Raw genomic sequence first — 55,525 nt, forward strand, 5'->3', positions numbered from 1 at the left:
GCCAGGATCGGACCAACCGTGATCACGAACAGACCGATGAACCATGGCGCGAGGAAGACGTAGGCGGTACGCGCCTCACGCCGTCTGTGAGCGTTAACCTGGGAGCCGTTACGACGCCCTATGGGCGGTTGCGCGTGTGATGACACGGTCGCAACCGCGCTGTCCGGGGTTACAGACATTCATGCACCCCTCATTTCGGGCCTGCCCGGCTCGGCGGGATCGGATAGCGCCTTCCTATAGGTGCGCCAAAAGTTTCGTCAACCCTTTGCAGGCGTTACAAAGACGTTACCGATATATCGATAACTAGATCCCCCAGGTCACGGGGCAGTCGAGACGAAAGGGTCGGATGAATGTCTTGCCGGTGAATACAACCGGTTGCACTGCCACCCGCAACCGCGTCATGCTGGCGAAACGCCCCTACCACTTGCCCCCGAGATCCTTCAGCGTGAAGACGCCGCCCGCCCGATCGTGCAGCGGCTCGCTCAGATCGGGCTCGCCCTGCTCGGCGATCAGCGCGGCGGCCTGGCCCTCCGAGTCGTCCTGCGACACGTACCCGATCGCCCGGGCCTCCTCCAGCGACCACCAGCGGCGCGCGTTGTCGGAGACGCCCCAGACGACGTGATAGCCGGGCGCGATCAGCGCGGCCTCCACCAGGCGGGCGAGGTCGTCCGGGGAGATCCAAGTGGCCAGGCCGCGCGTGTCGCCCGTGCCCTCGTTGCAGGTGCCCAGCCGGATAACGGTCACGTTCAGGCCGAACCTGTCGTGGTAGAGGCTGCCGAGGGCCTCCATGACGACCTTGCTCACGCCATAGAAGGTGTCGGGCCGCGGGAAGGCGTAGTCGGGCAGGTCCGCGCCCGAGGCGGGCCGGGTGTGGAAGCCGGCCGCGTGGTGGCTGCCCATCAGCACCAAGTGCTCGACGCCCTCTTTACGGGCGGCCTCGAGCAGGACGTGCGTGCCGTCCATATTGGCCCGTACGATGTCGGCCCACGGATGCTCCCGGCTCTGCCCGCCCAGGTGGATCACCGCGTCGACGCCCTTCATCGCCTCGGCCACGGCCGCCTCGTCGGCGAGGTCGGCCGTCACCATCTCCTCACCGGGCCCGGTCTCCACCGGCTGGAGATCGGAAAGGCGCAGCGTACGGCCGTCACGGGCCAGGCGGGGACGGAGCAGCGTGCCGACCTTGCCGGCGGCACCGGTCATGAGAATGCGCATGAGGGTCATTGTCGTACACAACTCTGGTCGAACTTCACATTCTTGAATGTTGACCGTGACCTACGTCACTCGTTACGTTCACATGGACATGCTCCACGTCTGCGACAGTTGTCCACGTATGTGAACGGGAGGCGGTCTGATGTCACGCCAGCTGCTCGGGGCCGCGATTGCGACGGCCCTGGCCGTAACGCTGACAGGCTGCGGCTCCGGGGGATCGAGTTCCGACAACGCGTTAGAGATCTGGATCAGGCAGGCGCCCGATTCCGACTCCGCCAAAACGGCCGTGAAATTGGCCGACGCGTTCACGAAAGCCAGCGGGATCAAGACGAAAGTCGTCGCGCTCTTCGATGACTTCGAGACAAAGCTTCAACAGCAGGCAGCTCAGAAGAAGTTACCTGACATCGTCATCAACGACACGGCACAACTCGGCAACATGCACACGCAGGGCTGGCTGCAGGAGGTCGACAAGGCCAAGCTCGCCGGCGGCGACAAGGTGTCTGAGCAGGCCTGGAAGGCCGCCCAGGGCGCCGACGGCAAGTACTACGGCACACCGTTCTCCGCCCAGGCCTTCGCCCTGATCATCCGCAAGGACTGGCGGGAGAAGGTCGGCATGGAGCCGCCCCAGTCCTGGGACGACCTGGCCAAGCTGGCCGCGGCCTTCACCGACAAGGACCCGGACGGCAACGGCCAGAAGGACACGGCCGGCTTCGTCATCCCCGCGGGCACCAAGCGCGGCTACGCCTCCTGGTACGCCTCCTCACTGATCTACGCCAACGGCGGCGACTTCGTGAAGGCCAACGGCGGCGGCAAGTTCGCCCCCATCGTGAACGACCCCAAGACCGTGGAGGCGGTCCAGTACCTACAGGACCAGTTCTGCAAGGCCAAGACCGTCAACCCGGGCGCGGTCAGCAACGACACGACCGTCACCCACGAGGTGTTCGAGAAGGGCCAGGGCGGCATCTACCTGGTCGGTCCGTACGTGCTCGCCAGGTTCGTCAAGAGCATCGGGACCGACAAGATCGAGGTCGTACCGGTGCCCAAGGGCCCGTCGGGCGGCCCCGGCACCCTCGGTGAGGGCGAGAACGTCTACATGATGGCCGGTTCCGACAATGTCGAGGGCCAGAAGAAGTTCGCCGAGTACGCGGTCTCCCCCGACGGCCAGCGGATCGGCATGAACAAGGACGCCAACGGCGCCATCGTCCGCCTGCCGGTCAACTCCCAGGTCGACCTGGGCGCCGAACGCCAGGATCCGCGCTGGAAGGTCTTCCAGGAGGCCTACGCCAACGCGGTCTACGCGCCGCCGGTGCCGAACTGGGCACCGATCCGCCAGGACTCCGCCGACTCCATCAACACCGTGTGGGCCGACTGCTCAGCCAACGTCAAGACCGCGATGGACACGCTGAACACCAAGCTCACCCAGGAACTGCAGACCCAGAAAGCATCATGACTCCGACGCTCACCCAGGCGCGGAGCCACACGGTGACCCCCCGCCGCCGTCCCAAGCGGACGCGGCGGCGGGGGACCCTCATCGCGTGGGCGTTCCTGTCGCCGGCCTTGCTGCTGTTCCTGTTCTTCAAGTTCATCCCCATGTTCGAGGGCCTGCGGATGAGCTTCTACGAGGTCCGTCCGTACCTGGGTGACCGGTGGGTGGGCCTCGACAACTACGCCACGATCATGACCGACGACGCCTTCACGGCGGCGATCTGGCACAGCGTCCTGCTGGCTCTGGGCACCACAGCGGGCTCGCTGGTCCTGGGACTGGTGTTCGCCCTGCTCGTCGAGGGACCGGCCCGCTATCTCTGGTTCATCAGGACCGCGGCGTTCTTGCCGGTGGTGACCACGATGGCGGCGGTCGCCGAGGTCTGGCGGATCATGTACCACCCCGCCGACAGCGGCATGGTCAACAGCATCCTCGGCTGGATCGCCCTGGAACCGCAGCCCTTCCTGGCCAGCGAGCACTCCTCGCTGCTGTCGATCATGGGCATGAACATCTGGCGCGGCACGCCGTACGACATGATGATCTTCCTGGCCGGGTTGGTCGGCGTGGACCGCACGCTGTACGAGGCCGCCGCCGTGGACGGAGCCACGACATGGCACCGGTTGCGGCACATCACGCTGCCCGCGCTGCGCCCGGTGTTCTGGATCCTGTTCACCCTCGCCGCCATCCGCGGCCTGCGCGTCTTCGTCGAGGTGTACGTGCTGACGAACGGCGGGCCGAACGGGTCGTCCGAAGTGCTGATGACCCTGATCTACAAGCTCGGGTTCCAGAAGAGCGAGCTGGGCATCGCAGCGGCCGGCGGGATCGTGTTGTTCGTGGCGACCCTGGTGCTCACCGTCCTGGTCCAGGTCATGCGCAGGAGGCAGAACGCATGATGAGATTCGACAGTGCGCTCGGCCTGGAGGCCAGGCGGGGCCCCCTGGCCACGGTCGGCAAGGTTCTGGCCTACGCCTTCATGGTGATCGTCTTCACCGGGCCGCTCGTCGGGCTGCTGGTCAGCGCCTTCAACAAGACGCTCGACCCGACCGCTTTCTCGCTCTGGCCCGACGACTTCACGCTGGAGAACTTCGTCCAGGCCGGCAAGAAGAACGTCTACCACTACCTGTTCAACTCGTTCGTGGTGGTCGGGTTCGGGCTGCTGCTCCAGATGCTGGTGAGCGTCTTCGCCGCCTACGCGCTCGCGCGCAAGAAGTTCAGAGGCATGGCGTTCGTGATGCTGATCATGCTGGCGACGATGATGCTGCCCGAGGAGATCATCGCGATCCCGCTCTCGCTGGTGCTCGCCGACATGCCCATCATCCACGCGGACCTCATCGGAACGTACGCGGGCATGATCCTGCCCGTCGGCGCCTGGGGCTTCTCCATCCTGGTCATGACCGAGTTCATGAAGGAAGTGCCGGTCGAGCTGGAGGAGGCCGCGCGCATCGACGGCGCGGGCGAGCTGCGCATCTTCTTCGGCATCATCCTGCCGCTGTGCCGGCCCGCGCTCGGCGTCATCGGCGTCTTCGGCTTCACCATGATCTGGGACCAGTACCTGCTCCCGCTGATCGTGGCGCCCGAGTCGAGCATGTGGACCCTGCCCATCGCCCTGCGCTCGCTGCGCTCCGACGAGGAGGTCGGCATCGGCGTACTGCTCGCGGCGACACTGCTCGCGCTGCTGCCGTCGATCATCGCCTTCCTGGCCTTCCAGCGGCAGTTCATGCGTGGCCTCACCAGCGGCGCCATCAAGGGTTAGATGTCCATGTATCTGGATGGGATCCCATATGCTGACAATCTGAAGCCGCTGTCGAGATGGGATGAGTATGGAGCCCCAGCTAGTCAAGTCCGCCGAGCGGACGGTCCGCATCCTGGAGACCCTGGCCGCCTCTCACGAGACCCTGACACTGTCGGAGCTCCAGCAGCACACGGGATTCCCGCGCAGCTCGCTCCACGCCCTGATGCGCACGCTCGTCGAGCTGAACTGGGTCGAGACCGACTCCGCCAGATCATCCTTCGGCATCGGGCCGCACGCGCTGCTGACCGGCACCGCGTACCTCGACAAGGACCCCGCGCTGCCACTGGCCCAGGAGACGCTGGAGGACCTGCGCGCGGAGACCGGCCAGACCGCACATTTCGCCCGCCGCGACGAAGCACACGTCCTCTACCTGGCGACCAGGGAGTCACGGGAGGCGCACCACGTGATCCCGAGGGTGGGCCGGCGGCTGCCCGCCCACGTCACGGCCCTCGGCCAGGTGCTGCTCGCCCAGCTCACCGACGACGAGGTCGCGGCCCTGCTGCCCGACCCGCTACAACCGATCACCGAGCACACGTTCACCGATCCGGCCAAGCTGATCGGCGAGCTCGACCAGGTACGCACCCGCGGCTGGGCCTATGAACGCGAGCAGGGCACCCCCGGCGTGGCGTGCGTGGCGGTGGCCGTCGACTACCGGATCCCCGCCACGGACGCGATCAGCTGCTCGATGCCGGCGGGCCTGGCACCCACCGAGGTCGAGAAGATCACCGATGCGGTGATCAAACACACTCGCAAGCTGGCTGCCACTCTTCGCCGGGAGGGCATCCGCTAGGAAGGATCGTTGATGCGGCTAGATGGTGTTCTCTTCTTTCCCGTGACCCCCTACGGCACCGATGGCGACATAGCCGAACAGACAGTGGCCGAGCACGTCGCCCAGGGGGTCGCCGCCGGGGCCGGAGGAGTGTTCACCGCGTGCGGCACAGGCGAGTTCAACGCGCTCGACCTCGCCGACTACACCAAGGTCGTGGCCGCGTCGGTGACCGCCACCGGCGGCCGGGTGCCCGCCTTCGCCGGCGCGGGCGGCCCACTGCCCACCGCCAAGGCGCTCGCCCGCGCGGCGGCGGACAACGGAGCCGACGGCCTGCTGCTGATGCCCCCCTACCTGGTCACCGCGCCCCCGGACGGTCTGGTCCGCTACGTACGCGAGGTGGCCTCGGCCGGCGGTCTGCCCGTCATCATCTACCAGCGCGGCACCGCCCGCTTCTCCCCCTCAGCCGTGGCCACCCTGGCCCAGGTGCCCGAGATCATCGGCTTCAAGGACGGGCTCGGCGACTTCGACCTGCTCCAGCGCATCATCCTGACCGTTCGCCGGTCCACGGACCGGGAGTTCACGTTCTTCAACGGACTGCCCACCGCCGAACTGACCGTCCCCGCCTACCGGGGGCTGGGCGTGACGCTGTATTCCAGCGCGGTGTTCGCCTTCGCACCGGAGATCGCGCTGGCCTTTCACAAGGCGGTGACCGGGGATGACGAGGTGCTGGTGCAGCGGCTGCTGACCGACTTCTACCTGCCGCTGGTGGAACTGCGCGATCGGGTGCCGGGGTACGCGGTCTCGCTGGTCAAGGCGGGGGTGCGGTTGCGGGGGTTGGAGGTCGGCGGGGTACGGGCTCCGCTGGTCGATCCCTCCGCTGAGGATCTGGCGGAGCTGGAACGGATCCTCGCGATCGGCTTGGAGATCGCCGGGGCTTAACCGCTCTTCTGGGGCCGTTCAAGGATGCGTCCTCCACCATCGAACCCGCCCTCCTACCGACCCCGCCCTCACCATCGAACCCGTCCTCTCCCGCCCCGCCCTCACCATCAAACCGTCGTCCCCGCCATGCCGACCTCCAACCCCCGCAACCGCACCCCGGCCTTGACCATCAAACCGTCATCCCCCGCCCCGCCCTCACCATCAGACGAGCCAGAGAGACGCGCTCCTCCCCCCGGGACACCAAACCAGCCAGAAAGACGCGCCCCTCCACCCCGAGAACGCCGGGGCGCGTCTGCGCCGGGGCCCGTGATGCCGCATCACGATCGGCTCCACCCCCCAGAACGCCGGGACGCGTCTGCGCCGGGGCCCGTGATGCCGCATCACGATCGGCTCCGCCCCAGGAGGCCGGGGCGCGTCCCTGCGTCACTCCCGCCCTCTAACGCCCCTAACGCCCCAGCGCACCATCCACCCGGCGCGGAACACTCAGCGGGTTGTCGTCCCTGAGCTCCTCCGGGAGCAACTCCTCCGGCCAGTCCTGGTACGCCGTCGGCACCAGCCACCGGTCGATGGCCGTCGCGCCGACCGACGTGTGCGCGGCCGCCGTCGAAGCCGGCCACGGACCTCCGTGATGCATCGCCCAGCACACCGCCACCCCGGTGGGCCACCCGTTCCAGATCAGCCGCCCGGCCTTACGCCCGAGCACCTCGGCGACCTCACCGGCCTCGCCGGGGTCGGTGGCGTGCACGGTGGCCGTCAGCGACCCATCCAGCCGCTCCAGCACGGGCCGCAGATCCGAAATTTCGCGATAAGTCACGACGATCGACGCCGGCCCGAAGCACTCCTCGCCGATGCCCGGCAGCTTCTCCGCGAACGAGTCGAGATCCGTGGTGAACACCTTGGGCGTGACCGCCCAACTCCCCTCCCCCGCCTTGCCCTCGGCCAGGAGCGGCAGCTCGCCAAGCCGCTGCAGCCCGCCCTCGTAGCCGTCCCTGATCCGCTCGGCCAGCATCGGCCCACCGGTGGTGCCCTCGACAGCCTCGGCCAGCGCCTTGCGTAGCTCATCGTTCTCAGGCACGAACATCAGCCCGGGATTCGTACAGAACTGCCCGACCCCCATCGTCAGCGACGCGGCGAACCCGGTGGCCACCTCCGCCACGGGCGCGGACGGCAGCACCACAACCGGATTGACGCTGCCCAACTCGCCGAAGAACGGGATCGGCACCTCCCGCTCGTCGATCAGCCCCTGGATCGCCTTGCCACCCGCGACAGACCCGGTGAACCCGGCCGCGACCACGCTCGGGTGCTGCACCAGGTCGGCGCCCGCCTGCATGCCCTGCACCAGCCCCAGCAGATCGGGGTACGGCAGAGCCTTGCGGACGATGCGGGCGACCTGCTCGGAAGTGTTCGGGTGGCCGGGATGCGCCTTCACGACGACCGCGCAACCGGCGGCCAACGCCGAGGCGGTGTCGCCACCCGCCACGGAGAACGCGAACGGGAAGTTGCTCGCCGCGAACACCGCGACCACACCGGCCAGCGGCTGCTTCATCCGGCGCACGTCGGGCCTGGGCGGGGTGGCCGAGGGATCGGCGTGGTCGATGATGGCGTCGACGTAGCCGCCGTCCCTGAGCACCTGGGCGAACAACCGGAACTGCCCGGCCGTACGAGCGACCTCACCACGCAGCCGTACCTCTCCCAGCGCGGTCTCACTGTCGGCGGTCTGCCACAGCTCGTCCACCTTCGCGGCGAGAGCGTCGGCGACGGTTTCCAGCGCTTCGGCCCGTTCGGCGGCCGGCGTCGCCCGCCAAGCCGCGCCCGCGGCTGCCGCAGCGGAAACCACCAGGTCGACCCCGGCTCGGTCGGTTTCAGGCAGGGCGGTGCCCACGGTCTCGCCGGTCCTGGGGTCGTGTCCGTAGATCATCGAATGGCCCTTCGGAGTCTTGACACTGCTTCATGTTGATTCTTACAGTTGCCGCAACCTGTCCACAAACCTGGCAAGTGTTCACATATATGGACGGCGGTCATATGATCATCCGGCAGATCCACGTCACCCCCGTAGCCTTCAGGGATCCGCCACTGCTGAACGCCGCCGGGGTGCACGAACCCTGGGCGCTGCGGACAATCGTCGAGGTGGTCACCGACGAGGGATTGAGCGGCCTCGGCGAGACGTACGGTGACCTGGCACATCTCACCAAGGTACGCGAATGCGCCGAGGCGCTGGTCGGCGTGGACGTGCATGCGACGAACGAGATGTACGCCAGGATCAGCGCGATCGTCGGCGATGTGGTGACCGATATGCATGGCTTGACCGGGGCCGCGACCCAGGAGAAGAGCATCGATCGGGTGTTCGCGACTTTCGAGGTGGCCTGCCTGGACATTCGCGGCAAGGCAGCCGGCGTGCCCGTGGTCGACCTGCTGGGCGGCCGAGTACGCGACGCCGTACCGTACAGTGCCTATCTCTTCTACAAATGGGCGGGGCATCCGGGCGGCGAGCCCGACAGGTTCGGCGCGGCGCTCGACCCGGCGGGGCTGGTCGACCAGGCATCGATGCTGATCAAAGAGTACGGCTTCACGTCGATCAAGCTCAAAGGCGGCGTGTTCGCACCTCAGGAAGAGGTCGAGGCGACCATAGCCCTGCGGGAGGCGTTTCCCGGCGTGCCGCTCCGCCTCGACCCGAACGCCGCCTGGACCGTCGAGACCTCCATCCAGGTAGGACAAGCGCTGGAAGGCACCCTGCAGTATCTGGAGGACCCCACACCGGGAATTCCCGGCATGTCGAAGGTCGCCGCCGAGGTGCCGATGCCGCTGGCCACCAACATGTGCGTGGTGACTCCCGAACACCTGCCACCCGCCATCGCCGCCAGAGCGATCGGCGTGCTGCTGCTCGACCACCACTACTGGGGCGGGCTCGTACGTTCCTCGCATATCGCCGCGCTGTGTGACACGTTCGGGCTGGAGCTGTCCATGCACTCCAACTCCCACCTCGGGATCAGCCTGGCCGCGATGACCCACCTGGCCGCCGCCACTCCCAATCTCACCCACGCCTGCGACACCCACACACCGTGGCAGAACGGGCAGGACGTGGTCGCACCGGGCACGTTGCGGTTCGTCGACGGCGCCGTACCCGTCCCCGACGGCCCCGGCCTCGGCATCGAACTGGACCGGGACGCCTTGGCCGTAATGCACGAGCAATATCTCGCGTGCGGAATCACCGAACGCGACGACACCACCTATATGCAGCGCTTCGAGCCTGCTTTCTCTGCGAGGAGACCGCGCTGGTGAACGTGGCCTACGCCTACCCCTGGGACATCGTCGGCGACCCGTCGGCCCCTTCGCGCCTCGCGGAGCTGGGCGTCGAGGCCGTGGCGGTGGCGGCCAGCTATCACTCCACCCGCGCGGCAACGCCGTATCACCCCGCCCACCGGGTGCTGGACGTCCCCTATTCGGCTTTCTACCTGCCGGTACGCTCCTCCTCCTGGGGACGCCTGACACCGGCCTCCCCGACCTGGACACCCACGGACGCCTTCCTGCAGGCCCGAGACGCCCTGAAGGCCGTCGGACTGCAGGTGCACGCGTGGACGGTGTTGACGCACAACTCATTCCTGGGCGGCGTACACCCTGACCTGGTGGTGCGTAACGCATTCGGTGATCCCTATCCATATGCGTTGTGTCCCGCTTACGAGGACGTGATCGAGTACTGCGAACATCTGGTCAGCGAGATCCTGACCGTCGGAGAGCCGGACGGGCTCATCCTTGAGGCGTGCGGCCCCATGGGGTTCGGGCACCAGAGCGTGCACGAGAAGACGGCCGGCGCCGACTGGACGTCCGTACACAGTGACCTGCTGACGCTCTGCTTCTGCACGGCCTGCGCGCCCCGCTACCCGGAGGGCACCAGAGAGCGCGTCCGCGCAGCCATCGACGGCCTTCCCGCCAGGGCCGTCACCTCTCCCGCACCGACTGCTCCCACACAGGCGCCCCCCGCGCCGACCTCTTTCGCCCCCACCTCCGCCTCCGCATCCCCAGCATCTACATCGCCACCGTCTCCCGCGACCGTGGAGGCCGCTCTCGGCCCACTCGCCGACGATGTCCGAGCCGTGCGCGTCGAGTTGTCGGCATCACTGCGCACCCGCCTCATCGCCGTGGCCCGCAAGACCGCGCCGAACGTCCCCGTCACCCTGCACGCCAACCCCGACCCGTGGGCGGCCAGCTCGTTCGCCGCCCTCCCCGCCGGCGAACCCGGAGCGGAGGTCCTGGTGGGCAGCTGCTGGGGCGACCCGGCTTCGGACGCCGCCCGCCTGGCCAAGCTCGGCGAACTCTGCGACCCCGGCCAGCGAGTGGGCGCGTACGTCCTGGCCCTTCCCCCACGCCCCGCCGACGGTTCAGCGCTAGCTGAGCAGCTCCGAACGTACGCCAAGGCAGGCGCCACGGACTTCCACCTCTACCACGCCGGCCTCGCCTCCCCCAGCCGTCTCGCCTCCATGGCCGAAGCCCTACGCCTCATCCACTAACACCAAAAGCCCGGGCCTCGCTCTTTGGCGGGGCCCACACGCTTTTCCCTCGTGTGGACGACTTCGTTCCGATCCGCAGCTTCTTGTCAGCCGTGACTTCTCTCAGCGTCTACAGCTTCCGCGCGCTCACAATTTCTTCCAGCCCAGCTACGGCTTCTGCGTACACCCGGCTACTCCCAGCCCACCCACGACTTCCCCATACACACAACTACTCCCAGCCCACCCACGACATCTCCGTACACACGGCTACTCCCAACCCACCCACGGATTTCCACCAGCTCCACGGTCTCTACATATCCCCGGGCCTCTTCCAGCGGGTCCACGGTTTCTCAATGCCCGCGCATTCTTGCTGTGCCCACCGATGCCTCCCCACGCTGGTAACTCCCGGAGACAGCCCTTACTCAACTCGCGTTGCTCCACCCATCCGATCGAGCCATCTCGAATGCGCACCCCCGAACGGCCCCTGCCGTTCTCCCACCGCGCCCATCAACCACCTGGCCGTCTCCTCCGCCCGCGCGATCATCTGTTCCGGATATCCCAGTAACACCTGGTGCTCGGCGAACTCATCCTCATCGTCCAAAATCAGCCGCCCATCCCGCATCCTGATCACGTCAAGGTCGAGATCCAGCATGGTCACCTCGTCGTCACGCCACTCGGGAACGGTAGTGACGTCCACATACACCTCAGCCCGATTCGGCGGTGAGTTGAAAGACGCCGTCCACCACCCGTCACGCGGGAACAGCATGATGGCCGTGGTCTTCCACACCACCGGCGGCCCCTCCCCCTTACGGGCAACCGTCCCTTTCGGCGCCGCGGCCCACACCCCGTGCTCATCCTCGCCGAGCACCTTCGCGGGATGATTCCAGTGCAACGCCCCGCCGTACTTCCGGAAGACAACCCTCACATCGGTCACTCTCGGGACGCTACCGGACCATCACTCAGACCCTGCGCTCCCCAAGCCTCCGATCAACAGCCCCGGCCCCACCCGCACTCCCCCAAGCCCCCGATCAACAGCCCCGACCTCACCTGTACTCCCCAAACCTTCGTTCAACAGCCCCGACCTCACTTGTGCTCCCGCCCCTCTCCTGAACGAACAGCAGAAACGAGCCCGCTCTCGTACGCCACGATGACAAGCTGTGCCCGATCCCGGGCGTCAAGCTTGGCCAGCAAACGACCGATATGCGTCTTGACCGTCGCCAGGCTGAGGTGAAGATGGACGGTGATCTCGCTATTGGAAAGACCCCGAGCGATCAATGTGAGAACCTCCCGCTCCCGCTCCGTCACCCCATGAAGCCCCTTGACCTCTAGCGATGCCGGCGTGCGGGTGAACTCCTCGATCAACCTGCGCGTCACCGTCGGCGCCAGCAGCGCCTCACCGCTCGCGACCACCCGAATAGCAGCGACCAGATCGGCCGGCGGGGTGTCCTTGAGCAGAAACCCACTGGCCCCGGCCCGGAGCGCGTCGTAAACGTACGCGTCGAGGTCGAACATGGTCACGATCAGGACCCGAGCCACATCACCGATGCGCCTGGTGGCCTCGATGCCATCCATCTCCGGCATCCGTACATCCATAAGGACCACATCGGGTCTCTCCTGGAGAGCAAGGGCCACCGCTTCGGCTCCCGTCGCGGCCTCACCGACGACCATCAGATCGGGCTCCGAGTCGACTAGCACCCTGAAGCTCCCCCGGAGCAATGCCTGATCATCGGCGACAAGGACCCGAATCATGAAATGCCTCCATAAGGCAACTGGGCCGACACCCGGAACCCTCGCCCAGGCAGACGTCCGGCCTCGAACACTCCGTCGTACATCATGACCCGCTCTCTCATACCGATCAGCCCGTGCCCCGTCCCCTCCCCCGGCAGTGTGCGGCGGCCAGGACCGTCATCGATCACCTCGATCCGCACCTCCCGCTCATCGGCGACCACCGACACCCGGCACCGCGCCGGTGCCGCATGTTTCACCACATTGGTCAGCGCCTCCTGGACGATCCGATAGACCGACAACTCCACGCCCTCCGGCAGCCCCACCCCGAGCCGCGAGATATCTCCTCCCCCACGGCTGCCTGCTCCGCCCTCTTCTCTGTCCGGGACTCGTCGGCCAGCCCCCACCTGGACATCAATCCGACCGTCAGCCCGCCCCACCGCTGGCCCACCGCCTCTGATCGGGGCGTCGGCACCCTCCAGAGCCGCGCTGTCCCGGTCTGCGCGCTCGCTACTGGTCGCCGCAGCAGCGTGAGCGTCCCTGCCATCCGCCGCAGTAGCGGGTGCGCCCCTGCCGTCCACACGATCAATCCGCGAATGAAGTGCGGCATTGTCTCCGCTGCCACGGCCTTCCCTTGCCGCTAACCGGAGATCCAGCTCCACCTCTACTCCCGCCAGCCTGGCCTGCTCGGCCAGCCTCGCGAGGCCACCGAGATCGGGAGCGGGGCCACGGTCGGGCGTCTCGTCTGAGCGGAGCACGCCGAGCAAGTGGCGCATCTCGACGAGCGCACTCCGACTGGCGGTCTCGATCACCCGCAACGCATCGTGTGCCTCTTCAGGTCTGGTGCCCATCACATGATTGGCCACGCCCGCCTTGACCGCGATCAACCCCACGCTGTGCGCGACGACATCGTGCAGTTCTCGGGCGATGCGCAGCCGCTCCTCTGTCACGGCCTGTCCGGCCAGGCGTTCGGCGTCGCGCGCCGCATAGTGTCTTCGTTCTCGTACGGCTCGCCCGACCGTCCATGCGCCGCCCAGCGCTGCGACGCCGATGAGCGGCCCGTCGATATTCGTGAACCACGCGGGACCCGCCTGCTGCGGCGAAGCGCCGGCGACCACCATTCCGACCAGCGTGACCAGAGTGAGCACGCCGATCGCCGAGGTCGGGACCCACACACCCCGGGCGTCGGCCAGCGCGACGATATAGAGCGCGTAGGCAGGCGAGATATAGGCGAACGACACCCCTAACACCGCAGCGACCACGATGGAGAGCGTCAGTATGAGGCAGAAAACGGGCAACGGCCACACCCTGCGCAGCACCAGCGGCAAACCCAGCCCCAGGATAAGAGCCAGCCTCGCCCATGGCGGCAGGTGCGACCCACTCGTCGACGCCGTGAGGAACAAGAGAGAGAAGCCCAACCCTGCCAGCAGGTCCAACGCGATCAGCTGACGATGACTCAAGCGAGCGGTGAAGAGGGAGTGGGATTCGTTCACGCGTTGACCGTAGTGGTTGACGGTGGGCCCGCACGTCAGACCAGGGTCTGACCTTGAGGTTCGGACCGTGGTCCGATGTGACGAACGCCCGCCGTACTTCATTCTTTACCGCGTGATCGAACTCAACCGTCTCACCAAACGCTACGGCGACACGCTCGCCGTCGACGATCTGTCCTTCAATGTAGAGCCCGGCCACGTGACCGGGTTCCTGGGTCCCAACGGGGCCGGCAAGTCCACCACGATGCGGCTGATCCTCGGCCTCGACTCCCCGACCTCGGGCGAGGCGCTCGTCAACGGGCGACGATACACCTCGCTGAGCAGGCCCATGCGCGAGGTGGGCGCGCTGCTCGACGCGAGCGCTGTGCATGGCGGTCGCAGCGCCTACAACCACCTGTTGTGCTTGGCCCGCACCAACGACATCAGTGCGACGCGGGTGTCCGAGGTCCTTCAACAGGTCGGCCTGGCCGGTGTGGCGCGCAAACGGGTGGGCGGCTTCTCACTCGGCATGAAACAGCGCCTCGGCATCGCGGCCGCCCTGCTCGGCGACCCGGGCACGCTGATGTTCGACGAACCGGTCAACGGACTCGATCCCGACGGGGTGCGCTGGATTCGCGACTTAATGCGCTCATTGGCCAAGCAAGGCAGGACCGTCCTGCTCTCCAGCCATCTGATGAGCGAAATGGCACTGACCGCCGAGCGCATCATCATCGTCGGCCGAGGCAAGCTGATCACCGAAGCCACCGTGGCGGAGCTCACCGGGCGCTACCCATCACTCGAAGACGCCTACCTTGCGCTGACGGCGGGCAGCGTGGAGTACGGAGCCGCACGATGAGAGCAATCATGTCTTCCGAATGGCTGAAGCTACGCTCGGTCACCTCGACCTATCAGGCGCTCGGAGTGGCTGCGCTCACGGTGGTTCTCGGCATGATCTGGACTTTCTACGTCAGCGGCCTGGCGGACGAACGCGGATCACTGCGAGCGGCGGCGCCTGAGCAGGGTTTCCTGCCACTCGTCCAGATCAGCCTGGCGGTCCTCGGCGTGCTGGCCATCACCGCGGAGCAGGCCAGCGGCATGATCCGCACGACCCTCACCGCCGTCCCCAAGCGAGGCACCTTATTACTGGCCAAGGCCGGCGTAGTCGCCGCCGTTACATTCGTCGCCGCCAACTCGATCATCATCCTCACGTACGTGACGAGCCGCCTCATGGCGGGCGACCGTCACTTGCAGTTCAACGAGTCCTCCGTGGCCAACGACCTACCGATGCTGCTCGCCTCCGGACTGTCGGTGACCGTGCTAGCACTGGTGGGCCTCGGTCTGGGGGTAGCCACCCGATCCACGGCGGCGGCGCTCGTTTCGGTGGTGTCGCTCCTGTTCGTCCTGCCCGGCATCGCCAACTACCTGCCGGCGCCGTGGAACACTCGCGTGGCCGCGCTCATGCTGCCCAACCTCGTGCCTCAGATCGCCGACCAGCGGCTCTCCAGACGGCTGGGCGACGGTTTCCTGCCGCCCTGGGCCGCGCTCCTGGTCCTCGCCACATATGCGATCGTCGCGCTCGCGGCGGGGTTCTACCTGTTCAGAAGGAGAGACGTGTGAGCGTGCTCGCGTCGGAGTGGCTGAAAGTTCGCACCGTTCGCTCCAGCTACCTGGCTCTGGGACTCAGTCTGGGCGGCATCCTGCTGGGCGTCGCGGTCGCCTGGGCGGCGGTCGGGATGTACGACAGCACCACCCCCGAACGGCAGGCCCATGCCAGCATCGCGGACCTGGAGGAAGTGGTGCTGATCGTGCCACAGCTCTGCATGGGCGTCCTCGGCGTACTTACCATTACATCCGAATACACAACTGGCCTGATCAGGACGAGCCTCGCCATCGTGCCAAGACGCTGGCCGGTCCTGGCAGGAAAGTCCGCGATTGTGGGTCTGCTCGGCCTGGTTACCGGCCCGCTCGTGGTGTTCGGGACCTACTTCGCCGCTCGCTGGATGATTGGCGACCGCTTTCGCGGCTCCTACACGACGCCCTTCCTCGACAGACTGCCGACGCTTGTCACATCGAGCCTCTCCGTGGTGGTGTTCGCCCTGCTCGGGCTGGGATTGGGCGCGACCTTATGCTCCACGGCGGGAGCCATCACGATCCTCGTGGGCCTCGTGTACGTGATCCCGATCATCGTGGGCAACCTGCCTGAGCCCTGGAGCGAACGGCTCGGCTCGCTGCAGATCGGAGCCCTCCCGCGCGAGATAACCGGTGACGCTTTCACCCATTCGGTATACGGCTCGCTGCTATCGCCTGTGGCGGCGGCCATGGTGCTGATCGCTTATGCCGTGCTGCCGTTACTCGCCGGCGCATGGCTAATACGCCGGAGGGACGCCTGACCTGCTAACACGCAGTTTTGGCAGGGACGCGGAGCAAGCGGAAACGAGCCACCACAACAGTCACTCGACCAGGCCAGTTGAGCCGCTCATTCAGCAGACCGTCGAGGCGGTGTTCACCCGACCGTCCCCAACCAACGGTCCGGGCAGTGTTCAACCAGCCGTCCCCAACCAACCGTCCGGGCAGTGTTCAACCGACCCTCCGGGCGGTGCTCAACCGACCGTGTCCAAACAACTGTTCCGGGCAGTGCTCAACCAATCGCTCAGGGCGAGTCGGAACGTCCGTTGATCGGCTGGCCTGCGGCCATGACGTTCGCCGCTGGCTGGTCGACCAGCCGGTCAGTACGCCGTTGCTGGCCAACAGACCACAAGACGACGTCGGAACTGTATCCGGGACGGCTCCCAGAGGTACGGCAGGCGCGTGCCTGCCGTACCCGTACGGAGGTCAGACCTCGAGCACCACGGGGATGATCATCGGACGGCGGCGGTAGTTGTCGCTCACCCAGCGTCCGACCGTGCGGCGAACCACCCGGCGGATCTCCTGCATGTCGACGACTCCGTCGGCGGCCTTCTCCTCGAGCGCCTTCTCGATCTGCGGAATGAACTGCTCGAACTGCGCCGGGTCGATGCCGGAGCCACGGGCGTGGATCTCCGGCCCCCCGGTGAGCTTGCCGGTGCTGGAGTCGACCACCACGACGACGGAGATGAAGCCCTCGTCGCCGAGGATCCTGCGGTCCTTCAGCGAGGTGTCGGTGATCTCACCGACGGAGGAGCCGTCGACGTAGACGTACCCGGCGTGAACCGCGCCGACGATCTTCGCTCTGCCGTCGACCAGGTCGACCACCACGCCGTCCTCCGCGATCACGATGTGATCGTCGGGCACGCCGGTGAGCGCGGCGAGCTTGGCGTGCGCGCGCAGGTGCCGCCATTCGCCGTGCACGGGCATGAAGTTCGACGGACGGGTCAGGTTCAACACGTAGAGGAGTTCGCCGGCGGCCGCATGTCCGGAGACATGCACCTTGGCGTTGCCCTTGTGTACGACTCGGGCCCCCCAACGGGTGAGCCCGTTGATCACCTTGTTGACGGCGGTCTCGTTGCCCGGCACCAGCGACGAAGCCAGCAGGACGGTGTCACCCTCGGCGATGCGGATCGGGTGATCCCGGTTGGCCATCCTCGACAGCGCCGCCATCGGCTCGCCCTGCGAACCCGTGCAGACGAGCACCACGTCTTCCGGCGGCCATTCCTCGATGTCGCGCGAGTCGACGATCAGGTCCGGCGGCACCTTGAGATAGCCGAGATCGCGGGCCACGCCCATGTTGCGCAGCATCGACCGCCCGACCAGGGCGACCTTGCGGCCATGCTTGGACGCCGCATCCAGGACCTGCTGAATGCGGTGTACGTGCGACGCGAAGCTGGCCACGATGACCCGCTGCTCCGAGGTACGGATCACCTCGTCGATGACCGGCGCGATCTCCCGTTCGCTGGTGACGAACCCGGGCACTTCTGCGTTGGTCGAGTCGGACATCAGCAGGTCGACGCCCTCGGTACCAAGACGGGCGAACCCGCCCAGGTCGGTGAGGCGGCCGTCGCTGGGCAACTGGTCCATGCGGAAGTCGCCGGTGTGCAGCACGATGCCGGCAGGTGTCCTGATGGCCACCGCCAGCGCGTCCGGGATCGAGTGGTTGACCGCCAGGAACTCGCAGTCGAACGGCCCGAACCTGTGCCGTTCGCCCTCGATCACCTCGATCTTGGTCGGCTGGATCCGGTGTTCGGTGAGCTTGGCTTCGATGAAGGCCAGCGTCAGCTTGGATCCGATGAGCGGGATGTTACGCCGCTCGCGAAGCAGGTATGGCACGGCGCCGATGTGGTCTTCGTGCGCGTGCGTCAGGACGACCGCCTCGACATCGTCGAGCCGATCCCTGATGTATTCGAAGTCGGGCAGGATCAGGTCGACGCCTGGCTGGTCCGGCTCGGGGAAAAGCACCCCGCAGTCGACGATCAGCAACCGGCCCTCGTATTCGAAGACGGCCATGTTCCTGCCGATCTCACCCAGCCCGCCCAGCGCGACAATGCGCAGGCCGCCCTCCGGCAGCGTCGGCGGGGGGCCCAGCTCAGGATGTGGATGGCTCATAGCCGGCCCCCATGGTCAAATCGTGTTCTCAAAACTCCCGGTTCCTCCCCGTTCCTATGCGTCTGTCAACTTCACCCCGCCGGCCACCAGGCAAGCACGCAGCTCGGCGATCTGCTTCTCTGTCGCGGCCACCAATGGCAGCCGCACTGGCCCGACCGGCACTCCTACCATGCCCAGTGCCGCCTTGGCCATGATCGCGCCGCCCGCGCTCAACATGATCCCTTCGACCACGGGCGCCAGTTGGCGGTGCACTGCGAGCGCCTGAACGACGTCGCCGTTCCTGTACAGGTCGATCATGCGGGCCAGGTCAGCGCCGACCACATGGCCGACAACGCTGACGAACCCAGCCGCCCCAACCGAGAGCCAGGGCAGGTTGAGCAGATCGTCGCCCGAGTAGAAGGCGAGATCGGTCATCGCCATCACCTGGCTGCCAAGGAACAGATCGCCCTTGGCGTCCTTAACGGCCACGATGCGCTCGTGCTGTGCGAGCCGGATCAAGGTTTCGATCTTGATCGGCACACCGCTGCGTCCAGGGATGTCATAGAGCATCACCGGAAGGCCGGTTGCATCGGCCACGGCAGCGAAGTGCTGATACAGGCCCTCTTGCGGAGGCTTGTTGTAATACGGCGTCACCACGAGCAGCCCGTGAGCACCCGCGCGGGCCGCGGCCTTGGCGAGCGAGATGCTGTGATGCGTGTCGTTGGTGCCCGCCCCGGCCACCACCGTCGCTCGATCACCTACCGTATCGAGCACGGTGCGCAGAATGCGCTCCTTCTCGTCATCGGAGGTAGTGGGCGACTCTCCGGTCGTCCCGCTGACGATCAAGCCGTCGTTGCGCTGCTCGTCCACCAGATAGGTGGCCAGGCGCCGCACGGCGTCGTAATCGACCGCACCGTCAGGAGTGAACGGCGTGACCATGGCGGTCAACATACGGCCGAAGGGCGCGTCGGTGGTTCCAGTTGGCGAAGCCATAGTGCGAACGCTACCTGGATTCGCAAAAGCGGTGGACGCCGCCACCCCGCTTTGCCTGCCTGGAGCCGCCTATTGTCATGCCGTTCCCCGGCCTCTCAGAGCATGTCCAACTGCCCTCGACCCGTTGTTGCGCGCTGTTCCAAGTGTCCGAACGTCCATGTGGAGCGGACCGCGGGCCCGGAACTCGATCATCAGGTATTCGGTCGCGGTGATCACCGGGATCACAAGTCAGGCTTCCTGCCGCGCCAGGCGCATGCCGTACGGCCGCAGCCCGACACGCCGCGCACAGACGTCATGACGTCCACAGACGTCTCGCACATCTCCCATATCCGCCGAACCGGGTACGGCGCCGGGCAACGCCCGCGCGAGCGACCTCTGCGGCACCCATGGGAAGAGGCCGCCGATATGTGCTCGGGGGTACACACATCGACGACCTCTACCGAAGAATCGGCTGCCCTTACATCGGCGTTACAGGGTTTCTCCGATAATTTTCCACTGCCGCAAAGTTGGGGCTCCAAGTGTCCTCGATGACGGTCGGTTACCTGCCGAATACGGCAACATGGGGCAACGCCTCACACGAACCCTCAGGGATGGACTAGTGGCCACCTCAGATCCGGTCTACCTGCGTGTCGTCGAAGACATTCGGCGACAGATCACCGACGGCACCCTTCCCCCCGGCGCGCCCATTCCCTCACGGGCGCAGCTGACCCGCAAGTATCAGGTCGGCGAGACCGCAGCCCGCCATGCCCTGCGCGTGCTGGCAGGCGAAGGCCTCATCATCGGCCGTGTGGGATCGGGTCATTACGTCAGAGAACGCCCCGACCTCTCCCCATTGCACCGATGGCGCTTCCTCGATCATCCCGCCCCATTCGCCGCCGACCTGCAGTCCCAGGGCCGGCGCGTGACGTGGGACTGGCACAGCGAACCCGCTGAGGCCGGACCCGACATCGCCAGACGGCTACGGCTCGACGAATCGACCACCCTGACGAGGACGCACTATGTCTTCCGCGGTGATGGCAGGCCGCTCCAGCTCGCCACCTCGTACGAGCCTCTGGAGTTCGCCGCCCACACGGAGGAGGAACGGCGCAGCTTGGTCGCCAGAATGTACGCGCACGGGATAAAGATCACGGAGATCGTCGAAAGCGTACACACCCGCGTGCCCCGCCCCGCGGAGAGCGACGCCCTCGATCTGCCTGCGGGCATCCACGTCCTGCACGTGGAACGCACTCATTGGGCAGGCGACCGCCCAGTGGAGACCAGCGACATCGTGATCCCGGGCGACCGCTTCCGGATCATGTACAGCATGCCTGTTTGAGCGAATGTGAGAGCTCCGGGCCGATACCCGCCTCTTCGGCCTGGAGCTCAGCCAGACGGCCATCGGGCTGACATTTCGCCACGACGACGGCCGGCCGGTCCCCCGCAGCACCACGACTTGTCACTGGCCCGATTCCTGCGGCTTCAGGGCCGTGAGGTACGAGGTTCCATACTGGCCCCAGGGCGTCGTAGCCCTCGCGTTGTGGGATCTCTGCGCCCCGCCCGCTTCAGGGTCCGCACGTCACGTGAACCTCGAATTACCCTGCGGCTTCAGACGTTGACACGAACCCAACCCGCGGTTCAAGAACTCGCGCGTTACGCGACCACCGAGCCAGCCTGCGGCTCAAGAATCCGCATGCTACGGGAAGCCTGTGGCCTCAGGGCCGCGCTTTAGAGGTTTCCGTCCAGGCGATGGCGTCCTCTGGAGTGGTGTGACTTCTGACGATCTTCGCGAGGCGTCGAGGGACGACCACCTTGCGCTTTGAGAGTTTCGGATCTTGAGACTGACCGTGGAATTACACCACTCGGCGAGACGTCATCTCCCACGCTGCGGGTGTCCAGACTGCAGGCGTCCGGAACTGCGGCCGGATCTGCGCCCCTCCGGACGGTGACCGTCCGGACCTGCCCCCTCCAGACCGTGACCGTCCGGACCTCAACCGTACAGACACGGACTGTCCAGATTACGTACGCACAGACTGCGACCGTCCGGACCACCAGCGTCCCGACCACAACCGTCCAGACCATCGGCGGGTGAGTCGAAGCCGAGCGCCGCCATCCGGGCCTCGATGTGACGGAAGCAACATCAAGCTTCGCCAACCCGACCGCAGCTCTCAAAAGCCTTTCCCATCGACATTCAAGGCAGTTCTCGCTGGCCAGGCCGCGGTTGTCGGTGCTCGTTGATAGAACCGTTCTGGAGGTTGCGGATGCGAGTCAAAGACCTGCCAAGACGTGAGCGGCCACGCGAGCGGCTGATGGCGAACGGCGCCACGGCGCTGGCTGACCGGGAGCTGCTGGCCGTGCTCCTCGGTTCAGGCTTTCGGGGGGCGAGCGCGATGGATCTGGCGGCCCAGGTGATCGAGCACTGTGGCGATCTCGATGGGCTGGCCCGGTCTGAGCCACACCGGCTATTGGCGGTACATGGCGTTGGGCCCGCCAAGGCGGCGCGGGTGATTGCGGCTTTTCATCTCGTACGACGGGCGCAGGCAGAGCCTGAGCCGACCAGGATCACCGGCACGTCCGATCTGGCGACGGTCGTCGCCCCTCTGCTCCGTGGCCACTCCCGGGAGCGGCTGGTCGTGATGGCGTGCGATGTCCGGGGGGCGGTGTTGCGGCGGGTGGTGCTGACCGAGGGCGGCTCTGACCACACGACCGTGCCGGTTCGGGACATCATCACGGCGGTGCTGACGGCTGGCGGGGCGGCGTTCGGGGTCGCGCACAACCATCCGAGCGGCTCCCTCGATCCGAGTGACGCGGACGTCGTCGCCACGGCGCGTCTCGCCGAGGCCGCCGAGACGGTCGGACTTCGATTCCTCGACCATTTGATCGTCACGGACGCGGCATGGCGTCGGGTGCCCTTCTGAACGCCAAGGAGAGCCAAAAAGTAGTGCGGAGATCAGGTCAGTCTCCGCCCACCCTGACGGGCGCCGGCCCCGAACCGACCACCAGCCCCCGCGTCGTCATCACAACCGTCGGGCCGCTGTTCCGGCGCGTCTCTCACCGGCATCACGGCCGTCGGCCTGCCTGGTCCAGTGCGTTCCAGCGCTTCGCCGAACCGGTATAGGGCCTTTTGATCACCACCAAGGGTGCTGATACACCGCAAGACCACCGAAAGGCATGTTTCCGTTGATAGCTCTGAAGGCAAGGCTTCCCTCAGCGGAGCGTGAGACGCTACCTCTGCGAGCAGGTCGGCTAAGACGTGAGTCGGCCAATTGCTGGCAAACGCGTGGTCCCGTGCCTCCCGGAGGGCATGGGACCACGTACGGCCCGCAACTGGGTCCGTCCACTACGCGCGACGGCGCAGCAACACCGTGGACGGTCGGACTCCTGGCAAGGTCCACCCGGTAGCAGGCGAAGAGGACGGCTCAGCACCACCAAAGCGGGTTCTCGGAAGCGTCGGCGAACTGCGCTCGTCGGCGATCAGCGAACCCGTAGGACTAGAAGACTCTCTGAAATCGCAGCCACTCGACTGTAGAGGGTGGTTGCCTCGTCGCTGGCCCCGCATCAGACGCGGGATGCGGGGCCAGCGCGACCCGGTCTTCGACCGCGATCGCCGAATCTGCGGCACTTCATTCGGCAACGCGGCCTGACGCTCCCCACGGCCACGCCCGCCCCGGCGGCACCGGCTCCCGTGAAAGACCCCACCAGAAGGTGGTCGCAGGTCCCAGGCGCGGGAATGGGACCTGCAAGAACGAGTTGGGCCCAGGCAGAGCACGGAGTTCTTGGGATGACCTCTGCCGGGGGACTTGACCGGCACGAGCCCACACCTGTTCGGTCAAACGGACCGCGCGACGACTGCGCAATACGGCGAGAAGACACCCCAGGATGCTTCGATGACGACGTACGACGATCACCGAGCGTCTCCGTGCAGCAGCATGGTCCACAGAATGTCCGTCTTAGAGGCGGCCGTTCGGACGCTCTCCTCCACCACCACTCGCCCGCCCTTTCTCGTCGTTCTGCGGATGTAACGCTGGCCGCCTGCCTGGCACAGCTCGTAAAACACCGGCTGACAGTCGCAGGTGTAATCCCGCACACGCACCCGCTCGCTGCAGGGCCACACCAGATCCCACTCGATCGACGCCGACGCGCTACTCGCCGCCGCCACATGACGGCCATGGAGGTCACCCTCTTCCCACGGCATGAAGCTCACTATAGCTCAGGCGTATTCACTGGTCTAGATCTCGTATCAACACACTCATTGGGTGTGTCCATTTTAGGCGGACACGTATGGTTTCGTCTATAATCCCAAGGTGCTAGATCGCGAAGGGCCCGTCCCCCTTTACAAGCAAGTCGCCGACCTGATCTGCGATCAGATCGAGCGTGGCGAGCTCTCAGCGGGCGACCCCGTGCCGAGCGAGGCCAAGCTCGAGAAGGACTACGCGATAGCAAGGACGACAGCCCGACGGGTGGCGCGCGAGCTCCGCGAGCAGGGCATGGCGTACACGATTCAGGGCGAGGGCACGTTCGTCGGGCCGCCTGGCACTCCTCGCACGCCCAGAGCCACACCGATTTATCAGAAGATCGCCGAAGAGATCGCCGAACGCATCCAGCAGGGCGAGATACCACCCAACAGGGCGATTCCCGGCGAGAAGGCCATGATGCAGCAGTACGGCGTCGCCAAGGTCACGGCGCGCCAGGCCGTGGGGCATCTCAGAGAGCAGGGCTGGGTGTTCACCGTTCCCTATCGAGGCACTTTCGTGTCCGATCCGAAAGAGTGGCCAAGCAAAGGTTCATAACTCGCCACCCCTTGTCTAGGTCCCGTATAACATTGACGACATGCTCGACCGCGAGGGTGATACCCACCCCTATCGCCAGATCAGCGAGATCATCCGCTCGCGCATCGTCGACACACTCTCGCCCGGGTGCCCCTGTGGCAAGCGAGGCGGAAATTCAGCGCGAGTTCGGCGTGGCCCGCACCACCGCACGCAGGGCGATCCGCGTACTTCGCGACGAAGGACTCATTCACACCGTCCAGGGCGAGGGAACATTCGTCGGCGTGCGCAATGAAGCACCCCGTGCATCACGAAAAATCCCGCTATATCAGCACATAGCTGCTGAGATTGCGCAGCGCATCAAGGCCGGAGAACTACTCCCGAGGCGGCCGATCCCCGGGGAGACGGCTCTGCTGCAGCAGCATGATGTGGCACGCGAGACCGTACGGCGAGCCATGGCATTGCTGCGCGAGCAAGGCTGGATCTACACGGTCCCTCAGCGCGGGAGCTACGTCTCGCCGGAAGAGTCCTGGCCTAAGGAGTAAGAAGGCGGAAGGTCAGGCAGACGACCGTCGACGAGTCGGTCACCTCGTGGCCCAGGCCGGCCCAGTACCGGCCATGAACCTCACGCCAGTCCTCGATCGACCGGAACCCCTCCCCCTCCGCCTGCGCGAACTCCCAGCTCACCGCCCCGAACGGCACCTGCTCCACCCCGATCACCTCAACCAGAGCCGCCCGCGAGCCCTCATCGTCCACGAGCACGAGCCGCTCGCCGACGTGTTCCAGCGGCTCCCCCTCGGCGACGTAGTCGAGTTCCAGCAGCCCCGCCGTGGCCCTCTTGGCGCCGGACAGGACCAGGTCGGTCAGCCAGGTGCGCTGCTTGCCTGGCATGCCGAGTTCGAGCACACGGAGCCCGTCGATGCGTCCCCACATGGAAGGGATCGTACGTCGCGCAAGGCCGGCATCAGAAGACCGGGATGATCTCCTCGGGGTCGATGAACTCGACCTGGACGCCCTCCAGGTCGAGTTCGGGGATGGCGGGGAAGGCGATGCCCCAGCGTTCGACGATGGCGCGGATGCGGGCCATGGCGAGCCGCCAGTTCTCCGCCTGCTCCTCGTAGGACAGCACGCCCAGCCCGGCCTGCCTGGCGTGGTCCATCAGGACGCGGTGGTTGGCCAGGAAGTACGGCGGGAGCTCCCAGAAGCCCTCCGGCGGCTCCCAGAGGATCATGGACAGGAAGACGAAGCCGGCGCGGAGTTGGCGGGTGATGAGGGAGCGGGTCTCGTCCGTGAGGCCGGGCCACTCGTTCTCCAGAATGGTCATGCAAATCTGGAGATGTCGGGACTCGTCGCGGCCGATGCGCTGGAACATCTCCCCGAAGACGGGGTGTTCGGTGCCCGAGGCCATGCCCCTGAACAGGGTCGAGGCGGCCATCTCGCCCATCATGAAGCTGGTGAAGAGCACGGGCAGCGAGTACTTGCCCACGGCCGCGCTGTAGCCGGTCCAGTAGCGGCCGCCGTTGTGATAGAGCCAGCCGATGTTGTTGTGCGCGGCCTTCTCCAGGTCATCGGACGGAGTCCAGTCGAGGGGTCCGCCGGGCCAGAGCTTGGCGATGGTCCGCTGGCAGCACTCCTCGTGGTTCATCTCGTCGCGGGTGATCGAGAAGAAGCACTTCCTGACCGGATCCTCCTCGTGCTTCTCGAACGCCTGGATGGTGGCCCGCGCGAACACCGCCGGCCCCGAGGCGTCGAAGTTGGCCAGCACGGCGAACCAGTACATGATCCCGAGGCGCTGTTCACGCGTGAAGTCGTCCGGGTTCAGCCCGTCCCAGGGCAGGTCGGCCGGGTTCCAGAGCGTCCGCTTGGATTTCTCGTAGATCGCCGCCAGCTTGGCCGTCTCGACCCGCCACTCCATCGGGTAGATGTTCGGCTGCGGGATCGCAGGGGCCGGCCAGAAGCCGCCCTCCGGAATCGTGAGGTCTGCCATCTGTGACACCTCCGCTTCCCATCCTGCGGGGCGGCGTCACGGCTTTCAAGTGCGGGCACGCTGGGTGAGGGCCACGCAGACGAGTACGGCCAGCGCGGCGGCCACGGTGGCCGAACCGTACCTCTCCCCCATCAGGAACCACGCCCAGGCGAGCGTGAGCAGCGGCTGGGCGAGCTGGGTCTGACCCGCTCTGGCGATGCCGCCCCTGGCGAGGCCGGCGTACCAGGGGACGAAGCCGAGGAACATCGAGATCAGGCCGACGTACGCGAAGCCGGCGAGGGCTTGGGGTGACGGGTGGACGGGGGTGGTGAGGGCGAGTACGGCCGTCACGGGGGCGGTGAGCGGGAGGGAGAGGACGAGGGTGTGGGAGATGACCTGCCAGCCCGGCGTTTCGCGGGAGAGGCGGGCGCCTTCTGTATAGCCGATGGCCGCCGAGACGAGGGCGCCGACCAGGAGGACGTCGGGCCAGGCGGCCGTGCTCTGGCCACGGGTGAGGGTGAAGGCGGTGATGGCGATCGCGCCTGCCGTACAGGCCAGCCAGAACAGAGGGCGCGGGCGTTCGCCGGCGCGCAGGACCGCGCAGACGGCGGTGGCGGCCGGGAGCAGGCCGATGACGACGGCGGAGTGGGCGGTGGTGGCGCCGAGGTCCAGAGCCAGGCCGCTGAAGACGGGGAACCCGAAGACCACGCCGAGGGAGATCGCGGCGTAGGAGCGCCACTGGTGGCGGGGCGGGATCAGCGGGAGGCGGGCTGCTTTGAGGCAGATGAGGGCTATGACACCGGCGATCACGGCCCGGCCGATGGCGACCAGCCATGGATCGAAGCCGCGCATCGCGTAGACGGTGGCGGGGAAGGAGCCGGAGAAGGCGAGAACACCGAGAAACGCGAGAAGGCTTCCCTGGCGGAATCGCGCCGAGTCTCCCCGAGAGGCGACCGCTACTCTGTCGCGGACGATAGCGCTATTCTTATCCGTCATGGAACAGGATAGCAGTATCGCCCAAATCACCGCGATCCTGCGCCAAGAGCTCACCCGCCTGCGACCGGGTGACCGCCTCCCCTCCTCCAGAGAGCTCATGCGCCGCCACAACGTCAGCCCCGTGACGGTCTCGCGGGCTATCGGGCAGCTGGCGGCCGAAGGCCGGGTGGTCACCAAGCCCGGCATCGGAGCATTCATCGCCCAGTCGCCTGCGGGGCCCAGCGACCTGCCCGACTTCTCCTGGCAGACCGTCGCGCTGGGCGATCGGGTGGTGGACGAGAGCCCGGTGACCGCGTTGCTGACCCCACCGCCCGAGGGCGTCATCCCGCTCACCGGCGGCTACCTGAACCCGGGTCTCCGGCCGGACAGGCAGCTGGCCGCCGCGGCGTCGCGGGCGGTGCGCAGGCCGGGAGCGTGGGCGATGCCGCCGCTGACCGGGCTGACCGAGCTGCGCAGGTGGTTCGCGACGCAGGCCGGGGGCGACGTGACCGCGGCCGACGCGCTGATCGTCAGTGGCGGCCAGGCCGCGCTCACGCACGCCTTCAGGGCGCTGGCCGCTCCGGGGACGCCGGTTCTGGTCGAGACACCGACCTATCCGGGCGCGCTGGCCGCGGCCAAGGCGGCGGGCCTGCGGGCGACGGCCGTGCCGATGGACCGGGACGGCGTACGGCCCGACCTGCTGGCCGAGGCGTTCGCCGTCACCGGCGCGCGGGTGTTCTGCTGCCAGCCCACCCTGCAGAACCCGACCGGCGCGACGCTCACCCACGAACGCAGGGAACAGGTGCTCCAGGTCGCCAGGGCGGCAGGCGCGTTCGTGATCGAGGACGATTACGCCCGCTACCTCAGCGACCGGACGCCGCCGCCGATGGTGTCGATGGACGCGCACGGCACGGTCGTCTACATCTGCTCGCTCACCAAGATCCTGTCTCCGAGCACGCGGGTCGCGGCCGTGGTCGCGCGTGGTCCGGCCGCGCACCGGCTGCGGGCCAGCCAGCTGGTGGAGTCGTTCTTCGTGGCGCGCCCGCTGCAGGAGACCGTGCTGGAGTTCGTCGGCTCCCCCGGCTGGCGCCGGCACCTGGCGAACGTACGTACCGAGATCCTGATCCGCCGCGACGCGCTCGCCACCGAGCTGGCCGCGCGGCTGCCCGCCGCCGAGCTGCACCTGCTGCCGAAGGGCGGCATGCATCTGTGGGTCCGGCTGCCGCCGGAAACCGACGAGAACGCCCTGGTCGAGGCCGCGAAACGCAACGGCGTACTGGTGAGCCCGGGCAGAATCCACTACCCGTCGGAACCACCGGGGCCTCACCTCCGCGTCACACACATCGCGGCCGCGAACCTGGCCGAGCTGGCCGAGGGGGTCCGGCGGCTGGCTCAGGCGCTGGCGAACACCTCGTAGTGCTCCACGGTCCGCTCCCTGTCGACCAGGAACGCGTCGTCCTCGGGGTAGAAGACCGCCACGCCCGGATCGTCCCCGGCGAACGCCCTGATCGCCTCCCACGACTCCCACAGCGAGATCAGGAAGAACTCGGTCCTGTCGCCCGAGTCACGCCGGGTGAAGTAGGCGCCGCGGTTCCCCGGCGTCTGGGTGTAACCGGGGAATCCGGTGTGCAGGAGGTATTCCTCATAGGCCGCGGCATCGGACCTACGTGTCCAGCCTCGCCAGGTACGAACGATCACGCAACTCATCATGGCGCAACCGGCCACTGCCATACAGTGGTGACATGCTGGCGCCCGCCGAGCTCGTACGCGACTTCGTGAACACCTACAACCTCGATTCCGACGCCGACGAGCTGGCCTCACCCGCCGAACTGGCCGTCTGGCTCCGGGAGTGGGGCCTGATCGGCCCGCGCGACCGCGCGACCGACGACGACCTCACCACCGCGCTCACCCTGCGCGAAGCCCTTCGGGCCGCGCTAAGACGCGAGCCTCCTGAGGCGCCCGAACTGCGGGCCGCACTAAGGCGCGAAACGCCCAAGATCCCTGAACTGCGGACCGCGCCAAGACGCGAATCTCCCAAGACGCCCGAACTGCGGGCCGCGCTACGGCGCGAAGCTCCGGAGATGCCCGAACTGCCGGCCTTGCCGCTGCTCGTACGCGTCGGCGCCACGCCGGAACTGGTCCCTCTCGAAGACGGTGTCAGGGGCGGCCTGGCCAGGATCGCCGCTGCCGTCACCGACCAGTCGTGGCACCGGCTGAAGGTCTGCGCCGAGGACATGTGCCAGTGGGCGTTCATCGACTCCTCGAAGAACCGATCACGCTCATGGTGTTCTATGCGGGTCTGCGGCAACCGCACCAAAACACGCGCTTACCGGGCGAGGAAGCAGGGTTCGCGTCATCCCCAAGGCTCAAACACCGATACGGTGTAACTCGTGCCTTGTGGCATGGACGGCAGGCGAAGGAGCGGGCCGAGATGGCAGACGTAGGCGTCCGGGCGGCCCGGCGCGAGGATGTGCTCCAGGTGGCGAATACTCAGATCCGCGCCTGGCGCTACGGCTATCGGGAGTTCCTTCCCGAGGGGCCGCTCGAGCAGATGACGGGGGCCGCGGCGGAGAAGATGTGGCTGCGCCAGTGGGACGAGGCGATCGTCGCCCCGCCCACCCCCATGCATCGGGTGCTGGTGGCGGTGGAGACCATCCTGGACACCGAGGGCTTCCCGGCTCTCGGCCTGGGCGGCAGTGCCGTCCTGGCCACGCCGCGCGGCGGTGAGCGAGTGGTGGGCCTGGCCTCGCACGCGCCCGCCGAAGACCCCGACCTCGACCCGACCGTCGCCGCCGAGATGCTGACTCTGCTGGTCGACCCCGATTTCGTCCGGCGTGGCCACGGCAGCCGCCTGCTCAACGCCACCGTCGACCACCTGCGGGAGGACGGCTTCCGGCAGATCGTCACGTGGGTGTTCGCCGACAACTACGCGGTGCTGGGCTTCCTGGAGTCGGCCGGCTGGGGCGAGGACATGGCCGAGCGCGTGCTCGACATGGGCCGTCCCATCCGCATGGTCAGGCTCACCACCGACATCAGCTAGAGGATTCGTCTTTATGGCAACCCCCGGCCAGTGGATCGCCGGCGCACGTCCGCGCACCCTGCCCAACGCCATCGTGCCCGTCATGGTCGGCACCGGCGTGGCGATCGGCGAGAACGGCTTCGTCTGGTGGCGCGCGATCGTCGCACTGCTCGTGGCCCTGTCGCTGCAGATCGGTGTCAACTACGCCAATGACTACAGCGACGGCATCCGCGGCACCGATGACCAGCGGGTCGGTCCAATGCGCCTGGTCGGCTCACGTGCGGCCACGCCGCGGCAGGTGCTGGCGGCCGCGCTCGGCTGCTTCGCCCTGGCCGCGGTGCTCGGGCTGACCCTGGTGCTGGCCACCCGCGCGTGGTGGATCCTGCTCGTGGGCGCCGCCGCGATCGCCGCCGCCTGGTTCTACACCGGCGGCCGGGCTCCGTACGGCTATCGCGCGCTCGGCGAGGTGTCGGTGTTCACCTTCTTCGGTGTCGTCCCCGTGGTCGGCACCGCGTACGTCCAGACCGAGCACCTGTCCTGGGCGGCGCTGGTGGCGTCGATCCCGATCGGGCTCCTGTCGTGCTCCATGCTCGTCGTGAACAACCTGCGCGACGTGGGCACCGACGGCCAGGCGGGCAAACGGACGCTGGCGGTCGTCCTGGGCGCGGCGCGCACCCGCACGCTCTACGCCACCTGCCTGATCGTGCCGTTCGTCATCGCGCTGGCCATGCTTCCGATCGCGCCTCTGGCCGCCGCCGCGGTGCTCGCCGCGCCGCTGGCGATCACGCCGGTCAAGACGGTCCTGCACGGCGCCGTCGGCCCGGCGCTGATCGGCGTACTGCAGCAGACCGGCAAACTGCAGCTGGCGTACGGCCTGCTGTTCACGCTCGGTTTGGCGATCACTCTGTAGGACGTGCGGGGACCGGACAGGGCCCCCGCACGCGCCATCAGTCTCAGCCCGCGGTGAATCTCAGCCGCCTGTTGTCGTGGTCGATCTCGGCGATCCGTACCGAGACGCTCGACCCGGCCTCTGGCCGGTCCGATCCGACGAGCAGCCCGTGGACACCGTCGGCGACTTCGATGAAGGCGCCGAACGGGACGACCCTGGCCACGCTCCCGTCGAGCACGTCACCGACGGCGTGCCGCGAGGTGAAACCCTCCCAAGCATTGGACATGCGATCACCTCCTTTCCTCTGCGATCTCCGCCTGGGGAACGCGAGAGGTGGCGGGCCGCGGGCCCGCTCGGTGATCAAGGCGTGGCCGGGCGCCCCGTCTCGTCATGGCACTTGGCCGACCCGGCAGTCACGGTCGCCACCCTACTCACTAGGGGACGGCCGTGAACAGCTCGTAGCTGTGGCCGTTGGGATCGCGCACGTAGACGCCACGACCGCCACCGAGGTGGTTGATCTGCCGGTCCCAGCCATGGCCCGGGCCGGAGCCGTACGAGATCGACTCGGACTCCCGAAGACGGCCCAGCACCCCGTCGAAGGTGTCGTCATCGACCAGGAACGCGTAGTGGCCCGGCTGGACCTGGTGCCGGTCGTCGAAGTCGAGTGCGAGGTCGTCATTGACCCTGACGGGCACGAACGGGCCGGACGGCGCGGAGACCGGCAGCCCGAGCAGGTCGGCGAGGAACGTGGCGGCGGCGGTCTTGTCGGCCGCCGGGACGATCAGATGGTTGAGGACGATGGACATGTCGACTCTCCTTAAACCCAGCCGGATACATGCGATATGCACATACTATATATGCATATCGCATCCATCTCGGGGTAGAGTGTGCGCATGAACGCGCACGGCCTTTCCTCTGCTGATGGCGACGGCGGTCCCGCACTCTTTCGGCTGGTGCGCTTCTGGTCGCGCCGGTGGATCAACAGCGCCTCGGAGGAGCAGACCGGGGAGACCCGCCACGTGCAGCACATCCTGGCCGTGGAGGCCGTCGACACGGGCAAGGACGCCACCGAGGAGGCCACCGTCGGCACCGTGGCCCACCAGCTCGGCCTCGACCACTCAGGGGCCAGCCGCATCGTCAAGGACGCCACCAAGGCGGGCTACCTGGTGCGCGCCTCGTCCGAGCTCGATCGCCGGCGCGCGTCGCTGCAGCTCACCGCGCACGGCGAGAACCTCCTGGCGGGCTCGCGCCAATGGCAGCGCCACGCCTTCGACGAGCTCACCGTGGGGTGGGACGACTACGACCGCCGGCAGTTCGCCTCCTACCTGAAGCGGTTGGCGGACGAACTCGGCGTCTGACGCTCAGCGTTGACAGACCCCACCGCGTAGCCAGACCCCTCAGCGCGGACAGGCCCCTCAGCGCGGACAGGCCATGACCACGCGCGGCGCCACCTCGATGCCCAGCTCACGCTCGTGCTCGACCAGCGCCCGCAGCTCGGGCCCCCACTCCGCGTCGGGCAGCACGGAGAAGCCGTGCCGCTCGTACCAGGGCGCGTTCCATGGCACATCCCTGTAGGTCGTCAGTGTCACAGCGGGCGCGCCGCTGGCCGCCGCGTGGTCGCGCACCGCCGCGACGAGCCGCCCGCCGATCCCCTGCCGCATCCGCGAGGGGTGTACGGCCAGCTGATCCAGGTGCAGGTTGCCGTCGACCCAGCCGATCAGCGCGAACCCGGCCGGCGGATCCCCCTCGACCAGCACCACGGCCGGGTCCGTGACCTCTTCGATCATGGTCGTGCCCGGTGGGAAAACGATCCCCACCTGCTCGAACAGCCCGTCCGCCGCCAGCTCCACAGCGACCAGCCCGGGCAGCTCGCCCGGCTCGGCCCATCGCGTCATGCCGACACGGTCTCATGTTTGGCCCGGTTCGCGCCTCTGGATATTAATGTGGTGAGCAGGCCGGCTGTGCGGAGCCGGAATCCTCTCCTCACGTCGTGCCCATGACCCGCGTCAGGTTGTGGGCACGATGTGTCTTCAGAGGTCGAGCAGTGGCTCCAGGCCGACAGTCAGGCCGGGCAGCTCGCGGACCCGGCGCACGCCGAGCAGCACGCCCGGGGTGAACGCCGCGCGGCTCATCGTGTCGTGCCTGATCGTGAGGATCTCGCCGTCGCCGCCCAGCAGCACCTCCTGGTGCGCGATGAGCCCGCTCAGCCGTACGGCGTGGACGTGGACGCCGCCGACGTCGGCGCCGCGCGCCCCGCCGAGCTCGGTGGAGGTGGCGTCGGGCATCGCGCCCAGCCCGGCCTTGGCGCGCGCCTCCGAGACCAGCTCAGCGGTGCGGCGGGCGGTGCCGGAAGGCGCGTCGGCCTTGTTGGGGTGGTGCAGCTCGACGATCTCGATGGACTCGAAGTGCTTGGCCGCCTGCTGGGCGAAGTGCATCATGAGCACGGCGGCGATGCCGAAGTTGGGGGCGATCAGGCAGTTGGTCCCGGGGAACTTCGCCAGCCATCCGCGCACGGTCTCGAGCCGCCCGGCTTCGAAGCCGGTGGTGCCGACCACCGGGTGGACACCGTGGGCGATCGCCCATTCAAGGTTGCCCATGACGACGTCGGGATGGGTGAAGTCGACGACCACCTCGGCGCCCTGGAGCCCCTCGATGGCATCGTCCTTGTCGAGCGCGGCCACCAGCTCCAGATCGGGAGCTGCCTCTACCGCCTTGCACACCTCGAGGCCCACGCGACCGCGCGCGCCCAGCACGCCTACCCTAATCACAGGTCAACCCTATACCTGACGACGTGCGCGGGACCTCCGGGGAGGTCCCGCGAGCGTCATCAGGCGATGGCGTCGGAGAAGTCCTTGTCGCCGTAGGGGCCGATCACGGCGAGTGTGAGCGGCCGGTTGAGGACGTCGGTCGCGACCTCGGCGATCTGGTCCGGGGTGACGGCCTCGATCCTGGCGAGCACCTCGTCCACGGACAGCAGCTCGTCGTAGACCAGCTCGTTCTTCCCGATCCGCGACATGCGCGAACCGGTGTCCTCCAGGCCGAGCACCAGCCCGCCGCGCATCTGCCCCTTGCCGCGCATGATCTCGTCGGCGTCCAGGCCGTCGTCCACGACCCGGACGACCTCATCGCGGCAGATCTTGAGCACGTCGTCGATCTTCGACGGCAGACAGCCCACGTAGATGCCGAACTGGCCGGTGTCCGCGTAGGCCGAGGTGTAGCTGTAGGCGGAGTAGGCCAGCCCGCGCTTCTCCCTGATCTCCTGGAAGAGCCGCGACGACATGCCGCCGCCGAGCGCGGCGTTGAGCACGCCGAGGGCGAAGCGCCGGTCGTCCGTACGGGACATGCCGGTCGTACCGAGCACCAGGTTGGCCTGTTCGGTGGGCCGGTCGAGCACCTTGACCATCGACCGCGTCGCCGCGCCCGGCCCGCTCGTGCGGGGCGGATCGGCCTCCAGCGGGCCACCCAGCGCGCCCGCCCGCTCGTAGGCGCGGGCGACCAGCTCGACGACCTCCTCGTGCCGGATGTTGCCGGCGACGGAGACGACCGTGCGGCACGGCTGGTAGTGGTGCTGGTAGTACTCGGCGATCCGGTCGCGGGGGAGCTCGTTGATCGACTCGACCGTGCCGAGAATGGGCCGCCCGATCGGCGAGTCGCCGTAGAGCGCCGCCGCGAACTGCTCGTGCACGACGTCGGATGGGTCGTCGTCGTGCATGGCGATCTCTTCGAGGATCACCCCGCGCTCGGACTCGACGTCGTCGGGGGTGATCAGCGAGCTGGTCACCACGTCGGCGAGCACGTCCACCGCGACCGGCAGGTCCTCGTCGAGCACCCGCGCGTAGTAGCAGGTGTATTCCTTGGCGGTGAAGGCGTTGATCTCACCGCCGATGCCCTCGATGGACGCCGAGATCTCCATGGTGTCGCGTGTGGGGGTGCCTTTGAAGAGCAGGTGTTCGAGGAAGTGGGTGGCCCCCATGTGCTGGGGGTCCTCGTCACGCGAGCCGATGCCGACCCACATGCCGACCGCGACACTACGCACGGTCGGCATGGTCTCGGTCACCACGCGCAGCCCACCGGGAAGGACGGTGCGCGTCACGACCCCGGCCCCGTCACGGCCGGGGTGCAGCGTGGTGGTTCTCACGAGTTGCGGTCGTCTCCATCGGATCCGTCGGCGCGCGGCGCGCGGGTGCGGGTGCGGGTACGGCGCGGCCGGTCGTCGCGCGGCTTGTCGTCCGAGGCGGCCGAAGCCTCCTCGCCAGAGTCGGAGTCGGCGGAGGAGTCCGCGTCGCCCCTGGCCTCCTTCTCGGCGGCCTCCTTCTCGATGACCTCGACCGGGACCAGGGACAGCTTGCCCCGGCCGTCGATCTCGGCGATCTCGACCTGGACCTTCTCGCCGACGCTCATGACGTCTTCCACGTTCTCGATGCGCTTGCCGCCGTGCAGCTTGCGAATCTGGGAGACGTGGAGCAGGCCGTCCTTGCCGGGCATCAGCGAGATGAACGCGCCGAAGGCGGCGATCTTCACGACCGTGCCCAGGTAACGCTCGCCGACCTCGGGCATGTGCGGGTTGGCGATGCCGTTGATCACCGTGCGGGCGGCCTCGGCGGACGGGCCGTCGGTGGCGCCGATGTAGATCGTGCCGTCGTCCTCGATGGTGATCTCGGCGCCCGTGTCGTCCTGGATCTGGTTGATCATCTTGCCCTTCGGGCCGATGACCTCGCCGATCTTGTCCACGGGGACCTTGATGGTGATGATGCGCGGCGCGGTCGGGTTCATCTCCGCCGGGGAGTCGATCGCCTCCTGCATCACGTCGAGGATGGCCAGGCGGGCGCCCTTGGCCTGCTTCAGCGCGCCGGCCAGCACGGAGGCGGGGATGCCGTCGAGCTTGGTGTCGAGCTGGAGCGCGGTGATGACGTCCTTGGTGCCGGCGACCTTGAAGTCCATGTCGCCCATGGCGTCCTCGGCGCCGAGGATGTCGGTCAGCGTGACGTACTGGCCACCCTCGCCGATCAGGCCCATCGCGATGCCTGCGACCATCTCGCGCAGCGGCACACCGGCGTCGAGCAGCGCCATCGTGGAGGCGCAGACCGAGCCCATCGAGGTGGAGCCGTTGGAGCTGAGCGCCTCGGAGACCTGGCGGATGGCGTAGGGGAAGTCCTCACGCGCCGGCAGGACCGGGATCAGCGCCCGCTCGGCCAGCGCGCCGTGACCGATCTCGCGACGCTTGGGCGAACCCACGCGGCCGGTCTCACCGGTGGAGTAGGGCGGGAAGTTGTAGTTGTGCATGTAGCGCTTGGTCCGCTCGGGGTTGAGCGTGTCGATGACCTGCTCCATGCGCAGCATGTTGAGGGTGGTGATGCCCAGGATCTGGGTCTCGCCACGCTCGAACAGCGCCGAGCCGTGCACCCGCGGGACCACGTGGACCTCGGCGGACAGCGCGCGGATGTCCTTGGTGCCGCGGCCGTCGATGCGCAGGCCCTCCTTGATGACCCGCTCGCGCATGAGCTTCTTCATCACCGAACGGAAGGCGGCGGAGATCTCCTTCTCCCGGCCCTCGAACTCGGGGAGCAGCTTCTCGGCGGACAGCGCCTTGACCTTGTCGAGCTGGGTCTCGCGCTCCTGCTTGCCGGGGATGGTCAGCGCGGCGGCCAGCTCGGTCTTGACCGCGCTCTCCACGGCCGCGTAGACGTCCTCCTGGTAGTCGAGGAAGATGGCGTATTCGGCCGTCTCCTTCGCCGCGACCCGCGCGACCTGCGACTGCGCCTCGCACAGCACCTTGATGAACGGCTTGGCGGACTCCAGGCCCTGCGCGACCGTCTCCTCGTTGGGCGCCACGGCGCCCTCGGCGACCAGCTTGAGCGTGTCCCTGGTGGACTCCGCCTCGACCATCATGATCGCGACGTCGCCGTCGGCGAGCACTCGCCCGGCCACGACCATGTCGAACGTCGCGCGCTCGAGCTCGTGGTGCGTCGGGAAGGCGACCCACTGGCCGTCGATCAGCGCGACGCGGACGCCGCCGATCGGGCCGGAGAACGGCAGCCCGGCGAGCTGGGTGGACAGCGAGGCGGCGTTGATGGCGACCACGTCGTAGAGGTGGTCGGGGTTGAGCGCCATGATCGTGGCGACGACCTGGATCTCGTTGCGCAGGCCCTTGACGAACGACGGGCGCAGCGGCCGGTCGATCAGGCGGCAGGTGAGGATGGCGTCCTCGGAGGGACGGCCCTCACGGCGGAAGAACGAGCCGGGGATGCGCCCCGCGGCGTACATGCGCTCCTCGACGTCCACCGTCAGCGGGAAGAAGTCGAGGTTTTCCTTGGGCGACTTCGAGGCGGTGGTCGCGGACAGGACCATCGTCTCGTTGTCGAGGTAGGCGACGGCGGAGCCGGCCGCCTGACGCGCGAGACGACCGGTCTCGAACCGTATCGTGCGCGTGCCGAATGAACCGTTGTCTATGACGGCTTCAGCGGTGTGGACACCCTCCACGGGGGACCTCCTTTGTCAGTCAGTCTCCCGCGCCCTCTTTCTCACCGGCACCCTCGTTAGGTGCAGCGCCGGTCTTCGATCGAAGCGCCCGGTCAGATACGACTGTTACCGGAAGCCACTACCGAGGACCGGCCCGCATGCGTCGCGGGTCGCTTGGTGCTTGTGCGGACGCGGGGGGCTCTAAGTGTGTCTTGACTATTCAGTTGTCCGGCGCTCGACGCGCCGGTCTCACAACGGAGAAGGGAGCGACGCGAACGCCGCTCCCTCTCACTCTATCGGCGCAGGCCGAGCCGCTCGATGAGCGCACGGTAACGCGCGATGTCGACCTTCTGCAGGTACTTCAGCAGGCGGCGCCGGCGTCCGACGAGCAGGAGCAGGCCACGACGGCTGTGGTGGTCGTGCTTGTGCGTCTTCAGGTGCTCGGTCAGCTCGCTGATGCGCTTGCTGAGCAGCGCGATCTGCACCTCGGGCGACCCGGTGTCGCCGTCGGCCGTCGCGTACTCGCTGATGATGGTCTTCTTGGCAGCGGTGTCGAGGGACACGGCTCTCCTTTGAGCTACGGGCACGCGCGAATGGATAACTGATGCGAACGACCGTGCGTGCCTACAGTCGCCGCGGCGAAGGCCGTCAGAGCAGCGCGCAGCGCCGCCGTCACTGGACCGACATGCAAGGTTACCACCGCGGTCAAGCTCCGCGTCATCAATCCTCAGCCCGAGGTCAGCCGCCGGGCCTGGTCGACATCGGCGTGGATCTGCGCGATGAGCTCCTCGATCGAGTCGAACCGGGTGTTTCCCCGCAGTCTCGCGCCGAAGTCTACCGCCACGTGCACGCCGTACAGCTCCAGGTCGTCGCGGTCCAGCGCGTACGCCTCGACCGTGCGCGGGACGCCCTCGAAGGTGGGGTTGGTGCCGACGGAGATGGCGGCGGGCCAGCGCTCGCCCTCGTAGACGGTGGGCAGGTTGGCGACGGGCACGCACTCCAGCCAGCCCGCGTAGACACCGTCGGCGGGGATGGCCGTGTGGGGCTGCGTCTCGACGTTCGCGGTGGGGAAGCCGAGCTGGCGTCCGCGCTGGTAGCCGCGTACGACCACGCCCTCCACCCGGTGCGGGCGGCCCAGGTCCGCCGTGGCGCCCTCGACGTCGCCGGCCACCAGCCGCTCGCGGATCTCGGTGGAGGAGACCCCGTCGTGCAGCGGGACCACCTCGACGGTGAAGTCATATTTCTCGCCGAGCGCGGCCAGGGTCTCGGTGTCGCCCGCCGCGCGGTGGCCGAAGGTGAAGTTCGCCCCCACCACGACCACGGCGGCCCGCAGCCGGTCGGCGAGCATCGACTGGGCGAACTCGCCGGGGCTCATCCTGGACAGCTCCAACGTGAACTCCTTGACGCACACCTCGTCGACGCCCAGCCCGGTCAGCAGCTCCGACCTGCGCCTCGGCGTGCTCAGCCGGGCCGGGTGGGAGCCCGGCCGGACGACCTCGGAGGGATGCGGCTCGAAGACGACCGCGACGCAGCGAAGACCACGCTCCCGCGCGACGGCCACGGCACGCTCGACCACCCGCTGGTGCCCGCGGTGCACGCCGTCGAACACGCCGATCGTGACGGCGGACCTTTCCGAACCCTGCACGCCCGGCCCCATTCGCTTGTGGCGGATCAATCCCCCACCAGCCTGCCATGAGGCGCCACGTCAGCTCCAATCGAGGGGGTACGATCGGCCGCACCATGCCTCGATACGCACTTCTGATCCTGCCTGCCTTCAACCGGGTCTACGGCGAGAGCTCGGTCCGCCTGACCCTCGCCGAGCTGGCCGTCTTCGGCCGACGAGCCCTGCGGAGCGAGGTGTCGGCCATCGAGGAGCGCGTGATCGGCGGCCTGCCGTACGTGACCTTCGAGACGGCCGCGCCGCTCGGCGGCGGCGACGTCGCGCTGCTGTCCAACCTCTCGTCGGTCTACGCGCTCTACGGGATCGAGGGCGAGCTGCTGCGGCCGCTCACCATGGCGCCGCTCGACCGGCTCAGCAGCGACCTGATCACGATCCAGAAGTACGCCGGCAAGACGAACGAGCACTTCACCAAGCTACTGCTGAACGTCACGGTGCTGGCCGGCGACCGGCGGCTGGACGAGCGGCTGTCGGTGTTCGACCCGCTGTGCGGGCGCGGCACCACGCTCAACCAGGCTCTCATGTACGGATATGACGCCTATGGGGTCGATGTCGACAGCAAGGACTTCGAGGCGTACTCCGGCTTCCTCAAGACCTGGCTGAAGAACAAGCGGTTCAAGCACACAGCCGAGACCGTCCCCGTACGACGTGAGCGGGCAGTGGTCGGCCGGCGACTGAACATCTCCTTCAGCCCGTCGAAGGAGGCGTTCAAGTCCGGCGACACACAGCGCGTCGCCGTGGTCAACGCCGACACCCTGCGCAGCCGCGAGTTCTTCAAGCCGCACTCCTTCGACGTCGTGGTGACCGACACCCCCTACGGCGTGCAGCACGGCAGCAGGGGCGGCGGCGGGCTGTCCCGCAGCCCGCTGGAGCTGATCAGGAAGGCCGCGCCCGTCTGGGCGGAGCTGCTGCGGCCCGGCGGCGCCATCGGCATCTCCTGGAACACCTATGGCGGCACCCGCGACGAGCTGGCCGAGATCCTCACGAAGACGGGGCTCGACGTGGTCGATCTGCCCGACTTCGAGCACTGGGTCGACCAGGCGATCGTCCGCGACATCATGGTGGCCCGCAAGCCATAAGAGATCGGACCTCTCCTCGCTTCCGACAGCTCACATCAGAGCTCTTGACGAGTGAGTGTGGTAAGTGATCCCATGAATCCTGATAGGAAAGTTTCCTAATCGGGAGGAATCCATGCGATTACTCGCCACGGGCACGCTAGCCATCGGATTACTCGTCCCAGCCCTGCCCGCCTCGGCCGACCCCATGGAGTCCGGACCTTGGACCTCATACGCGCCGACGTTCACCGTCCAGGAGCGGGGTTGCGGTGACGTCAGCGACCTGACCTTCAAGCTGAACTGCTCCACCGACAGCGGCGACCAGCGAGCCGAGCGGCGCTACGCCACCTACTCCAGCGGCACCCGCCAGTTCGAGGGCTACTTCAAGATCACCAGTCTCGAAGGGACCCGCGTCAGCCTGAAGCAGACGTTCAAGACGACGGGCCCGTTCTTCATGCTCGCCGTCGAACGCGGCGGCCGGCTCTACTCCGTGCACGGCGGCAACACGATCGCCACCGGCGCCACGATCGGCACGACGGTCCGCGTCAACACTGTTCACGTGGTCGGCAGCACCCATCGGACCTACATCAACGGGTCGCTGAAGCACACCGTGTCGAGTGAGAGCGGCAGCTTCTACGACAAGTTCGGCGCCTACCGGACCGGTAGCGGCAAGGGCCCCGCCACGGTCGAGTGGAGCGGCGTCCAGTTCTGGCGCAAGTAGCGACGATGAGAGCAGCTCTGGTGGCGTTGCTCCTATCGACGGCGCTCCTGCTGGCGGCCGCCTGCGCGACCCCCCGGCAGGCGCCGGTCCAGCTCACGGCCACGCTCGTGTCGCCGACCGACATCACGCTGCGCTGGCAGGGCCGCGATCCGGACGCCTCCGGGCAGGTCGTCGAGTTCGCCACCGAGCCAGGGGGTCCGTACACGATCCTGGGGTTCCTGCCGCCGGAGCAGACCACGTACACCCATCCCGATCTGATCCCGCGCACGCCGTTCTACTACCGGGTGCGGCCCTACTACGGGCAGGCCTCCGCCCCGGTCGACGTGGCGCTGGGCGGCGGGCCGTACGCCAAGCCGGAATCCGGCTGGACGGAGCCGCGGACGATCCCCGGCGGCCCGAAAGGGGCGCGGCCGGTCAGGAGCGAGGGAGCGGCGCCATCGGACCTGACGGCCACCGTCATGCGGGCCGACGGCGTCGCGTTCCGGTGGACCGACCGGACCGCCGACGAGGAGGGCTTCCTGCTGGAGGACCGGCCGTCGGGCCGGCCGGACTTCCGGGTGGTCGCCGCCCTCGATCCGGACGTCAACGCCTTCGGCCTGGTCACGCTGCCCGAGGAGAGCCACGCGTCCTACCGGGTACGCGCCTTCCGCTACGGGCCGTCGTCGAACATCGTCCATCAGACGACTAAGGGCTAGGAGATGAACACGGCCAGGGGCTTGGCGATGCGGCCCTGCTCCTCCACCAGCGCGAGCAGCTCGCCCTCCGGCCCGAACACGCCGATCGGGCCCTTGCCGAGCCCCGCCGCGGGCAACCGCCCGCCGTGGCTGACGACCCTGGTCTCCTCCGCGGTGAGGTCCCAGCGCGGGAACGCCGCGGACACGGCCTCCCCGATGGGCAGGATCACGCACTCCTCGGCCAGCCGCTCGATGGTCCTGGCCCGTGACAGGTCGTACGGGCCGACCCGGGTCCGGCGCAGCGCCGTCAGGTGCCCGCCGACGCCGAGCCCGGCGCCCAGGTCGCGGGCCAGCGCGCGGATGTAGGTGCCGCTGGAGCAGGTCACCACCGCGTCGATGTCCATGACGTCGTCGTGCGCCCTGATGTCCAGCACCGAGAACTCCCGCACGGTGACGGGCCGCGCGGCCAGCTCGACGTCCTTGCCCGCACGGGCCAGCTTGTACGCCCGCTGCCCATCGACCTTGATCGCGCTGACCTGCGGCGGGACCTGCATGATCTCGCCGGTGAGCGCGACGACGCCCTTCTGGACCTCGGCGGGGTCAACCTCCGACGCCGAGGCCGTCGAGATGACCTCGCCCTCGGCGTCATCGGTGTTGGTGGTCACTCCGAGCCGCATCGTGGCCACGTAGACCTTCTCGGTCAGCGCCAGGTGGCCGAGCAGCCGGGTCGCCTTCTCCACACCGACCACGAGCACGCCCGTCGCCATCGGGTCGAGCGTGCCCGCGTGGCCCACCCGCCGGGTGCCGGCCAGCCGCCGCAACTTGGCCACCACGTCGTGGGACGTCCACTCGGCGGGCTTGTCGACGATGATCAAGCCGCTCTCGGCCATCAGGCTGCTCCGTCCGCGTTCGCCAGCAGCGCGCGGAACGCCGCCATGGTGTCCTCGACACTGCCGTGCGAGGTGAATCCGGCCGCGTTGTGATGGCCGCCGCCGCCCAGCGCGGCGCAGATCGAGCCGACGTCGACCGCCCCCTTGGAGCGGGTCGACACCTGCCAGTCTCCGTGGTCGTCTTCCTTGAGCACCGCCGCCACCTCGGCCTCGTCAGTGCGCCGCACGATGTCGATGAGACCCTCCAGCTCCGAGTACGGCAGTCCGTACGCGGCCCGGTCTACCCGGGGGACGTACGTCCACACCAGGTGGTCCTCCAGCGACACCCGTTCGAGCGCGGCGGCGAGCACCTTGAGGTAGCCGAACGGGGAACGGTCCCACAGCTCACGGGCGATCTCGTCGGTACGCAGCCCGGTGGCGACCAGCCGGGCGGCCATCTGGTGCACCTCGGGCGTGGTCGAGGAGTAGCGGAACGAGCCGGTGTCGGTCACCAGCCCGGCGTACAGGCAGGTGGCGATGTCACGGTCCAGGCTGCCGCCGAGGCGGTAGATCAGCTGCTCGGCCAGCACGGCCGTGGCGGCGACGTGCGGGTCGATGAGGCTGAGCGTGCCGAAGCCGGTGTTGGACAGGTGATGGTCGATCACGATGACCTCGTGGGCCTTGGCCGTGTTGGTGCCCAGCAGGCCCAGCCGGTCGGGCGTCGAAGAGTCGAACGTGATCATCAGCTGCGGCTCCGCCGGGACGTCGGCCGGCGGCACCAGCAGGTCCTGGCCGGGCAGGAAGCGCAGCAGGCGCGGCACGGCGAAGTGCCGGTCGCCAAAGGAGGCGATGACCCGCTTGCCCAGGGCGCGCAGCACGGAGCCGGTGGCCAGCATCGAGCCGAGCGCGTCGCCGTCCGGCGACACGTGGCAGGCCAGCGCGATCTCATCGGCCTTGCCGATCAGGTCCAGCGCGCGCCGCCAGGCGGCCTCGGGGATCACCGACCCGGACGGCGGTAGCGCGCCCTCCGGGCCGGCGAGCGGCAGGGCCGGAGTGCGGCCCTGCCCCACCGAACCCGGATCCACGCGGGACGGGCGACCGGTTCTGTCACGCACATCGGGCGTCACGTCGCCGGCTGCCCGTCCTCGTCAGGCTTGCCGCCGATGTCCGGCTCGTCGTCCTCCTCCGGCTTGCGGTAGGGGTCCGGGTCGCCGGCGTAGGCCGCGCCCTCGGCCTTGCGGGCCACCTCGGCGTCCCTCGCCTTGGCCGCGTTGATCAGATCGTCGAGCTGGCGCGCGCTGTCGGGCAGCGGGTCGTGCTTGAACTCCAGCGTCGGTGTGAAGCGGACACCGGTCTGCCGGCCGACCTCGGAGCGGATGATGCCTCTAGCGCTCTCCAGGGCGGCCGCGGTGTCGGCCCGCTCGGCGTCAGAGCCGAACACCGTGTAGAAAACCGTGGCCTCACGCAGGTCCGCGGTGATGCGCGTGTCGGTCACGGTGACGAAGCCCAGGCGCGGATCCTTGATCCGGCGGTCCAGCATCTCAGCGACGATCTGCTGGATGCGGTCGGCGAGCTTGCGCGCTCGTGCTGCATCCACCATGTTCGCTCCCCCTCACGCACGACCCGAAGGTCGTGCAGTCGTTCAGTCGTCTTCGTCGTGGTAAAGCCGATGTCTGGCCGACAGCAACTCGATCTCGGGGCGGAAGGCCACCAGACGCTCGCAAGCATCCAATACCTCTTTGCAGTTGCCCGCTGAGGCCGAGACTACGGCGATGCCGACCTCCGCCCTGCGGTGCAGGTCGAGGTGGCCGGTCTCGGCCACCGCGACGCCGGGAAAGCGTCTGTGCACCTCGGCGACCAGGGGTCGCACGACGGAACGCTTCTGCTTCAGCGAATGTACGTCGCCGAGCAGGATGTCCAGGGTCAGAGCACCCACATACATCGTTGGTAACCACCGCTTGTCCTGGTGTGTGAAATGCACCCTGGCCCTGCTGCGGTGGGAAGCAGGCCCAGGCGTGCGAGAGGCGCCCGGCGGATGGTCCGCCGGGCGCCCGGCCGCGTGTTACGCGCGCGGCTTCTCCCGCATCTCGAACGTCTCGACGACGTCGTCGATCCGGATGTCGTTGTAGCCGACCCCGATACCGCACTCGAAGCCCTCACGGACCTCGGTCGCGTCGTCCTTGAAGCGACGCAGCGACGAGACGGTCAGGTTGTCGGCGATGACAACGCCATCGCGGATGATCCGGGCCTTGCTGTTACGCACGATCGTCCCGGAGCGGACCAGCGAACCGGCGACGTTGCCGATCTTCGGCACCTTGAAGACCTCGCGGACTTCGGCGGTGCCCATCTGGACCTCTTCGAACTCGGGCTTGAGCATGCCCTTGAGCGCCGCTTCGATCTCTTCGATCGCCTGGTAGATGACCGAGTAGTAGCGGATGTCGACGCCCTCGCGCTCGGCCAGGTCGCGCGCCCGGGGCTCAGGCCGGACGTTGAAGCCGATGATGACCGCGTTGTCGTCGGCGACGGCCAGGTTGACGTCGTACTCGGTGATCGCACCGACGGCGCGGTGCAGGACACGGAGCCTGACCTCGTCGCCGACATCGATCTTGAGCAGGGCGTCTTCCAGGGCCTCCACCGAACCGGACACGTCACCCTTGATGATGAGCTTGAGCTCATCGACGCGACCCTTCTCGAGGTTGCTGAACAGCTCCTCAAGAGTCAGGCGACGGCTCGACTTCGCCATGTCGGCGCTGCGCTTGCGCGCCGCGCGCTGCTGGGCGATCTGGCGGGCCATCCGGTCGTCGGTGACGACGATGAAGTTGTCACCCGCGCCCGGCACGGCCGTCAGACCCATCACCAGGACCGGACGGGACGGCGTGGCCTCTTCGACCAGGTCGCCGTTGTCGTCGAGCATCGCCCGGACGCGGCCGTAGGCCTCGCCACAGACGATCGAGTCGCCGACGCGCAGCGTGCCGCGCTGGACCAGGACGGTCGCGGTCGGGCCACGGCCCTTGTCGAGGTGTGCCTCGATCGCGATGCCCTGAGCGTCCATCGCCGGGTTGGCGCGCAGGTCGAGCTCGGCGTCCGCGGTGAGCAGGATGGCCTCGAGCAGCTGCTCGATGCCGGTCCCGTTCTTGGCGGAGATGTCGACGAACAGCGTCGAGCCGCCGAACTCCTCGGCCACCAGGCCGTACTCGGTGAGCTGGGCACGGACCTTGTTGGGGTCGGCGCCCTCCTTGTCGACCTTGTTGACCGCGACCACGATCGGCACGTCGGCCGCCTGGGCGTGGTTGAGAGCCTCGATCGTCTGCGGCTTCACACCGTCGTCGGCCGCGACCACCAGCACCGCGATGTCGGTCGCCTTGGCACCACGGGCACGCATGGCGGTGAACGCCTCGTGACCCGGGGTGTCGATGAAGGTGACCTTGCGCTCTTCGCCCTCGTGCTCGGTGGAGACCTGGTAAGCACCGATGTGCTGGGTGATGCCACCCGCCTCGCGCGCCACCACGTTGGTCTTGCGGATGGCGTCGAGCAGCTTGGTCTTACCGTGGTCGACGTGACCCATGACGGTCACGACCGGCGGACGCGCGGCCAGGTCGGCCTCGTCGCCCTCGTCCTCGCCGAACTCGATGTCGAAGGCCTCGAGAAGCTCGCGGTCCTCCTCCTCCGGGCTGACGACCTGAATGTTGTAGTCGAGCTCGGAGCCGAGCAGCTGCAGCGTCTCCTCGTTGACCGACTGGGTGGCCGTCACCATCTCGCCCAGGTGCAGCATGATCTGCACCAGCGCGGCGGGGTTGGCACCGATCCGGTCGGCGAAGTCGGACAGCGACGCACCGCGCGGAAGGCGGATCGTCGCACCGTTGCCACGAGAGACCTGCACGCCACCGATCGCCGGGGCCGACATGTTGTCGAACTCCTGGCGCCTCTGGCGCTTGGACTTGCGGCCACGCGTGGGACGGCCACCGGGGCGACCGAACGCGCCCGCCGTGCCGCCACCGCGGCCACGACCGCCGCCACCGGGACGACCGGCGAAACCGCCGCCACCGCCACCGGGACCACCGGTGCTCGTGCCCGGACGACCGGCGCCACCGCCGCCACCGGGACGACCGGCGAAACCGCCGCCACCGCCACCGGGACGACCGCCGCCGCCACCGCCGCCAGGACGACCGCCGCCGCCACCGCCGCCGGGACGGCCACCGCCGCCACCGCCGCCAGGACGACCGCCGCCGCCACCGCCACCGCCGGGACCGGCGGGACGACCCTGCGGCATCATCATCGGGTTGGGACGCGGACCGCCGGGGCGGGGACCGCCCGCACCGGGACCAGGACGCGGGCCGGCCGCACCGGGCGGACCAGGACGCGGGCCACCGGGACGGGGACCGCCCTCGCCGCCACCGCGACCCTGCGGGGGACGCGGGCTCGCGCCGTCGCGCGGCGGACCGTCACGACGCTCGCGCTGCCCGGGACCGCCGCTGGGGGCACCGTCACGGTTGCCACCGGGACGCGGCGGCCGGGACTGGCCCATGCCGCTGGCGTTGGATGAGAACGGGTTGTTGCCCGGACGCGGGCCGCGCGGACCCGGCTTGGGACCGCCGGGACCCGGACGGGGACCGCCGCCGGACGGGGCGCCACCGGTACGCGGAGCCGCGGGACCGCCGCCACCGGAGGGCGCGCCGGAACGCGCTGCGGGGCCGGGCTTGGGACCCGGACGAGCGGCGGGACCGGGACGCGGGCCCGGAGCGGGGGCACCCGGAGCGGGCGCGGGACGGGTGCCGCTGTCGAAACGCGCCTGCGGAGCGCCGGACGTGTCGCCACGCTCGGCCTCAGGCTGCGGCTGGTGCGGCATCGGCACCGGCGGGCGCGACTGAGCGCTGACCGCGGGGGCCGGAGCCGGAGCCGGGGTGGGCGCCGGGGCCGGAGCCGCGGGACCCGGACGCGGACCGGGCCTGGGACCCGGACCTGGACGCGGAGTTGATGTTGGGGTCGACGCCTCCGCGACGCCGTTACCGGCCTGGCTGTCCGCCGGCCGGGGAGCAGCCCTTGGCGGCTGCGGCTTGGACGACGAACCGCCGCCCCTAGAGGACCCACCCTTAGATGCGCCCAAAGCTTCGGTGAGCCTGCGGACCACCGGCGCCTCGATGGTGGAGGACGCCGAACGGACGAACTCCCCCATCTCCTGGAGCTTGGCCATGACGACCTTGCTCTCTACGCCGAACTCCTTAGCGAGCTCGTATACCCGGACCTTCGCCACTGCACTCCCTTACTCGGCCCGGGAGGCTGGCTGTGCCGTCCGGACCGTCGCTACCTTGACGTCTTCATCGCCGCGTGCTCATCAGGCGCTCATAGCAATCTGACTCCGCCCATCAACTCGGCGTCCTACATGACATTTCGTGGTTCTCCTTCTCCAGGTGCGCCCGCACTCGCGAGACGTCAAGCGGCCCCGGCACGCGGAATGCGCGCAGAAACGCTCGGCGACGCTCGGCAAGCTCCAGACACCTTTCGGTCGGATGCAGTGACGCACCTCGACCAGGAAGCCGTCCTCGCAGGTCAGGGATCACGTGATCCTCGACCCGCACCAAGCGGAGCAGGTCGGACTTAGCCGTACGGACCCTGCAGCCCACACAGGTGCGCTGTGGAGCCGCGTGGCCACCATATTCCAGCTTACCGTGTTGACGCATCTACGGAACCGGCAGCATCCTCGGCCTGGGTGTCAGGCCGGATGTCAATCCGCCATCCCGTGAGCCGGGCGGCAAGCCGGGCATTCTGCCCCTCTTTGCCGATGGCCAGGGAAAGCTGGTAGTCGGGCACGGTCACCCGCGCGACCCGGCCTTCGAGATCGAGGACCTCAACGTGGGAAACGCGGGCGGGCGACAGGGCATTCCCCACGAACTCGCCGGGGTCCTCTGACCAGTCGATGATGTCGATCTTCTCGCCGTGCAGCTCGGTCATCACGTTGCGCACGCGCGAACCCATCGGGCCGATGCACGCGCCCTTGGCGTTGACGCCCTGCCTGCGCGACCTGACCGCGATCTTGGTGCGGTGACCGGCCTCGCGGGCCACGGCGGCGATCTCCACCGTGCCGTCGGCGATCTCCGGCACCTCCAGCGCGAACAGCTTCTTGACCAGGCCGGGATGGGTGCGCGACAGCGTGACCGAGGGGCCCTTGTGGCCCTTCTTCACCTGTACGACGTAGACGCGGAGGCGCTCGCCGTGCACGTAGTCCTCGCCGGGCACCTGCTCGTTGTGCGGCAGCACGGCCTCGATCTTGCCGAGGTCGACCAGCACCACGCGCGGGTCTTTGCCCTGCTGGATCACGCCGGAGACCAGCTCGCCCTCGCGGCTGGCGAACTCGCCGAAGTTGATCTCGTCTTCGGCGTCGCGCAGCTGCTGCAGGATGACCTGCTTGGCGGTGGTCGCCGCGATCCGGCTGAAGTTGCCCGGCGTATCGTCGAACTCCCTGACGATCTCGCCCTCGTCGTCGAGCTCGGCGGCGAGGATGGTCACGTGCCCGCTCGACCTGTCGAGCTCCGCCCGCGCCTTGGCCGCGGCACCTTCGGTGCGGAAGTAAGCGATCAGTAGCGCGTCTTCGATCGCCTTGACGACCAGGTCGAAGGAGATGTCCTTCTCCCGCTCCAGGCTGCGCAGGACGCTCATGTCGATGTCCACGAGGCTTTCCCCTTAGCCTTCGTCGCCGTCGACGTCTTCGTCGTCGAACCGGCGGAACTCCACCTGCACCCGTCCACGGGTCAGGTCCTGATAGTCGAATCGGCGATCTGCGCCGTCGACGTCGAGCTCGACGCCGCTCTCGTCAGCGGAGCGCACTCGGCCCTCCACCACGGAACCATCTCTCATCTCGGCCTTCACCAGCCGCTTGGCCGCGCGCCGCCAGTGACGCGGCTCGGTCAGCGGGCGGTCGACGCCCGGCGAGGAGACTTCCAGCGTGTAGGCCGACTGGCCCATCGCGTTGGCGTCGTCGAGCGCCGCGGAGACGACCTGGCTGACGTCGGCCACGTCGTCGAGGCTCACGCCGCCGTCGCGGTCGACGATCACACGCAGCAGCCGGCGCTTGCCGGCCTGGGTGACCGTGACGTCCTCCAGATCGAGGCCCTCCGCGCTGACGACGGGCTCAAGGAGCTTCATCAGGTGGTCGCGGGGTGACGCGTTGCCCATATCGACCTCCCTATTGTCATGTCTCAGCCGGGCGGACCTCGCCTCTGGCTCTCTTGCCGCCTGGCCGCTCAGCCAGCGACGACAGTTGACACCCTATCTGTACGAGGGCACGAAGAGAGCGCCACTCGGCACGGGCGAATGGCGAGCGTCGCCTGACATCGGGAGCGGGCGCAAGACCGTACGATGCTATCTGCGTTCCGTTTACAGGAGGTCCCTGCCCGTGCGCCCGCGTTCCCTCTCACGGCGAGCCGTGCTGGCGGGCGGAGCGGCGGCCGCGGCCCTGTCGGGATGCGGCGCGTCCGACGCCCCCCAGCCGTCGCCCACCCCGTCGGAGGATCCTGAGCAGGTCCTGCTGCGGCAGCTGATCGCCGACAAGGAACACACGATCGCCCTCTACTCCACGCTGATCGCGGCCGGTCAGACCAAGCTGACGCCGTTCCGTGACCGCCACCAGGCGCACCTCGGCGAGCTGCGCAAACGCCTGGGCGGCTCTCAGACGGTCACTCCGGCGCCCCAGGGCTCTCAGACGGCCGCTCCGGCGCCCAAGACGTCACTGTCGCGGCTGCGCGATGTCGAGCGCCGGTCGGCGGCGCTGCGTGTCCGTCAGCTCGCCGGCGTCTCGCCGCAACTGGCCCAGCTCATCGCCAGCATCGGCGCCTGCGAGGCCGCCCACGCCCTGGCCCTGCCTAGGTCGGCGTGATGGCCGCCAGGACGCCGGCCGATGTGGAGAAGCTGCGTAAGGCGCTGTCGGCCGAGCACGCCGCCGTCTTCGCCTACGGGCTGATCGGCGCGCGCACCACGGGCTCGCTACGGTCTCGGGTCACGACGGCGTTCGACGCCCATCGGGCCAAGCGCGACCAGTTGCGCGCCGCCATCACCGCCCGGGGTGGCACGCCGTCCGAGCCGGAGGCGGGCTACTCCCTGCCGATCGTGCCGTCCACGGCGGCGGAGGCGATCCGCCTCGCGGTCTACGTGGAGACCGGCATCACGGCCGCCTATCTGGAGCTGGTGGCGTCGGACGACGCGTCGCTGCGCCACTACGCCGCTCTGGCCATGCAGGAATCGGTGCGCCGCTCCTACGGCTTCCGCCCGGTGGTCACCACGGCCTTCCCCGGCATGTCGCGGCCCACCGGATGAGCGCCGCTCACCGGGCGCCGTGACGGGCCGCTCACCCCGGCTGTGACGGCCGCTCTCAGCCGCCGTGATGGGCCCCTCACCCCGCTGTGACGGCCGCTCCCCGCCACCGTGACGGACCGCTCACCCCGCTGTGACGGCCGCCCACCGGCCCTCTGATGGCCGCTCAGCGGTAGAGGACCGTCAGCAGGTCGGCGCCCAGGCGTTCGATCGCCTCGGCGTCGAGCTGGTAGTAGACCACCGCACCCCGCCGGTACACGTGCACCAGCTCGGCCTCCCTCAGCTGGCGCAGGTGGCGCGACACCTGGGGCGCGGTCATGCCCAGCTGGTTGGCGAGCTCGGCCGTGGCCACCGGGTTGCGCAGGATGGCGTAGCAGAGCTTGAGCCGGGTCGGGTGCTGGAGCACGGCCAGCCGATGCCGGGCGGTCTCCAGTGACAGGCCGGCGGAGGTGCCCACGCCGTACTGGATGACCACGGGGTAGCCCGGGTAGTGCTTGACCACGAAGTGCGGCCGGCCGTACAGGCTGGGTACGAGCAGGCAGGGCCGGTCGGCGCCGATGCGGACGGTGGCGTTGTAGAGCTTGTCCAGGACGATCCTGCGCCCGCCCTCGACGGCCGTGGCGGTGGGGAAGTCGGCGATCGCCAGGGGGCCGCGGACGGCGATCGCCCGCTCGCGCACGGCGGCCTCGGCGGTCAGCGCCGTCCGCAGGCCCGGCCAGTCCGCCTCGAAGGCCGCGGCGGCGAAGTCCGTCAGGAAACCGGTCAGCTCGTGCCTGAAGCCGTGGGGGTCGTCGTGTACCCGGGTGCCCAGTTCCACCCTGCTGGAGGAGATCAGCCTGAGGCGCTGGAGCACGTTGTCGCCGAGGCCGGCGCCGTTCTTGCCGACGAGCGCCTGGAGGGTCATCGCCGTGAAGTCGCCGATCGGCAGCGCCTCGATCTCGGCCAGCTCGTCTTCGAGCGTCCTGGACCGGCCGGCGGACAGCGGCAGCAGGTAGCGGGCCCGGAACGCGCTCCACAGCGGGGCCCATGCCGTCGCCCTGGCCAGCAGGTCCTCGTCGGTCTCGGTGTGGACCCTGGCCACCCAGCGGGCCGCCGCGGGGTGGTGTCCCGGCTCGTCGAGCACGTGCAGGCAGGCGCAGAGCTCGGCCAGCGGGGAGACGCGGACGGTGATCGGGGCCGAGTCAGCGGAGGACAGGAGGAGCGTGACGGGCACCCTGTACATTACCGCGTTGGCGACAATCTCCTTGTCCGTAACCGGATATATGTCCAGGCTGTGGCGCCATGGCCAAGGCACTACACGAAACCGGCGGAGTGAAGCACCCCAAGGAGTTCTACTTCAGCGGGTCCACCACGATCTTCGCTTCCCGATACGACCAGCGCTTCTCCTACTGCCTCTACGTGCCGACGGCCCACTCGCCCGACGGCCCGCCGGTGCCGCTCGCCGTGTTGCAGCACGGGACGGGACGGCGCGGGCCGCAGTACCGCGACAACCTCGCCGAGTGGGGTGAGCGGCAGGGCTGCCTGGTCCTGGCGCCGCTCTTCCCCGCGGGCATCGAGGACGCGGAGGACCTGCACGGCTTCAAGTTCATCCACTACCGCGGCATCCGCTTCGACCATGTGCTGCTGGCGATGGTCGAGGAGGTCGGCGAGCGCTTCAACGTCGACACCGAGCGGTTCCTCCTGCACGGCTTCTCCGGCGGCGGTCAGTTCGCCCATCGGTTCGCCTACCTGCATCCGGACCGGCTGTCCGGAGTGTCGATTGGTGCACCAGGGCGGATATCGTACATCGATTGGGACAGCCCATGGTGGATCGGGCTCAAGGGGTTCGAGGAGGAGTTCGGCCAGCCGCCCAGGATCGAAGAGCTCGGAGCGGTGCCGGTGCAGATGGTCGTGGGTGCCGAGGACGTCGAGACCTGGGAGATCAACAACCAGGGCGACGCCAACTGGATGGACGGCGCCGACGCCTACGGGACCACCCGTGTCGAACGACTGGCGGCACTGCGTGACAACTTCGCCGCCCACGGCATCAGCGTCAGGTTCGACGTCGTGCCAGGCGTCGCGCACCAGCCGATGAGCGTGCTGGAGCCGGTCAAGGACTTCTTCACCTCGATCCTCACCCCCCGGGAGAACTCATGAAGATCATTGTCGCCGCCGCCGCCCTGACGGTCCTGGCCACCGGTTGCGCGGTCGGCGAGAGCGCCGAGGCGGGCGCCGAATACCCGAGCAAGGCACTGACGATCATGGCGCCGGGCAGCCCCGGCGGCGGCTGGGACACCCGTGCCCGCGGCATCGCCGGCGCGCTCAGCCAGTGCAAGATCACCACCGCGAAGGCCACCGTCGTCAACGTCCCCGGCGCGGGCGGCACGATCGGGCTCGCCCAGTTCGCCAAGAGCAAGGGCGACCCCTACCAGCTCATGGTCATGGACAGCGCGACCATGCTCGGCGGCATCATCAACAACCACTCGCCCGTCGACCTGACCACGCTCACCCCCATCGCGGGGCTGAGCAGGGGGCCGAGCGCGATCGTGGTGCCGAAGTCGGCGCCGTACGAAGACCTGAAGTCCCTGCTCGCCGCGATGAAGAAGGACCCGCACGGCGTCAAGTGGACCGGCGGCTCGCTCGGCGGCCCCGGGCAGATGACGGTGGCGGGACTGGCCAAGGGCCAGGGCATCGACGCCAAGCAGGTCAACTACGTGCCCACGGCGGGCGGCGGCGAGTCGATGAACCTGCTGCTCAGCGGCGCCGCCACGGCGGGCATCGACACCGTCGCCGAGCTCCGCGCGCAGCTCCAGGCCGGAGAGCTCAGGGCGCTCGCGGTGGACGGCGACAAGCGGATCGAGGGCATCGACGCGCCGACGCTGAAGGAACTGGGGCTGTCGGACCAGGCCATCTCCACGATGGCCGGCGTGCTCGCCCCGGCGGGTCTGTCGGCCGCGCAGCAGCAGGACATCGTCAAGATGGTCGACAAGATGCGGCAGACGTCGTGCTGGCAGCAGGTGCTCAAGCAGAACAACTGGGTCGACGCCTGGACCCCGGGCGACGCGTTCAAGCAGGTGCTCACCGAGCAGCGCGGTCAGATCACCACCATCCTCGGCGAGCTGGGACTGGGCAAGTGAGCACCCGGCTCGTGTCGGCCGGGTTCCTGGCGGTCGCTTTGGTCGTGCTGGCGCAGGCGTTCATGATCCCCGACGGGGGCGGTTACCAGGCCGTCGGGCCCCGGGCCTTCCCGCTCCTGGTCGGCCTCGGCATGGCGGTGGTGGCCGTGATCGGGGTGGTGCAGGCGTTCCGCGAACCGGTGGCCGGCGGGGGCGAGGACGAGGGCGTGCACTGGCGTCCCGTGCTGCTCCTCATCGGCACGCTCGCCCTGTACGCGGCCCTGCTCGCGCCCGTGGGCTACTGGCAGGCCACCACGCTGTTCTTCGTCGCGGTCGCCCGGGTGCTCGGCAGCCGCAAGCTGGTCCGCGACCTGGTCGTGGGCCTGCTGCTGGCGCTGGCCACGTACCTGCTGTTCGACCGGGTGCTGGGCATCACGCTGCCGCCCGGCCTGATCAGATTGGCGATCTGAGATGAGCGTACTGAGCCACCTGCTCGACGGCTTCGCGCACGCGCTCACCCTGCAGAACCTGCTGCTCGGCCTGCTGGGCGTCACCGTCGGCACGCTCGTCGGCGTGCTGCCGGGCCTCGGCCCGGCCACGACGATCGCGCTGCTGCTGCCGCTGACCATGGTGTTCGACCCGGTGGGCGCGTTCGTGATGTTCTCCGGCATCTACTACGGCGGCATGTACGGCGGCAGCACCACCGCGATCCTGCTCAACATCCCCGGCGAGACGGCGTCGATCCCCACCACGCTGGAGGGGTACCCGATGGCGCGGAAGGGCCGGGCCGGGGCCGCGCTGGCCACGGCGGCCATCGGCTCGTTCGTCGCGGGCACGATCTCCACCGTGGTGATCACGTTCCTGGCGCCCGGCATGTCGGCCATCGCCAAGTCGATCCAGCCCGCCGAGTATTTCTCGATCATGGTGCTCGCGTTCGTCACCGTCACCTCGCTCATGGGCGACTCGATCGTGCGCGGCATGTCCAGCCTCTTCCTCGGGCTGGCGATCGGCATGGTGGGCATCGACCAGATGACCGGCCAGCCGCGCCTGGCCTTCGGCGTCCCCGAGCTGTACGAGGGGCTGCCGGTCGTGGCGCTGGCCGTGGGCCTGTTCGCCGTGGCCGAGGCGGTCGCCACGGCGGCCCAGCGGAACCGGCAGGAGCAGGCGCCGGTGAAGGTGACCGGGCGCATCGGCATGACCCGCGACGACTGGCGCCGGTCCTGGCGGCCATGGCTGCGGGGCACCGCGTTCGGCCTGCCGATCGGCTCGCTGCCCGCGGGCGGCGCCGAGCTGCCGACGTTCCTCAGCTACAACGTCGAGAAGCGGCTGGCGAAGAACCCGGAGGAGTTCGGCCACGGCGCCATCGAGGGTGTGGCGGGGCCTGAGGCGGCCAACAACGCGGCGTTCTCCGGCGTGCTGGTGCCGCTGCTCACGCTCGGCATCCCGACGTCGGCCACGGCCAGCATGCTGCTGATCGCCTTCCAGATCTACAACGTGCAGCCCGGACCGCAGCTCTTCGACCAGCAGCCGGTGCTCGTGTGGACGCTGATCGCCAGCCTCTACATCGGCAACGTGATGCTGCTGGTGCTGAACCTGCCGCTGATCCGGCTGTGGGTGAAGCTGCTGAGCGTGCCCGCCGCGCTGCTGACGGCGGCGATCCTGACGTTCGCGACGCTGGGCGTCTACGCCACCTCGCAGAGCGTGTTCGAGATCCTGGTG

57 protein-coding genes (1 of these 57 cut by a window edge) are annotated in these 55,525 nt (G+C 68.4%); 28 read left to right on the forward strand and 29 right to left on the reverse strand.

Features of this window, described 5'->3' with window-relative positions:
• Positions 1 to 417: 417 nt before the first annotated feature.
• On the reverse strand, positions 418 to 1,212 hold the full coding sequence (locus AB0F17_RS28205) for an NAD(P)-dependent oxidoreductase (protein WP_358028535.1): 795 nt from the start codon (positions 1,210 to 1,212) through the stop codon (positions 418 to 420).
• Between the two features lie 139 nt (positions 1,213 to 1,351).
• Here AB0F17_RS28205 and AB0F17_RS28210 point away from each other — a divergent pair, with 139 nt between their 5' ends.
• The 5 genes from AB0F17_RS28210 (at position 1,352) to AB0F17_RS28230 (ending at position 6,192) form a co-directional block, all read left to right on the forward strand.
• Entirely contained in the window at positions 1,352 to 2,659 is a 1,308-nt protein-coding gene (locus AB0F17_RS28210; RefSeq protein ID WP_358028538.1) for a sugar ABC transporter substrate-binding protein, read from the forward strand.
• Positions 2,656 to 3,585: a sugar ABC transporter permease gene (locus AB0F17_RS28215; RefSeq protein WP_358028540.1), complete on the forward strand. Its 930-nt coding sequence runs from the start codon at positions 2,656 to 2,658 to the stop codon at positions 3,583 to 3,585. Before AB0F17_RS28210 ends, AB0F17_RS28215 begins: the two co-directional genes overlap by 4 nt.
• Positions 3,582 to 4,445 carry a carbohydrate ABC transporter permease gene (locus AB0F17_RS28220; protein ID WP_250907731.1) on the forward strand — a complete coding sequence of 288 codons (864 nt, stop codon included), beginning with the start codon at positions 3,582 to 3,584 and terminating at the stop codon, positions 4,443 to 4,445. The genes AB0F17_RS28215 and AB0F17_RS28220 overlap by 4 nt, the downstream gene beginning before the upstream one ends.
• 67 nt (positions 4,446 to 4,512) lie before the next feature.
• The gene (locus AB0F17_RS28225) at positions 4,513 to 5,274 is read left to right on the forward strand and encodes an IclR family transcriptional regulator (RefSeq protein WP_358028542.1); all 762 of its coding nucleotides are present in this window, start codon (positions 4,513 to 4,515) and stop codon (positions 5,272 to 5,274) included.
• A 12-nt stretch (positions 5,275 to 5,286) separates the two neighbouring features.
• Positions 5,287 to 6,192: a 5-dehydro-4-deoxyglucarate dehydratase gene (locus AB0F17_RS28230; protein WP_358028545.1), complete on the forward strand. Its 906-nt coding sequence runs from the start codon at positions 5,287 to 5,289 to the stop codon at positions 6,190 to 6,192.
• Positions 6,193 to 6,637: 445 nt separating this feature from the next.
• On the opposite strand, the gene AB0F17_RS28235 is transcribed toward AB0F17_RS28230, so the two are convergent.
• On the reverse strand, positions 6,638 to 8,110 hold the full coding sequence (locus AB0F17_RS28235; RefSeq protein ID WP_358028548.1) for an aldehyde dehydrogenase (NADP(+)): 1,473 nt from the start codon (positions 8,108 to 8,110) through the stop codon (positions 6,638 to 6,640).
• Between the two features lie 104 nt (positions 8,111 to 8,214).
• Here AB0F17_RS28235 and AB0F17_RS28240 point away from each other — a divergent pair, with 104 nt between their 5' ends.
• Together AB0F17_RS28240 and AB0F17_RS28245 are read left to right on the forward strand one after the other, a co-directional pair.
• Positions 8,215 to 9,471: a glucarate dehydratase family protein gene (locus tag AB0F17_RS28240; protein ID WP_358028551.1), complete on the forward strand. Its 1,257-nt coding sequence runs from the start codon at positions 8,215 to 8,217 to the stop codon at positions 9,469 to 9,471.
• Positions 9,468 to 10,697 carry a hypothetical protein gene (locus AB0F17_RS28245; protein WP_358028554.1) on the forward strand — a complete coding sequence of 410 codons (1,230 nt, stop codon included), beginning with the start codon at positions 9,468 to 9,470 and terminating at the stop codon, positions 10,695 to 10,697. Before AB0F17_RS28240 ends, AB0F17_RS28245 begins: the two co-directional genes overlap by 4 nt.
• 397 nt (positions 10,698 to 11,094) lie before the next feature.
• Here AB0F17_RS28245 and AB0F17_RS28250 read toward each other — a convergent pair whose 3' ends face one another.
• From AB0F17_RS28250 to AB0F17_RS28260, 3 genes are all read right to left on the reverse strand, one after another.
• Positions 11,095 to 11,610: a DUF402 domain-containing protein gene (locus tag AB0F17_RS28250; protein WP_358028557.1), complete on the reverse strand. Its 516-nt coding sequence runs from the start codon at positions 11,608 to 11,610 to the stop codon at positions 11,095 to 11,097.
• Positions 11,611 to 11,759: 149 nt separating this feature from the next.
• Complete coding sequence (locus AB0F17_RS28255; RefSeq protein WP_358028562.1) at positions 11,760 to 12,425, reverse strand: response regulator transcription factor; 666 nt, start codon at positions 12,423 to 12,425, stop codon at positions 11,760 to 11,762.
• Positions 12,422 to 13,894 carry a histidine kinase gene (locus AB0F17_RS28260; RefSeq protein ID WP_358028565.1) on the reverse strand — a complete coding sequence of 491 codons (1,473 nt, stop codon included), beginning with the start codon at positions 13,892 to 13,894 and terminating at the stop codon, positions 12,422 to 12,424. The genes AB0F17_RS28255 and AB0F17_RS28260 overlap by 4 nt, the downstream gene beginning before the upstream one ends.
• A 112-nt stretch (positions 13,895 to 14,006) precedes the next feature.
• Between AB0F17_RS28260 and AB0F17_RS28265 the strand changes: the two genes are divergently transcribed.
• From AB0F17_RS28265 to AB0F17_RS28275, 3 genes are read left to right on the forward strand one after another with little or no spacing between them, the layout of a single operon-like run.
• On the forward strand, positions 14,007 to 14,726 hold the full coding sequence (locus AB0F17_RS28265; RefSeq protein ID WP_358028568.1) for an ATP-binding cassette domain-containing protein: 720 nt from the start codon (positions 14,007 to 14,009) through the stop codon (positions 14,724 to 14,726).
• Positions 14,727 to 14,734: 8 nt separating this feature from the next.
• Complete coding sequence (locus AB0F17_RS28270; protein WP_358028571.1) at positions 14,735 to 15,487, forward strand: ABC transporter permease subunit; 753 nt, start codon at positions 14,735 to 14,737, stop codon at positions 15,485 to 15,487.
• Positions 15,484 to 16,260 (forward strand): ABC transporter permease, encoded by a 777-nt coding sequence (locus tag AB0F17_RS28275; RefSeq protein ID WP_358028574.1) that lies wholly within the window; start codon positions 15,484 to 15,486, stop codon positions 16,258 to 16,260. The genes AB0F17_RS28270 and AB0F17_RS28275 overlap by 4 nt, the downstream gene beginning before the upstream one ends.
• A gap of 442 nt (positions 16,261 to 16,702) precedes the next feature.
• Here AB0F17_RS28275 and AB0F17_RS28280 read toward each other — a convergent pair whose 3' ends face one another.
• Positions 16,703 to 18,388, reverse strand: a complete 1,686-nt coding sequence (locus AB0F17_RS28280) for a ribonuclease J (RefSeq protein WP_358028577.1) — start codon at positions 18,386 to 18,388, stop codon at positions 16,703 to 16,705.
• A 54-nt stretch (positions 18,389 to 18,442) separates the two neighbouring features.
• Positions 18,443 to 19,360, reverse strand: a complete 918-nt coding sequence (dapA, locus tag AB0F17_RS28285) for a 4-hydroxy-tetrahydrodipicolinate synthase (protein ID WP_358028579.1) — start codon at positions 19,358 to 19,360, stop codon at positions 18,443 to 18,445.
• A 598-nt stretch (positions 19,361 to 19,958) separates the two neighbouring features.
• Between dapA and AB0F17_RS28290 the strand changes: the two genes are divergently transcribed.
• Entirely contained in the window at positions 19,959 to 20,675 is a 717-nt protein-coding gene (locus AB0F17_RS28290; protein ID WP_214642951.1) for a GntR family transcriptional regulator, read from the forward strand.
• 922 nt (positions 20,676 to 21,597) lie between these two features.
• A complete protein-coding gene (radC, locus tag AB0F17_RS28295) occupies positions 21,598 to 22,254 on the forward strand; it encodes a DNA repair protein RadC (RefSeq protein WP_358028582.1) in 657 nt (218 codons plus the stop codon).
• Positions 22,255 to 23,240: 986 nt separating this feature from the next.
• On the opposite strand, the gene AB0F17_RS28300 is transcribed toward radC, so the two are convergent.
• The gene (locus AB0F17_RS28300) at positions 23,241 to 23,531 is read right to left on the reverse strand and encodes a hypothetical protein (RefSeq protein ID WP_358028585.1); all 291 of its coding nucleotides are present in this window, start codon (positions 23,529 to 23,531) and stop codon (positions 23,241 to 23,243) included.
• A 109-nt stretch (positions 23,532 to 23,640) separates the two neighbouring features.
• On the opposite strand from AB0F17_RS28300, the gene AB0F17_RS28305 reads away from it, so the two are divergent.
• On the forward strand, positions 23,641 to 24,126 hold the full coding sequence (locus AB0F17_RS28305) for a GntR family transcriptional regulator (RefSeq protein WP_358028588.1): 486 nt from the start codon (positions 23,641 to 23,643) through the stop codon (positions 24,124 to 24,126).
• A 134-nt stretch (positions 24,127 to 24,260) separates the two neighbouring features.
• A complete protein-coding gene (locus tag AB0F17_RS28310) occupies positions 24,261 to 24,647 on the forward strand; it encodes a GntR family transcriptional regulator (protein ID WP_358028591.1) in 387 nt (128 codons plus the stop codon).
• Here AB0F17_RS28310 and AB0F17_RS28315 read toward each other — a convergent pair.
• The 3 genes from AB0F17_RS28315 to AB0F17_RS28325 are packed head-to-tail and all read right to left on the reverse strand — an operon-like array spanning position 24,637 to position 27,064.
• Entirely contained in the window at positions 24,637 to 25,035 is a 399-nt protein-coding gene (locus tag AB0F17_RS28315; protein WP_358028593.1) for an ASCH domain-containing protein, read from the reverse strand. The two genes, AB0F17_RS28310 and AB0F17_RS28315, sit on opposite strands and share 11 nt — an antisense overlap.
• A gap of 31 nt (positions 25,036 to 25,066) precedes the next feature.
• Complete coding sequence (locus AB0F17_RS28320; RefSeq protein WP_358028596.1) at positions 25,067 to 26,089, reverse strand: hypothetical protein; 1,023 nt, start codon at positions 26,087 to 26,089, stop codon at positions 25,067 to 25,069.
• A 45-nt stretch (positions 26,090 to 26,134) separates the two neighbouring features.
• Positions 26,135 to 27,064 (reverse strand): DMT family transporter, encoded by a 930-nt coding sequence (locus AB0F17_RS28325; RefSeq protein ID WP_358028599.1) that lies wholly within the window; start codon positions 27,062 to 27,064, stop codon positions 26,135 to 26,137.
• Between AB0F17_RS28325 and AB0F17_RS28330 the strand changes: the two genes are divergently transcribed.
• Entirely contained in the window at positions 27,063 to 28,460 is a 1,398-nt protein-coding gene (locus AB0F17_RS28330; RefSeq protein ID WP_358028601.1) for a PLP-dependent aminotransferase family protein, read from the forward strand. The genes AB0F17_RS28325 and AB0F17_RS28330 overlap by 2 nt on opposite strands.
• On the opposite strand, the gene AB0F17_RS28335 is transcribed toward AB0F17_RS28330, so the two are convergent.
• Complete coding sequence (locus AB0F17_RS28335) at positions 28,436 to 28,741, reverse strand: hypothetical protein (RefSeq protein WP_358028604.1); 306 nt, start codon at positions 28,739 to 28,741, stop codon at positions 28,436 to 28,438. The genes AB0F17_RS28330 and AB0F17_RS28335 overlap by 25 nt on opposite strands.
• A 44-nt stretch (positions 28,742 to 28,785) precedes the next feature.
• On the opposite strand from AB0F17_RS28335, the gene AB0F17_RS28340 reads away from it, so the two are divergent.
• Genes AB0F17_RS28340 through AB0F17_RS28350 form a run of 3 tightly spaced genes read left to right on the forward strand, consistent with a single transcriptional unit; the run spans position 28,786 to position 30,972 of the window.
• Positions 28,786 to 29,430 carry a CGNR zinc finger domain-containing protein gene (locus tag AB0F17_RS28340; protein ID WP_358028606.1) on the forward strand — a complete coding sequence of 215 codons (645 nt, stop codon included), beginning with the start codon at positions 28,786 to 28,788 and terminating at the stop codon, positions 29,428 to 29,430.
• Between the two features lie 44 nt (positions 29,431 to 29,474).
• Positions 29,475 to 30,083: a GNAT family N-acetyltransferase gene (locus AB0F17_RS28345; protein WP_358028608.1), complete on the forward strand. Its 609-nt coding sequence runs from the start codon at positions 29,475 to 29,477 to the stop codon at positions 30,081 to 30,083.
• A 13-nt stretch (positions 30,084 to 30,096) separates the two neighbouring features.
• Entirely contained in the window at positions 30,097 to 30,972 is an 876-nt protein-coding gene (locus AB0F17_RS28350; protein ID WP_358028611.1) for a 1,4-dihydroxy-2-naphthoate polyprenyltransferase, read from the forward strand.
• A 43-nt stretch (positions 30,973 to 31,015) separates the two neighbouring features.
• Here AB0F17_RS28350 and AB0F17_RS28355 read toward each other — a convergent pair whose 3' ends face one another.
• A complete protein-coding gene (locus AB0F17_RS28355) occupies positions 31,016 to 31,237 on the reverse strand; it encodes a S1 RNA-binding domain-containing protein (RefSeq protein WP_358028614.1) in 222 nt (73 codons plus the stop codon).
• 148 nt (positions 31,238 to 31,385) lie between these two features.
• Entirely contained in the window at positions 31,386 to 31,757 is a 372-nt protein-coding gene (locus AB0F17_RS28360; protein ID WP_358028616.1) for a VOC family protein, read from the reverse strand.
• A gap of 87 nt (positions 31,758 to 31,844) precedes the next feature.
• Between AB0F17_RS28360 and AB0F17_RS28365 the strand changes: the two genes are divergently transcribed.
• A complete protein-coding gene (locus AB0F17_RS28365; protein WP_358028618.1) occupies positions 31,845 to 32,309 on the forward strand; it encodes a MarR family winged helix-turn-helix transcriptional regulator in 465 nt (154 codons plus the stop codon).
• A gap of 57 nt (positions 32,310 to 32,366) precedes the next feature.
• On the opposite strand, the gene AB0F17_RS28370 is transcribed toward AB0F17_RS28365, so the two are convergent.
• The 6 genes from AB0F17_RS28370 to AB0F17_RS28395 all read right to left on the reverse strand — a co-directional run bounded on the left by AB0F17_RS28370 (position 32,367) and on the right by AB0F17_RS28395 (position 39,067).
• Complete coding sequence (locus tag AB0F17_RS28370; RefSeq protein WP_358028621.1) at positions 32,367 to 32,846, reverse strand: GNAT family N-acetyltransferase; 480 nt, start codon at positions 32,844 to 32,846, stop codon at positions 32,367 to 32,369.
• Between the two features lie 135 nt (positions 32,847 to 32,981).
• Positions 32,982 to 33,719: a 4-hydroxy-tetrahydrodipicolinate reductase gene (dapB, locus tag AB0F17_RS28375; RefSeq protein WP_358028623.1), complete on the reverse strand. Its 738-nt coding sequence runs from the start codon at positions 33,717 to 33,719 to the stop codon at positions 32,982 to 32,984.
• A 59-nt stretch (positions 33,720 to 33,778) separates the two neighbouring features.
• On the reverse strand, positions 33,779 to 35,089 hold the full coding sequence (locus AB0F17_RS28380; RefSeq protein ID WP_358028625.1) for a pitrilysin family protein: 1,311 nt from the start codon (positions 35,087 to 35,089) through the stop codon (positions 33,779 to 33,781).
• Entirely contained in the window at positions 35,086 to 37,431 is a 2,346-nt protein-coding gene (locus tag AB0F17_RS28385) for a polyribonucleotide nucleotidyltransferase (protein ID WP_358028628.1), read from the reverse strand. Before AB0F17_RS28385 ends, AB0F17_RS28380 begins: the two co-directional genes overlap by 4 nt.
• A gap of 272 nt (positions 37,432 to 37,703) precedes the next feature.
• Entirely contained in the window at positions 37,704 to 37,973 is a 270-nt protein-coding gene (rpsO, locus tag AB0F17_RS28390; RefSeq protein WP_358028630.1) for a 30S ribosomal protein S15, read from the reverse strand.
• A gap of 164 nt (positions 37,974 to 38,137) precedes the next feature.
• Positions 38,138 to 39,067: a bifunctional riboflavin kinase/FAD synthetase gene (locus AB0F17_RS28395; protein WP_358029244.1), complete on the reverse strand. Its 930-nt coding sequence runs from the start codon at positions 39,065 to 39,067 to the stop codon at positions 38,138 to 38,140.
• Positions 39,068 to 39,150: 83 nt separating this feature from the next.
• Here AB0F17_RS28395 and AB0F17_RS28400 point away from each other — a divergent pair, with 83 nt between their 5' ends.
• From AB0F17_RS28400 to AB0F17_RS28410, 3 genes are all read left to right on the forward strand, one after another.
• Positions 39,151 to 40,167, forward strand: a complete 1,017-nt coding sequence (locus AB0F17_RS28400) for an SAM-dependent methyltransferase (protein ID WP_358028632.1) — start codon at positions 39,151 to 39,153, stop codon at positions 40,165 to 40,167.
• A 112-nt stretch (positions 40,168 to 40,279) separates the two neighbouring features.
• A complete protein-coding gene (locus AB0F17_RS28405) occupies positions 40,280 to 40,864 on the forward strand; it encodes a hypothetical protein (RefSeq protein ID WP_358028635.1) in 585 nt (194 codons plus the stop codon).
• Positions 40,865 to 40,869: 5 nt separating this feature from the next.
• Positions 40,870 to 41,559, forward strand: coding sequence for a fibronectin type III domain-containing protein (locus tag AB0F17_RS28410; RefSeq protein ID WP_358028638.1), 690 nt, complete (start codon positions 40,870 to 40,872; stop codon positions 41,557 to 41,559).
• Here the strand turns inward: AB0F17_RS28410 and truB are convergent.
• From truB to rimP, 8 genes are all read right to left on the reverse strand, one after another.
• Positions 41,556 to 42,428, reverse strand: a complete 873-nt coding sequence (truB, locus tag AB0F17_RS28415; RefSeq protein WP_358028641.1) for a tRNA pseudouridine(55) synthase TruB — start codon at positions 42,426 to 42,428, stop codon at positions 41,556 to 41,558. The two genes, AB0F17_RS28410 and truB, sit on opposite strands and share 4 nt — an antisense overlap.
• A complete protein-coding gene (locus tag AB0F17_RS28420; protein WP_358028644.1) occupies positions 42,428 to 43,534 on the reverse strand; it encodes a bifunctional oligoribonuclease/PAP phosphatase NrnA in 1,107 nt (368 codons plus the stop codon). The genes truB and AB0F17_RS28420 overlap by 1 nt, the downstream gene beginning before the upstream one ends.
• Positions 43,531 to 44,007: a 30S ribosome-binding factor RbfA gene (gene rbfA, locus AB0F17_RS28425; protein ID WP_358028647.1), complete on the reverse strand. Its 477-nt coding sequence runs from the start codon at positions 44,005 to 44,007 to the stop codon at positions 43,531 to 43,533. The genes AB0F17_RS28420 and rbfA overlap by 4 nt, the downstream gene beginning before the upstream one ends.
• Positions 44,008 to 44,049: 42 nt before the next feature.
• On the reverse strand, positions 44,050 to 44,349 hold the full coding sequence (locus AB0F17_RS28430; protein WP_358028650.1) for a DUF503 domain-containing protein: 300 nt from the start codon (positions 44,347 to 44,349) through the stop codon (positions 44,050 to 44,052).
• A 120-nt stretch (positions 44,350 to 44,469) separates the two neighbouring features.
• Positions 44,470 to 47,658, reverse strand: coding sequence for a translation initiation factor IF-2 (gene infB, locus AB0F17_RS28435; RefSeq protein WP_358028653.1), 3,189 nt, complete (start codon positions 47,656 to 47,658; stop codon positions 44,470 to 44,472).
• A 112-nt stretch (positions 47,659 to 47,770) separates the two neighbouring features.
• The gene (locus AB0F17_RS28440; protein ID WP_358028656.1) at positions 47,771 to 48,085 is read right to left on the reverse strand and encodes a YlxR family protein; all 315 of its coding nucleotides are present in this window, start codon (positions 48,083 to 48,085) and stop codon (positions 47,771 to 47,773) included.
• Entirely contained in the window at positions 48,069 to 49,073 is a 1,005-nt protein-coding gene (gene nusA, locus AB0F17_RS28445) for a transcription termination factor NusA (RefSeq protein ID WP_358028658.1), read from the reverse strand. The genes AB0F17_RS28440 and nusA overlap by 17 nt, the downstream gene beginning before the upstream one ends.
• Positions 49,074 to 49,085: 12 nt before the next feature.
• Positions 49,086 to 49,577 (reverse strand): ribosome maturation factor RimP, encoded by a 492-nt coding sequence (rimP, locus tag AB0F17_RS28450; protein WP_358028661.1) that lies wholly within the window; start codon positions 49,575 to 49,577, stop codon positions 49,086 to 49,088.
• A 220-nt stretch (positions 49,578 to 49,797) separates the two neighbouring features.
• On the opposite strand from rimP, the gene AB0F17_RS28455 reads away from it, so the two are divergent.
• Positions 49,798 to 50,277 (forward strand): hypothetical protein, encoded by a 480-nt coding sequence (locus AB0F17_RS28455; RefSeq protein ID WP_358028664.1) that lies wholly within the window; start codon positions 49,798 to 49,800, stop codon positions 50,275 to 50,277.
• A complete protein-coding gene (locus tag AB0F17_RS28460; protein WP_358028667.1) occupies positions 50,277 to 50,714 on the forward strand; it encodes a ferritin-like domain-containing protein in 438 nt (145 codons plus the stop codon). The genes AB0F17_RS28455 and AB0F17_RS28460 overlap by 1 nt, the downstream gene beginning before the upstream one ends.
• Before the next feature lie 163 nt (positions 50,715 to 50,877).
• Here AB0F17_RS28460 and AB0F17_RS28465 read toward each other — a convergent pair whose 3' ends face one another.
• Positions 50,878 to 51,924: a DUF5937 family protein gene (locus AB0F17_RS28465; protein WP_358028669.1), complete on the reverse strand. Its 1,047-nt coding sequence runs from the start codon at positions 51,922 to 51,924 to the stop codon at positions 50,878 to 50,880.
• A gap of 68 nt (positions 51,925 to 51,992) precedes the next feature.
• Here AB0F17_RS28465 and AB0F17_RS28470 point away from each other — a divergent pair, with 68 nt between their 5' ends.
• The 4 genes in view from AB0F17_RS28470 to AB0F17_RS28485 are tightly spaced (at most 1 nt apart) and all read left to right on the forward strand, a layout consistent with a single transcriptional unit that may run on beyond the window.
• Entirely contained in the window at positions 51,993 to 52,847 is an 855-nt protein-coding gene (locus AB0F17_RS28470) for a PHB depolymerase family esterase (protein ID WP_358028672.1), read from the forward strand.
• Positions 52,844 to 53,827: a tripartite tricarboxylate transporter substrate binding protein gene (locus AB0F17_RS28475; protein WP_358028674.1), complete on the forward strand. Its 984-nt coding sequence runs from the start codon at positions 52,844 to 52,846 to the stop codon at positions 53,825 to 53,827. Before AB0F17_RS28470 ends, AB0F17_RS28475 begins: the two co-directional genes overlap by 4 nt.
• Positions 53,824 to 54,276: a tripartite tricarboxylate transporter TctB family protein gene (locus tag AB0F17_RS28480; RefSeq protein ID WP_358028677.1), complete on the forward strand. Its 453-nt coding sequence runs from the start codon at positions 53,824 to 53,826 to the stop codon at positions 54,274 to 54,276. The genes AB0F17_RS28475 and AB0F17_RS28480 overlap by 4 nt, the downstream gene beginning before the upstream one ends.
• Position 54,277: 1 nt before the next feature.
• Positions 54,278 to 55,525, forward strand: partial view of a tripartite tricarboxylate transporter permease gene (locus AB0F17_RS28485; protein WP_358028680.1) — the 5' portion only. 258 nt of this gene lie beyond the right edge of the window; 1,248 of the gene's 1,506 nt are visible here — the first part of the coding sequence; its start codon is at positions 54,278 to 54,280; its stop codon lies beyond the right edge, outside the window.

The sequence above is a fragment of the Nonomuraea sp. NPDC026600 genome, from assembly GCF_040638335.1.
In the GTDB taxonomy this organism is placed as follows: domain Bacteria; phylum Actinomycetota; class Actinomycetes; order Streptosporangiales; family Streptosporangiaceae; genus Nonomuraea.

Bases quoted from the DNA above. Each gene is read 5' to 3' on its own strand.
- AB0F17_RS28440 (WP_358028656.1), bottom strand. From the start codon at position 48,085: ATGCGTCAACACGGTAAGCTGGAATATGGTGGCCACGCGGCTCCACAG.
- AB0F17_RS28300 (WP_358028585.1), bottom strand. From the start codon at position 23,531: ATGCCGTGGGAAGAGGGTGACCTCCATGGCCGTCATGTGGCGGCGGCG.
- AB0F17_RS28430 (WP_358028650.1), bottom strand. From the start codon at position 44,349: ATGTATGTGGGTGCTCTGACCCTGGACATCCTGCTCGGCGACGTACAT.
- AB0F17_RS28355 (WP_358028614.1), bottom strand. From the start codon at position 31,237: ATGTCCAATGCTTGGGAGGGTTTCACCTCGCGGCACGCCGTCGGTGAC.
- AB0F17_RS28280 (WP_358028577.1), bottom strand. From the start codon at position 18,388: ATGAGCCATCCACATCCTGAGCTGGGCCCCCCGCCGACGCTGCCGGAG.
- AB0F17_RS28215 (WP_358028540.1), top strand. From the start codon at position 2,656: ATGACTCCGACGCTCACCCAGGCGCGGAGCCACACGGTGACCCCCCGC.
- dapA (WP_358028579.1), bottom strand. From the start codon at position 19,360: ATGGCTTCGCCAACTGGAACCACCGACGCGCCCTTCGGCCGTATGTTG.
- AB0F17_RS28220 (WP_250907731.1), top strand. From the start codon at position 3,582: ATGATGAGATTCGACAGTGCGCTCGGCCTGGAGGCCAGGCGGGGCCCC.
- AB0F17_RS28370 (WP_358028621.1), bottom strand. From the start codon at position 32,846: ATGACGCGATGGGCCGAGCCGGGCGAGCTGCCCGGGCTGGTCGCTGTG.
- AB0F17_RS28320 (WP_358028596.1), bottom strand. From the start codon at position 26,089: ATGGCAGACCTCACGATTCCGGAGGGCGGCTTCTGGCCGGCCCCTGCG.
- AB0F17_RS28270 (WP_358028571.1), top strand. From the start codon at position 14,735: ATGTCTTCCGAATGGCTGAAGCTACGCTCGGTCACCTCGACCTATCAG.
- AB0F17_RS28470 (WP_358028672.1), top strand. From the start codon at position 51,993: ATGGCCAAGGCACTACACGAAACCGGCGGAGTGAAGCACCCCAAGGAG.
- AB0F17_RS28325 (WP_358028599.1), bottom strand. From the start codon at position 27,064: ATGACGGATAAGAATAGCGCTATCGTCCGCGACAGAGTAGCGGTCGCC.
- rbfA (WP_358028647.1), bottom strand. From the start codon at position 44,007: ATGGTGGATGCAGCACGAGCGCGCAAGCTCGCCGACCGCATCCAGCAG.
- AB0F17_RS28395 (WP_358029244.1), bottom strand. From the start codon at position 39,067: ATGGGGCCGGGCGTGCAGGGTTCGGAAAGGTCCGCCGTCACGATCGGC.
- AB0F17_RS28225 (WP_358028542.1), top strand. From the start codon at position 4,513: ATGGAGCCCCAGCTAGTCAAGTCCGCCGAGCGGACGGTCCGCATCCTG.
- AB0F17_RS28205 (WP_358028535.1), bottom strand. From the start codon at position 1,212: ATGCGCATTCTCATGACCGGTGCCGCCGGCAAGGTCGGCACGCTGCTC.
- AB0F17_RS28230 (WP_358028545.1), top strand. From the start codon at position 5,287: ATGCGGCTAGATGGTGTTCTCTTCTTTCCCGTGACCCCCTACGGCACC.
- AB0F17_RS28405 (WP_358028635.1), top strand. From the start codon at position 40,280: ATGCGATTACTCGCCACGGGCACGCTAGCCATCGGATTACTCGTCCCA.
- AB0F17_RS28350 (WP_358028611.1), top strand. From the start codon at position 30,097: ATGGCAACCCCCGGCCAGTGGATCGCCGGCGCACGTCCGCGCACCCTG.
- AB0F17_RS28315 (WP_358028593.1), bottom strand. From the start codon at position 25,035: ATGTGGGGACGCATCGACGGGCTCCGTGTGCTCGAACTCGGCATGCCA.
- AB0F17_RS28340 (WP_358028606.1), top strand. From the start codon at position 28,786: ATGCTGGCGCCCGCCGAGCTCGTACGCGACTTCGTGAACACCTACAAC.
- radC (WP_358028582.1), top strand. From the start codon at position 21,598: ATGCGAGTCAAAGACCTGCCAAGACGTGAGCGGCCACGCGAGCGGCTG.
- AB0F17_RS28345 (WP_358028608.1), top strand. From the start codon at position 29,475: ATGGCAGACGTAGGCGTCCGGGCGGCCCGGCGCGAGGATGTGCTCCAG.
- truB (WP_358028641.1), bottom strand. From the start codon at position 42,428: ATGGCCGAGAGCGGCTTGATCATCGTCGACAAGCCCGCCGAGTGGACG.
- rimP (WP_358028661.1), bottom strand. From the start codon at position 49,577: ATGGGCAACGCGTCACCCCGCGACCACCTGATGAAGCTCCTTGAGCCC.
- AB0F17_RS28210 (WP_358028538.1), top strand. From the start codon at position 1,352: ATGTCACGCCAGCTGCTCGGGGCCGCGATTGCGACGGCCCTGGCCGTA.
- AB0F17_RS28410 (WP_358028638.1), top strand. From the start codon at position 40,870: ATGAGAGCAGCTCTGGTGGCGTTGCTCCTATCGACGGCGCTCCTGCTG.
- AB0F17_RS28365 (WP_358028618.1), top strand. From the start codon at position 31,845: ATGAACGCGCACGGCCTTTCCTCTGCTGATGGCGACGGCGGTCCCGCA.
- AB0F17_RS28330 (WP_358028601.1), top strand. From the start codon at position 27,063: ATGGAACAGGATAGCAGTATCGCCCAAATCACCGCGATCCTGCGCCAA.
- AB0F17_RS28400 (WP_358028632.1), top strand. From the start codon at position 39,151: ATGCCTCGATACGCACTTCTGATCCTGCCTGCCTTCAACCGGGTCTAC.
- AB0F17_RS28255 (WP_358028562.1), bottom strand. From the start codon at position 12,425: ATGATTCGGGTCCTTGTCGCCGATGATCAGGCATTGCTCCGGGGGAGC.
- AB0F17_RS28240 (WP_358028551.1), top strand. From the start codon at position 8,215: ATGATCATCCGGCAGATCCACGTCACCCCCGTAGCCTTCAGGGATCCG.
- AB0F17_RS28360 (WP_358028616.1), bottom strand. From the start codon at position 31,757: ATGTCCATCGTCCTCAACCATCTGATCGTCCCGGCGGCCGACAAGACC.
- AB0F17_RS28475 (WP_358028674.1), top strand. From the start codon at position 52,844: ATGAAGATCATTGTCGCCGCCGCCGCCCTGACGGTCCTGGCCACCGGT.
- AB0F17_RS28235 (WP_358028548.1), bottom strand. From the start codon at position 8,110: ATGATCTACGGACACGACCCCAGGACCGGCGAGACCGTGGGCACCGCC.
- AB0F17_RS28460 (WP_358028667.1), top strand. From the start codon at position 50,277: ATGGCCGCCAGGACGCCGGCCGATGTGGAGAAGCTGCGTAAGGCGCTG.